Raw genomic sequence first — 42,060 nt, forward strand, 5'->3', positions numbered from 1 at the left:
CTTTGAGAAATTCTGCAGCAATCAGCAGGCCAGATTCCTCACAGAGCACTCATTCTGACCTAAAGCGATAACCAGTGGTCTCGTCGTCGATTGTGGCTCGAATTCCTTTTCCAGTCAAACTCTCGAAATCAGAGGGATCTGGGAGGTCAGTCACATTGCCCTCGTCGGCACGGGTGAGGACCGCCTCGGCAATCGGATGTTCGCTTCGCTGTTCCACTCCTGCGCCGTATCGGAGGACATCTGACTCGCTATGATCTCCGAACGGAATGACGTCGGTGACGGCGAGCTCGCCTTTCGTGAGCGTCCCGGTCTTGTCCATCGCGATGGCGTCGACCTCGCCCATCGCTTCAAGGTGGTTTCCGCCCTTGATTAGGACGCCGTTCTTCGCGGCGCTCGTGATGCCCGACACCACCGAGACGGGCGTCGAGATGACGAACGCGCAGGGACAGGCGATCACCAACAGTGTGAGGCCGCGAATGAACCACGTCTGCCACGGCCACCCGAACGCAAGCGGCGGTACAGCAGCAGTGAGAATTGCCAAGACGACCACCGCTGGCGTGTAGTAGCCCGAAAACCGGTCGACGAACTTCTCTTTTTCTGTTTTCTTTTCTTGAGCGCCCTGCACCATCTCGATGATCTTTGAGAGCGTCGAGTCCCCGGCTGTCGACGTAACCTCCACTTCGAGGTAGCCCTCCTCGTTGATCGAGCCGGCGTACACCTCGTCGCCCTCGGTCTTGTCGACGGGAACACTCTCGCCAGTGATCGGTGACTGGTCGACCGCGCTCTCTCCCTCAATGACCGAGCCGTCGAGCGGAATCTTCTCGCCGGGACGGACAACAACGGTCTCACCCATCTCCACGTCTTCAGCTGGCACGGTCACCTCATCGCCATCCCGGCGGACCGTGGCCTCATCCGGTGAAAGCTCCATCAACTCGCGCAGCGAGTTGCGTGCTCTGTCCATCGCATAGTCTTCAAGCAGTTCTGCGATGCTGAACAATACAGCCAGCGTCGCGGCTTCAACGAAGTAGCCGATCCCGGTCGCCGCGAGGATCGCCGTCCCCATCAGGAGGTCGATGTCGAGGCTCCGATTGCGCACGGAGTAGTACCCGCCGCGAACGACAGGATACCCGCTAACGGCGATCGCGACGAGAAACAGTCCATCCGCGACTGTGAGCGAATGGCCGAGAAGAGTCCCAACCTCAGGATTCTGTCCGGCGAGAACGAACTCGAAAAGGAGCCCGAGCACGACGAAACCGGCCCCGATCCACGTCTTGATGGCACGCGAACTCGTCCAGATCTCCGACGGAGGTGCAATTTCCATGCCATCAGCGGATTCTTCGTCAGAACCGTCTTCGCCGCCAATGACTTCATAGCCCGCACCCTCGATGGCCGCAACCACGTCGGCCTCGGCGGCACGGTTAGGATCATAGGCCACCGTGGCTGTGCCCGTCGTGGGTTGCAGGGTGGTGTCAGTGACCCCATCAACGCGCTGGAGGCTCTTGTCTACTTTCTGCGCACAGGAGGGGCAGTCCATCTCCGGGACGGTAAGCCGGACGGACAACTCTCGCGCCTGCTCACTATCGTTTTCCCGCTCCGCTGCGTCTACATTTTCAGGCATTACTGCGAGATAGGACAGCCAACTTGATAAGCGTTAGTTGGAATGTTCCAATACGGAGCCGGATCAGAGCGACGTTGACAACTCCTCGGGTAGCTGCTCGTGAGTGACGTACTGCTTCGCCAAGTGTTCCTCCGCCCGCCGGAGTCGGTAGGTGAGCGTCGACCGTGGTACATCAAGATGCCCAGCCAATTCGGCCACGTCGACCTCCCGTGGTGACTCGTAGTAGCCGTGTTCGACGGCGGCCTGGAGAGCTGCTTCCTGCTCTGACGACAACTCGGCTGCACTGTCGTCTCCGTTGCTCGTCGGTGTCGAGGTAGCTGCCGTTCGGAGCATCTCCATTCGGGCGCAGTCGCCGACAGCAGTCTCAAGCTCGTCGAAGAACGCACTCACGTCGCCCTCACCGGAGTGAATGATGCGCCACGTATAGTGGCGACTCTCGTGGCGCGTGTCGAACAGCAGGCCATCGCCGAGATGATCGCGTGCGATGTGGGGGATGGATGCACAGAGAGAAGTGCGCACCCAGTACGAATAGAGGACGAGCGTGTCGTCGGTATGGTCGAGAACCTGTGTACTCTGGGTAGCGTCGCAGTCCTCGGTAGCAAGACAGTCCGCGTAGTAGTCGCCATTGAGGAAGGCGTCTTCGATGTCAGCGAGAGCGTCTGGCGTTCCCGTAGCGTGATCGACACGCCAGAGACGGTCTTCGGTGGCGTGCAGTGAGAGTGAACGAATCGAAGCATCCGGATGGTCAGCGAGAGTATCTGCTACTCTGTTGCATCCTGCCTCGTATTCAACGGCGAAGACGAGTTCGCGCATATGTTGCTATAGCTGCCACAGAGCCATAACACATGGCTTCGGACTGTCCAGGTTCGGTTATCGGAGTTAGATCACGTCGTCTGGGTCGTGAGTATCTTGCATCCGCTGTGCTTCGGCGGCGTACCGTTCTTGGAGGTCGGAATTGTCGACGGAACCGAGGTTGCCCGAGTCAGCGTCGACGGCCGCTGTCGTGTCGCGTGTGTCAGTAAAGGAAGTCAACGCCCGCTCTTTCCGATAATACTGCTCACCATCAGTGGTCGCGTAGGTGAGAATGATCAAATTCTGCTCATCGTCAGAGTAGGTACGTTCAACTAACCATACACGCGCGTCGTCATCCAGTTGATCCGGCATATCCGTCTACTCGTCGCTCCTAGTGCTCTGTCAGTCATCAAGTGATGGGTATAGCCGTTTCAATTTGATGCGAGCATCGTCAGTCGTAAATCGCCAGTCGATATCTGTGTCACCGCTGTTTCGTTCCTTCTTCCATGCGGCGACCTCCTGACGGAGTGTCGCCCCGTCCGGGATGCGGCGGTCAAGACACTGCTGTTGAATCGTATTGAACTCGATCTCCGCCATGTTGAGCCAGCTACCGTGGACTGGCGTGAAATGAAATTCAAGCTTATCGAGTATCCGGCGTGCTTCAGCCGGTTCGAAAGACTCGTAGAAAGCGGCTGGATTGTGCGTATTGAGATTGTCCAGCACCACCCGGATGCAATCCGCATCCGGGTAGTGCTGATCAACGAGATGCTGAATGAAATGCACCCAGTCTTCGGTGGTGCGCCGGTCTTTGACAGTCACCGCTCGCCAGCCGGCGAGCGGTTCCGAGGCCAGAAACAGGTTCTTGGTGCCGTTGCGCTCGTAGTGATAATCTTCGCGGGCAACCGCGCCCGGCTCGGGCGGGCGCGGTTGCTTGACTTGCTTCATCAGTTGAGTCGGATGCTCGTCGAAGCACACGACGGGCCGTTTAGGATCATATGGTTCGCGGTAGAGCGAAAGGACATCCTCCATGTGGTAGATGAATTCGGTATCCTGCTCTGGCGGAATCACCCATTGCTTGGATCGGTGAGGCTGCAACTCGTTTTTTTGAGGACTTCGTGAACGGTCTGGTGAGAGACCGATTCGTGGCCGATCTCGTCGAGAGTAACGAGTTCGTCGGCGAGAAGACGCAGGGTCCAGCGAGCGCGCCCTTCGGGCGGCTCGCTGTTGGCGAGAGCGATGAGATGAGCTTCGTCCTCGCCGTCAAGTTTGCGTTCGTATTCACGGTCGGGGTCACGGCGTTGAATCGCCGTGATCCCATCTTCGGTGAATCGTTCGCGCATACGCTTGACTGTGGAAACGCCACAGTCAAGCGCCTCGCTGATGTCTTTATCAGTCCAGCCTTCGTCCACCTTTAGCAATATTCGTGCTCTGGTGACTTTTTGAATTCTGTGTATGCCACTTGAAACCAAGCTCTCAAGCTCGTCTCGTTGATTTTCAGTTAGGTCAACCGTGTACTTTTTGCGCGACATGGGTATGACTGCACGAAAGAACTCCAACAAGATAAAACCAGTCAAATTACGAATTACAGAGCACTAGGGATTAAATGGTTGAGAAATCACGTAGAGGGGACTTCGTATAACTCGAAACCCATCTCGACAGTGTAAATTCCAGTAGATACTCTAAACGAAAAATGGATGGCCGACTTCTGGTACTGAGTCAAGCAGATAGTGTCAGTTTCATTGGTGGCATTTCATAGAACGCCGTCGGCGGTGGCGCAGAATGGTTCTCATAGCGTGATGGTTGGACTGGCGATGTCGTTGTCTCGTTCGTGATTCGTGAGTGCAACTGCGAGCCGAAGACACAGCGCCAAGAAGACGTGAGATTCGACTCTGACTCGGCCTCGGACCCGTGGGGTCCCGAGGCCGAGATCCTTACAGACGCCAATCGCTGTCTCGATCCGTGACCGTTTCCGGTAGGCCTCATCTAACCGCTCTTCTGTAACTGCAATCGTGTCCTCAACACGATATTCGATATCGAGCGGATCAGTAGCGTTGCGTTGGTTATACGGGACAACCGGCACGACCCCCTGCTCCAGCAGGCGGTCGTGCCAGTCAAGCATATCGAATTCCGCATCACCCAGCATCCAGATCGGCTTCTTGACGGCGAGCGCGTCACTGGTGACGCGCATCGCCGTCTCCTGATCGGCCTTCTTTGCGGGTGTGAACGTGGCTGCAACCGGAATATTGTCAGCAGCGGTCACCAGACAGCAGCCGTATCCGTAGTAGAAATCGTCTTCAGCGTGATCGTAGTTCCACTCAGCATCCTCATCCTGCTGATCGGCAGGGATGTCGGTACCATCGATCCGATAGAGCTTGCCGAGCGGTACCTGCTCGGCAAGCTCGTGAACCAACGTGATGAACACGTCCTCGGCAACGAGAGCGAAGTCAGTGATGAACCGCTCAAGCGTCCGCCGTCCCGGCGGACGCGTGAATCCACATTGTCGCCAAACGTCCTCATTATGGAGTTCTCGGGCCATTGGACGCGGCCCGTAGATATCGTGGTAGAAGCAGTGTAGAAGACCCTTCAGGAGCTCCGGTGGCTGGTGAATCCGTGTTCGCCCCCTTGGATCGGGGGCGAACACGGGATAGTCAACGAGAAACGAGAACTCAAGATGCTTGAAAAGCGCTGTTGTCTCAGTCTCCAGTGCTTTGAAGACCTGTTCGACCGTCGCGTTATCCGGTAGGATGGACTTGATCGTAGACACATCAAATCTATCCTACCGCATTCCATGTGAGGACTTCTGCGCCACCGCCAGAACGCCGTCTCATATCCTTCATGACGGGATACCTTCGATGTTGCATCGATAGTTATTTTCAATTCGTCACCCGGTTTTACCGACGGAACAATTGCCCCATAGTGATAGTGTAGCTCATCATCAAGTCCTTCCGTCAACTTGCCGTTGAAAACTGGGTTGCCGTTCCGGGTGAGACGAGCGGATAGTGACATTAATGGTACCATATAGCGGTTGTAGGGGGTCCGTGCGGACACGGCCAGATACGTCTGGTTGCGAGAGCCGCCGACCTGTGCCGCGTTCAACGCCGTCACGACAAAGACTGCATCACCGCTTGTCGCTGTACCGAGGACGGTTCCCGGAAGTGAATCGACTTTCGGGAGTTGGAGAGGGAGGATTCCCCTCATATTCATCGGTTCGACAGCGCCTTTCGTCCCTTCTTTTGCTTGCGGGATATCGCGGTATGTGGTCTCGTCCAGTTTCGTCTGACTGAACGTGAACGAGAATTCGAAGCGCGCAGAACTATTATCTGCGAATGCTTTCATTCGCCGTATCGCGGGGCCAGCGGATTCTATTCCGGCGAACTTGATACTCACCCTATATGTTCCTTCACCGGGTAGCTCGACATTATCTCCGAAATGGAATCCCATTGGTTGAGTAATCATCGGCCATGGAGAGAAATATTCAATCGTTTCGTTGCCGTCTCGAATTTTGATCTGTGGAATCAGGTACGGAATCACAACACCGGTTTCTGTCTCCCAAATGATCGGCATGAGATGGATAGAATCATCGGACTTGACAGTGACTTTCTTTCGCTGACCTGCACTGTATATCCAGAGCCGTTGGGGCCGGGAATACGTGAGTGCACATGTATATCCACCCTGCTGGGAAATTCCAGCGGTTTTCACTCCGTCGATATGACTCGGATAATAGACGGCTTTCGGGCGGTTCTCTGGTAAGGGAGGCGGTCGCTGCTCTCCCAAGTCTCCAAGAGCACTGGTACAGCCAGCGAGGCTCGCCGTCCCGGCTCCGGTCGCAAGGGTCAGGAACTCACGCCGACGCATGGTTACTCCTTCTCTCTTTTGCAGTTTTGTTTCCTGCTCGTTCAATCGTTTTGACGAGATCTTGATTCATAGGACGTGCGAGCGTCAACCCTGCGAAATGAGTATGTGTGAATCGTGAATCGAGCAGCTGACGTGCTCGGTCGGGGGTCGTCGCTTGTGTTTGAGTGCCTGTCATCGTGGATTGGGAGAGGGAAGCGCTCGCAGTCCGCGCGGCGGCAGGAGGTAGTTGCCGCGGCGCGTCACGCTCATGTACTGGAGGATGCCGTTGTTGTTCTTCCGGCCGAGCGCGGATTCCTCGGCAAGATCGGTCCCGGTCATCGACTCGCGGGTCTCGGCGAAGTCCGCTATCTCCTGCTGGAGCGAGAGGAAATGCAGCGTTGCCTCGTCACCGTCGGTCGAATCGAAGTCCCGCCGGAGGATGATCGGCCGGTCGTTTTCGCGTGCACGGGCGGCTTTCTGCGAGTGACCGACCGCCCCCGACTCGCGGGCGGCTTGGTTGGCGGGCGGGCAGTCGTCCATCTTGCTCGATTGTCCTAGATTGTCGCCGTCGCCCTCGACGATTCCCGATTCGGCGTGGGCGGGACAGAACATCTTGCCGACCCGCTGGTAGCGACTGTCCTGTTCGTACCACTGGTCGAGGTGGAGTTTAATCGTCGAGGTTTGTTGGGTCGTCCCGCCCGCGAACGGTCCCGATTGAATCGTTACGTCGTCCTCGGTCGCCTGATTCTTATCGAAACCGGATTTGAAACCCATGTACATCGGGGCGTCGTCCGGGACTGGCTCCGAGTCGGGGATTCCTTGCACGTCCTGATTGTCCGCAGGCAGGCCATCGCCGACGAAGCCCGTTCGCCGGTCGATACGCTCGAAGATTCCACCAAGCGACGTCTCGACATCGATCCCAGTGAGGGTCTCTTTATTGCCTAGTAGTGCTTCTTCGGCGGCTAAGACGACCTGTCCGTAGTCGCTAGCAAGATGGACGACCGCGTCCGGACGGTCGAGGTCCGGGTCCTCAAACGGCGTGAGTGCTTTCGGCTGCTGGAGGCCGACCGATTGCGGGAGGGAGCTATCGAAGCGCTCGAAATACGCTGGCGAGTAGCTCACCGTGAATAGCAGACCGTCATGGGAGTGAGGATAGGCTTCTTCGAGCGTTCGTAGGGCCTCTTCCATCTGCTGTCGGTGGTTTCGCGTCGGCGTACCCTCGTTCCCGTAGCGGAGATACAACAACACGCGATGACGTGGACCGAGGTGATTGTCGTTGTCGCCAAGTGCAAGGAACTCGTTCCATGCATATTGGCGCGTCGGCAGTGTCGAGAGATCATCGGGTCCCTGTGAGAGATCAGGAGCATTCTCGCGGGCGAGACAGGCCGATAGCGCTGCCGGGCCACCGATTGCAACGGCGGCTTTCACGAACGCGCGCCGGGAAAGACCACGCTCGGTGCTATCTGGCATATCCAGCTCTACATGCTGTAGCGGAAAGCCGATTCGGGTGCATGCCTCGAAAGCCCTTCTCTACCTAATGTCAAGCAGGCAGATTCCTCAACCATAATTAGTGGCGAAATCATATCAACGGCTAAATTTCGCAGGGGGTTGTGAATGACGAATCGACCTAGCCGACCTTTGGCCACAGGACCTCTCTCAGACTTCGTGTTCGGAGTAAGTTTACCTCATTCTCGGTCAATCTGTCAAAAAGAACCCCACACTCCACGTGAAATTCGCCACACCAAATTCATTATTTCGATCAATGTAAAGTGATAGCTTATATTGTTCGCCATTAGATCGCATTTGTGGACGACCGATTAGACGCATTTCGGCGGGCGACGTGGGCGAACCTGCTTGGTAACACGCTCAAGATCGTCGTTGAAGGAAGCGTCGGTCTCGCCTTCGGCAGCGCAGCACTCATTTCGAACGCTGGGCATTCGGTGGCCGACCTCGCCGCTAGCGTTGTCGTTCATGTCTGGGGACCGACCGCGTTCGAGCCACCGGACAGTACCCACCAGCATGGTCACCAGCGGTTCGAGCCGCTGACTGCACTGTTTGCCGGCGGCGTGCTCATTCCCCTTGGGGGAGTACTCCTCTACGACAGCGTTCAGAAGTATTTGTCTGGGGACGAACTCGCCTTCAGTATCTATCTTCTCGGAGCGCTCGTTTTCTCAATGGTGGATATGTATCTCACGTATCGATACACCGAACACATCAACCAAACGGTCGATTCGTCGAGTCTGCACTCGCTCGCACGGGATTGTCTGAACGATTTCTATACGATCATCGCTGCTCTCGTCGGTGTGGTCGGCGTCTGGGCGGGCTATCCGATCTTCGACCCGCTCGCCGGAGCACTCATCAGCCTCGTCGTGATGGAAGAGGGAGTTGAATTGGCACGCACAAACATCCGATATCTGCTCGATAGCGCGCCGCCTGAAGACGTACAAGCGGCGATCCGCACGACTATCGTCGAACATCCAAACGTTCGGAACGTCCACGACTTCACCACCTACTACTCGGGGACCGATGTCGAAGTCGAATTTCATGCGGAAATCGATGCTGATCAATCCCTCGAAGACGCTCACACGCTCGAAACCGACCTGATTCGGACGGTACAGTCCCAGCACGACGTTAGCGATGTTCATGTTCATCTCGATCCCACTAGTCGAACGTCCGCTCCGGGGAAGCAGAACGGTCGCGAGGAGAGTAACGGGATGGAGAACGCGAGTTAGAACAGGCCGAGAATGAATCCGCTTCCCATCACAACGAGGACCGCTGCGGTGAACGTCGGCAGATAGTCGGCGTACTCTTCGAGGCGGTCCTCGTAACGTTCGTAGCCCGCCACGAGCAGGAGCGTCACGCCAACGAGGGAGACGATCACGGCGACCGAGTAGAGAAGCATCAGTTCGAGACAGTAAGCGGACCCTGTACAGATCGCGATGATATCGAACTCCTCGTTGTGAGCAAACCCGAGCGCGAATGCGAGTACGGCCATCCCGTACAGTCCTCGATCCGTATCCTCTTCGGAAGAGTCGTGTGAGTGTGAATGGTCGGAGCCACCCACGAATGGAATAGCCTGCCGGAGTCGAGCAAACATACCAGTGCTTTCGCTGTTGGTATGTGCATGATTGTGGCCGTGAGAATGGCCGTGGTCGTGGTCGTGAGCGTCCTCGTCGTGGTCGTTGCCGTGTTCCTCAGAAGAGTGGTCGTGACCGTTGAAATACTGCCAGATTCCGAGTGCGATCAACAGCCCACCTGCCACGTAGTTCATCCATCCGATCTGCGTCAGATCGAAATACGAGAGCGCGAAGAAGTACACGAGCACCATCGCAATACTGCTGATGAGGTGACCAATCCCGAGGATGAGGCTCGATGCGGCACCGTAGAACCACTTGTTCGGTTTGTCGAGCGCGTAACTCGCGGCGATTGCCCACCCGTGGCCTGGTGCCAGCCCATGAACGAGACCGAGAGCGCTTGCGCCAAGTGCGAGTCCTACTACCCCGTTTGCCATACGAACACTACTGAAACATCGACTGATAGGGGTTGTTATGGTCGATTCGGTGGATGCGTAATAATGAGGTTCATGGTTGGCACGGTCCAACCTACTTTCGATGCGAACGAGTCTCAACGTTCCACAGGAGGGTTCTTGATGAGTTCGACGAAACGTGGAAGAACGAAGGGCTGGAATCGCGCTCTCGCGCCGTGCGCGAGGCGATCCAAGAGTACATCGAGCGCCACACGAGTCTTGAAGGAATAGAGGGGCCTGCTGTCGCTGCACTCGCCTTCGATTACGAACACACGCTCGTCATCGGCGAGCTACACACAGTCCAACACGAGTTCGAGTCGATCATCCGGACAACTCACCATATGCACCACGGCGAATGGTGTCTGGAAACGATCTTCTGCCAGGGGTCAGCGATGCGGATTCGGGAACTCGTCTATCAACTCCGCGATTTCGACGCCGTTGGGCGGGTCAACGTGATGTTCCTTCAACCGGAACACGTCCCGATGGCGACCTCGGCATAGCGCAATAACAATCGGCCTAGCCGCTCTCAGACGAACACGTGGGGGCAATCGTTGATTCTCGTTATTAATTTGTCTCCGACTGGATGCTAGCGATTCTTATTTTACCCACCTATATTGGCAGTGACATTAATAGTTCTCTGGGGCAAAGGGTGGTATAATGAGTGACTCCCGACAGAGCGGTCCCGATGGTGGTCATGATCACGACCACGATCGTACGGGGGAATTGGATCACGTTCAGGGGGACACGACGTATGCCGAGAGCTGGCGATGGGTACGGCTGGCACGGATACAGTCTTAGAGACGGCGGACATCGCACTGATGGCCGACGACCTCTCGAAACTCCCTCTATCTTTCCCCTCTTTCGAGGAAGGTCAACGGCATCATTCGACAGTATATCGGGGGGGGGGGGGGGGGAGCCTCGCCGCAAAAGCCGTGCTCGCTATCGGTGTCCCATTCGGATTCGTCTCGGTCGTGCTCGCCGTGCTCGCCGGCAATGTCGGGGTCACCCTCCTCGTTGCCGGGAATGCGATGCGTCTCTCAAGGGTTACCCCGGATCGGGAGAACGGCGACGTGTGAACCGAGATGGCTTCACAGTCGTATTTCTGCCCGAGTGGTCCGCTGTTGCACTCGAATTTCCGAACATGGCATCGTCGCTTCTCAGTGTTGTCGGCATTACGCTCGTTCCATTGATAGCGGTGGTCGTTGGAGGAGTGATCGCAACCTTCCGACGCGTCGGCGGTATCGCAGTCATACTCGCAGGCGGGTTCGGGTTTCTCCTCGGCTGGCCGAGTCTTGCAATCGTCGTCGGTTTCAGTCGAATCGACGTGACACGCTTTGCGATCGCGCAGTGGTCACGCTCGAAGGAGTGGGTAGACAAGGTGATGCTTGCAATCGTATCCAACGGCGTATTGGCACTCAGCGTCGTTGTTGCTGAGATCGTTTGGAGGGTGACCGATCGTGCGTTCGTGAGCACCTGACTCATTCTTGTCCTTCCGGTCTGGTGTCTCGAACATATGCAGATGACACTCACGCTCGATTCTGAGAGGCGATCATCATCACACTATATATGAAAACCTATCGACGTTGATTTCAGGGTCTTCCGCGCACGCGAAGCCTATCTGCTTGAATTCAGATGTTATTGAGTTGTGCGAAATTCACCATACTTCATTCCAAGTAAGAAAGCTACAATAGAGAAGACGACCATCGATGGGAGAACCATCATAAACACAGTCGATGGAGCCATCACAGTCGTAAGCGCTACTGAGGCGATGACGACGATCAAAACAAGCGGACCTACTGAACGCTCGAAACCCCATACCATACCTAATGTCGTCGCTGTGCCGACAAAAGCGTTTAGCATCTGGATCCAAGTAAACGGATTGCTTACACGTAATTTACATCGGGGAATTCGGTGGATTAAAATTCGCAGGTGGCCGCTCATGACGAATTCAACTAGCCGACTTCTGATTACTATGGCAAGTTCTGAAGTACTGATCGGCATGCTTCTAGGTCTGTTCTATTTCGGCTAGGTGGTTGCTGTCTGATAGGGTGGTAAAGGTGGCAGTATCTAGAAGGGATCGGCGAGGTCGAAGCCGCCGGACTCTACTCGGTCTCTTGTATCCCATGCTTTGCCTTGACCCGGCTAGGGTAGCAGATTTTTCCATCGAGTCAGTGCCAAAAGAACTGATAAGAAATGTAGAAGGAATTCGGGACACTGTTTCAGTCGATCTTTAACACATAAAAGAGATATGCGCTGGCTCTCAGTTTTTGCCATGGAGTACGGCTTGGTCGCCGGCTGGCTCGTGGCTTCTCTGGCTCTCGGGCTGGCTGGTCTGCCACTCGCCGCCAGACTCTTCCAGCAATTTCCCGACCATGGGACAGCCTTCGCACTTCCACTGTCGCTTGCTGTCGTCGGACTCGTAGCCTACTGGACCGCCTATATTTCCCTCACCCTTGGCCTCGTGATCGGGCTGCTAGTTCTCGTTAGTCTGTCGGCATTTTCGATTCGTGGTCTCAACCGAACCGAGTTCGATGTTCACCGAATGATCAATCCGGCAATTGTGTTCGTGCTCGCTTTTTCATTCCTGGTCACCGTCCGCGCAGTTGACCCAGGGGTGCATCCAAGCGGAGGTGAGAAATTCCTCGATTTCGGCCTGCTCAAATCGCTCCTCCGCACGTCGCGCCTTCCACCTGAGGACTTCTGGTTCGCGAGTGAACCAGTTCGGTATTATTACGGCGGCCATCTCGTCGTAGCCCTCTTAGCGAAACTCACATTCACTGAGGCACGCTATGCGTACAACCTCGCGCTTGCAGGCTTCTTCGGAATGCTCGTCACCGCAGCCTACGGTCTCGCAGGCGCGATTGCAGCCGAGCGCAACCGTTCGGCACGAACAGCGGGCGTAATTGCGGCCTTTTTCGTAGGATTTGCGAGTAACCTCGAAACGCCTGCACGGGCGTTGCTGTGGGCGCTTCCCGACAGGGCAACCCAGAGCGTTGCGGACTGGTTCGGCGTCGAAATCAAGGGTCTTGCTGTTTCGCCCGCAGCCTTCAACTACTGGGATGCGAGCCGTGTTATTCCCGGTACAGTGAATGAATTTCCACTCTTTGCATGGCTCAACGGCGACCTCCACGCTCACATGATGAGTACACCATTTTTGCTCCTCGTGGTGGCACTCTGTTTCGCGTACTATCGGACACCAGCTGACGCGCTGCGGCGGCGTCGTGCACTCATCTTTGGAGCGATGCCACTGGTAACGGGGATACTCGTAGTTATCAACACATGGAGCTTTCCGACCGCTATCGGCGTTGGCTGGCTCACGCTCACGTTTGCTAATGAGAATCCTGCGACGCTGTTCCCGCGGCCGATTGCAACCCAATTTCCGTCGGACGGACAATTAAGTATCCGACAAGAGGTGATGCAGACGGCAAGTGCGTTCGCGGTTGCGGTAGTCGTCCTCGTTATGGGGATGTCCTGGTCATTGCCGTTCTGGTTCGGTGCGGCCAGCGGACGGGCTATTGGGTTCCTCCCTGATCGAAGCGCACTGGGTCCGCTGGTGCTCGTCTACGGTGGATTCTTGCTTGTATTCGTTCCGTATCTTCTCAATTATGCACGCTCGCTCGGTACTCAGATACGGGAAGCTATCCTCGCAGCGATGGTCGGACTGGTCGCGGTGGCATGGCTGTTTGATGCCGCTGCGCTCGCGGTGTTCGGCCCTCTGTTGCTCGTCGGCTGGCTGGTGCTCGCAGTACGACGTAATTTGGAGCACCCGTCGGATTCTGTGGAGTCGATTGTCGTTCGTGGACGACAGTTCACTAAGTCGGACAGTGGAGGTGCTGAAACTGGTGTCTCTCCCTCGGTTCCCGCAGTCGGCTTCGAGACTCTCTTGTTGGTCGCCGGCGTGGGTCTCATTTTGCTGGTTGAGTTCGTCTACGTTAGGAACAACGCCGCCCCAGGCCGGTTTAATACAGTGTTCAAAACCTACGCACAGGTTTGGATACTCTTTGGAACCGCGGCGGGCGTAATTGGTGCGTGGGTAGTTGATGCCCATCGACAGTGGTGGTCGTCGTCTGACACTCTGGCGCGGCACTGGCGCATAGCGGGCTACGGCCTGCTCACACTGGTCGTGATTTCGACCGCAATGTATGGTGCGCTTGCACTCACTGACCATTTCACAAACGAGGGCGGCGTGAAACAAGTGGACAATCCGACGCTCGATGCACTCGAATTCGTTTCCACGATGCATCCCACTGAGGCCGAAGCGATTCGGTGGCTCGACAATCGCACAGGCCAGCCCAACATGGTCTCGGTACCGGGATGTGGATGCAATGAAAACGAGGAGCTGTGGCCCTACCACTGGGTGAACGCGCCATCCAGCCTCACCGGAATACCGACGGTCGCTGGCTGGGACCACGCGGGCGATTACCACAGCCGCGAGGCATACTTCGAACGTGTCGAGGATATCGAAACCATCTACGGGGGAACGCCCGAACAGCGAGCGCGACTCCTGAAAAAATATAACGTTCGGTATATCTACGTCGGTCCGAGCGAGCGCACGGCCTACGACGTGGCCGAATTCGGCAAATTACGCGGTGTTAACGTCGCTGTCCGTTTGGAAATAGTGACGATTTACCGTGTAAACCGAAACCAACTGCCGGCTTGAGAACGCGAAATGCCAGCGGCTAGGGCTGTCGTTACTATCGCAGGTCTCAGCGAGGCACGCTCCTCCGATTCCGGCGTATACGTTCGACAACTGACGAATATGGTAATTATTGCCATCGCCTACGGATGGCTTTGATAACCCGCCCGCAACCGAAGTGAGTACCAGCGAATGACCAACGAAACCTTCAGCATATAGTGCTCTGTAGGATCACTAGACGGAGCTTGATTTCGGCGTTTCCACTGGATCAGCCGGCGGTTAGAAACCGGCCTACCTCAGTTAATTTTACAGATATCTAACTGTTCGACGAAAGTTGTAGATGGCACACTTCAGGGTCATCTCCCGAAACTCCAGAGGCCAGCTCCGCGCGCGCACGGCGGAACCGAGCGTGCGCTTGATGGCTGAAAAGGCTGTTTCGACATCCAGCGGTGATTGTAGCTGTCCGAGTCCATGCGAGCGTTGTGAGCGTGATTGAGCGAGTTGTGCAGCCGATGCTTGATGAGCGGATGAACTCCACGAGAACGGAGTTCCTCGCGCGCCTGGGCCAGCCGTGAGGACCGATGAGCCATGCCGCCGGTCCCGGTACCGCTTGCACGCGGCGTCTCGGGTCGAAATGACACACTCGACGCCCGACGAACTTTAACGGACTGCCATCGAGAAACACACCAGCATAGATATGACACCGACAGACACCACCGTTCCGACCGAACCGTCCCGCAGACGATTCCTCTGTGCGACCGCCGCAACCGGCACGCTCGTCGGCGTCGGCGGTCTTGCGGGCGCACAGTCACGGCCGGAAACCATCCGCCTCGGCGGCGACATCGGCGGCTGGCGGGGTCGCGCCCCTGACGCAATCGCCAGAAAGACGAATCCCACTCTCGAACTCAAAACTGAAACGACCTATCGCATCACATGGGAGAACGTCGATGGGCAACCGCACAATGTCGCGCTGCTCGATAACGAAGGGAACACATTACAAAGAACTGATATAATCTCTGAAAAAGGGGCGACACAGACCTTCGAGTTCACCGCGCGCGAGGAGATGGCCGAGTATCTCTGCGAGGTCCACCCGACCTCGATGCGCGGATCGGTCAATTTCGGCAGCGACACGGCAACCACGACGGCAGCCGAGGGAGGAGAGGATGACTCGGAGCGATTTATCCCGGAGGGCGCATCGGTACGCATCGAGACGCTCGTTGACGGCGGTCCCACAGCGCCGCTTGACTTCGCGGTGCCGCCGGGCGGCAGTCGAAAGTTCGTCGTCGATAGGTTCGGACAGGTGTACGTCTACGAATCGGGTAGCTTGAACGAGGAGCCATTCATCGACGTGAGCGATCAGCTGATCGAGATCACCGGTGAGATGGGGCTGCTAGGGATGGCGTTCCACCCAAACTACCAGCAAAATCGGAAATTCTACCTGCGATACAGCGCGCCGCCACGCGAGGAGACACCCGATAATTTCGACCATACTGAAGTACTTTCGGAGTTTACGGCCAGCGAGAACGGCTCCATCAGCAATCCAGATTCTGAACGAACGATTCTCGAGATCCCGTGGCCGGAGAACACCCACAATGCCGGCTCGGTCATGTTCGGTCCCGATGGGTACCTTTACGTGGGGACGGGCGACGGTGGTGGCGCACACGACACCGGCCTTGGCCATGTATCTGACTGGTACGAGCGTTTCGAGGGTGGCAACGGGCAGGACGTCACCGAGAACCTGCTGGGGTCGATTCTCCGAATCGATGTCAACAGCCGGAAGGACGACAAGCCCTACGCGATTCCGGACGACAACCCGCTCGTCGGACGGGAGGGACTTGGTGAGCAGTTCGCGTGGGGCTTTCGCAACCCCTGGCGGATAGGGTTCAGCAATGGTTCCCTGTTCGTCGCCGATGTTGGGCAGAACGGCTACGAAGAGGTGAGTATTGTCGAGAAAGGCGGTAACTACGGCTGGAATATCCGTGAGGGTACCCACTGTTTCAAACCTGGACCAGAGGGAAGCAGAAATCCGCCCGAGAAGTGTCCGACCAAGACACCGCCGGATGTGCGAGGTGGCGAACCCCTCATTGATCCCATCATTGAGTACCCACACAGTTATGAGGGCAGAGGCGTCGGATCGGCGGTTATCGGCGGATACATCTACGAGAACAGCGCAATTCCCCAAATCAACGGCATGTACGTTTTTGGAGATTATCGTAAGACTTCGGAAACCGAAACGCCGACAGGGTCGTTGTTCGCTGCCACACCCGACAACGAGGGCCAGTGGTCGCTTGAGGAACTCACAATCGAAAACACCGACAACGGGCTGCTCGGCGCGTACGTTCTCGCACTCGGCCAAGACAACGACGGCGAACTGTATGTGCTCACCACGGAGAACCCGGGTGGGGATGCAACCGGCGCGGTCCACCGCATTCGCCCGCGGGAAAATACCCAACGGACAACTCGCCAGAACGCGACCGCCAGCACCACGAACGCCACGGCAACGAATACCGCCGCCACGCCGGCCGCAAACACCACCGCCATGACTACCGGCAACGCAACTGTAGACGCAACACCAACTGCGAACGCTACTACCGGAACGACACAGTCCGGAACAAGAGGCACTGCTGGAACGGTCACACGAATGGCGTCCACAACCGACTCCGCGAACGGAACAGCGGGCACAGATGGCGTTTCCGCCGGTGCGAGCGCCGGGTCCGGACCCGGATTCGGTGTGGTCGCTGCGCTGGGTGGACTGACGATCGGTGCTGCTCGACTGCTGATCGGGCGCGACGACTGAAGGATGCGCTACATACATATCTGTTGCCAGCTAGTTCAATTATCATATATTATTGTAGAATATTGAGATAAGGATATAGGTTTCAAGTTTAGCCATGTGTAAGAAACTCATCTAGCTGATCTCAGTTAGAATGGGCCCCAATTTTGCAGTATGTGCGTCACGCTTTCGAAGATCGCTTAGAGACTCACGCGCACCGCTCAGAGTGAGGAGGGGGGGGGGGACTATTGATTATTTATTAGATATATAATATAAGAAATAAAACACTAGGCATGGCGAGAGCGAATCGGGAAGCACATACTGGATGACAGTAAATCACGGACATCCACTAATGACTTCAGAACATGTCGGTAGCGGCACCGTGGCCAACTATCTGGTTACTTTCTCAGTCGCAATCGGACTTGCCGCTGGCGGTTTTCTTGCCTCAAACCTCTTGTCGCTTCCTCTTTTGGCACTGTTCTCATTCTTCGATGTCACCTTACAGAGTACTATCGGATACGCCACCTCAACGCTTCTCCAAGGTATTGCGTTTATCACAGTCGTTGTCATGTATATGCGCTATGCCAACCATCCAAACCTGCTCAATATTCGACGGCCCTTTGTGTCGAATCTCAACCGGGTCTTGCGGGACCTCGGGTGGGTTATCGGCGGCTCTATCCTCCTCCTTGTTGGATCACAAGCAGTAGGGATCGCTCTCCAGCAGTTTGGCCTCGCGCCTGGAACCAATCGAATCGTGAGTGCTATTAGACAGGATCCGACGCTGGCGTTGTATCTCATCGTGCTCTCGTTCGTTGCGACCGGGCCGGGTGAGGAGACACTGTTTCGCGGCGGCGTGCAAGGTATCCTCCGGGGTACGTTCTCGCCAGTCGCGGCTGTGGTTCTGTCGAGCATGCTGTTTGGTCTCGCTCATGTCACGGCCGTTGTCACTGGAGGCGGTGCGAGCGGTGTTCCGGGATACGTGATTTCAGCATTCGTCCTCGGTCTCGTCCTTGGAAGTCTCTACGAATACACTGACAACCTTCTCATCCCAGTGCTGGTCCATGGTGCATACAATGCAGTCCTCTTTGCTCAGCTCGCGATTGGGCTAGTGTAATTCCATTCGGTACTCGAGTTCAAGAACAGCGTCAACGATCTCGGAGCCACTTGCTCCATGATTGGTGCATTCGTTAGCAATTTTTTAGGTCTCTCGCCTGGTTTCAGCCGAGACGAACACGCCAGATTTCTGTGGAGTCATTATACTTCCTCAAACGGCTCTACACTGAGTGCACAACTAAGGGTGTCACTTCGTAATTGCTTGCAAAACCATCGGTTTCACGCCGCAACTCTCCACATTTCGATCTTGTTCTACTTCTCTCTGCGGCTTCAGAATTGAAGTGTATAGAGACAATTACTGCAACCTACCAAATATATTATATTATGACAACCGGTTCCCCCCCCGTCCTTATGCTTGTTGTGCCCAGAAAAATCCGTATGGGGTTCGACAACCGGAACATTCGAGTACTGTTTATGCTTATCATCAGCACACTCGTGAGCTTGGTAGTAGTCCTATTGTATGCGGCAACAGAGTTTGAGTAAAATGGGGACGAAAGATTGGTGGCTCGTACTCTTGGTATCGATTGCTATATTTGCTCTGCTAGTCGTATTATTGGTAGAATACTGTTAGCCGCATTTACTATGACGATTCTCACACTGTGGGGAAAGGGTTGGACTCGGTGCCTATTGGGGAACAGATGGCTCACGCGCGTGGAATAAGTAACGACGACCTCTCGCCAAAGACGGTCATGCTCGGCGTTGAGATCGGCGAGACGCCACTCGGATTTCCGCTCCCTCGTGTTAGGGCAGCCGACGGTGTCGTTCAAACGACAGTCGGTAGTCGGAACATTGTCGTTTTCACCACCCGTCGACGGGATTCACGGCTTCGTGAATCCGGAACATTTGTTCGAAGTGACTGAAGCAGGAGTCATCGCGGATAGGAACAACACGGAACCATCGAACGGCTATGCGGCGGACGGTCGGCGTCTTGGATGTCTTCCTACGCACCGTCTATTCGCGCGTGGAAGGATGATTTATCGGACCGGACGCCTTCTATTGGCCAGTGCGACTGAAGGCAGAAAGATTGATGCGTCTACCATTATTTACGCTGCCCGACGCACTCATCAGTTTATCAGGGACCGCCGTCCGCGCTGCAGTAGCACTCACCGCGACAGTACGTCATTTCCTGCTTGCCGACGGTGAACCCAAGCGATGCGAGTGACGCAAGCGTCGTATCAGTCATACCCGAGCGCGGGCGTACTGACCCTGCCGTCGCACCATAGGGTTTTGCACCGACTTCGAGTCGCGTCGTAATCTTTCGTTCATCGGCGTCGATGACTGCCACTTCGTTGCGGGTCTGCACTGGAACGTAGAGTTTCGTCCGCTCCGGGTTCCACGTGCTGACATAGGCGTTTCCACCGAGGGCGATCCGCTTTACGACTGACTGGGTGTCAAGATCGATGACCGTCACGTCCTGTGAGTTCGGCGTGAAGACGAACAGTGTGCGGTCGTCCGGGCCGATCTCGCTCGTCAACGGCATCGCGCCGAGACCGTCGGCGGCAGTCAGTCGCGCGAGTTCCTCCGGAGCGGTGGGGTCGCTCACGTCCCAAATGCTTTCGGTGCCATTGGTGCCCTCGCTGTGTTCGACGGCGAGGTACTGTCCGTCCCACGAAGCAGTCCCCATCCAGGGCCGTGCGGCCTCAACGCCGTCGACGACCGGCTCGACAGCCACTTGCGTGGCGACCTCGAACGCCTTAACATCGAGTACGGTGAGCGTATCACCGTAGAGATCGGGAACGAATGCATACGTGCCCTCGGGATGGAAAGTGACGTCACACGGACCGGGACCGTTCCTGCGGCCATCATACCCTTCGGTGCGATCGATGGTGGCGGTCACCTCGCCGAATGTCTTGGAGCGCCGGGCGGCATCGATGCGGTACTGGGTGTGTGCCGGTTCGCGTGCGCTGACGACGAGACTGCTCCCGTTGGGAGTCAGCGCGAGCCAGTTCGCCCCCGAGCCCGTCTCGACGCTTATGGCCGATTCGAGTGATCCGGCCGTGAGCGCCCGTACACCGTTCGAGACGTTCAGCCAGAGGTGGTCATCGGGAACGTCGGTGAGCCGGGGTGCGTACTGATTTGCAGGGAACGAGGCTGTTGTGCCGATGTGCGTCGTCGTCACCACTTCGTCGGCCACAGCGTCGATGACGCTTAGGGTTCGGTCGCCGGTGTTGAACACGTACACCGTTGGCTCGTCAGCCTCACTCCCCACCCCCGAGTCACCCAGACAACCGGCTGTCGCAGCTGTTATCCCGGCAGCTGTTGAGCCTCGAAGCATTTGTCGGCGCGAGACGCCAGTTTCGTATGGATCCTGTCGCTGGGGACCAACCGGATTCGAGGTTGGATCACCGGACGATGTCATCAAATACCACATGAGTTGCCGAGACAAGTCTCTGCTGGTATGTATGCGCGTGATGGACTGCCGAAGATCACGCACGACTACAGTGAAATTTCCGCTTCGTGGGGTAGACTACTGGCTCACCGATGATCACGACTCCTACAACGACATTTTGCCGGATCGGGTGAAGTGCCTCGTCCACACGCTCAGGACACGCGCTCGTCGCCGCGAGCGCGTGTCCGAGCTTCACGAAGCGAGTGAGTTGGGGAAGCTACGGGAGTATCTCGAAGACGAGTACGAAACCGCGTACGAGAAACTAGGTGGCAACACTCAGAGAAAACTATCCAGCGTTCTGGGACAACGAGGCGGAAGAGTTCACCGGGCCGGTGAGTATGAACGCGATAGAGGGCGGCAACTGGTGGTTGAAATACGAGCTTGGCGTTCCGTACGCGCGGTGCCGTGGGGCGCGCGTACATCGTTGTTGGCGCTACAGGATTCGATATTGACGTTTGCGAACGGCGAGCCGGCGGAGAGATTTGCTCACCGCCGCGACTCGTTCAGCTTCGATCAGATGTTGGGAGAGTCTTCACTACAGACGCTACCGCCGCGAGAGAACGAGCAAGTGGCTCAGGCGGCGGCGTAGAAATCGGAACGCAGAAGCAACAGGTAGTGCCAGCACTTCACCCGCGTACTCTTCACCACCTCGGGGTTAGGTAGGATAAGTATAAGACCGCCAATACTCAAAGGCGCTCTGTCGCAGTTGTACCCTGTCCGGATGACGGAATGTGGTCCCTGCGTGATCAAGTAGGTCCGAGATTCATGCTTATCTTGCTGACCCGACAGTCCCGGTGAAAGAAGAGTATACTACCGAGTACTGCAGGCGTGAGATTTACGACCTATCGAAACAACGGGGTAATTGTGACTTCCCAGCAAGACCGGCTGACAACGCGACGACGGTATTTGTGTGGTCTTTCTGCGGCACTTACCGCCGGTCTCGCCGGCTGCTCGGGTGTGTCCGGCGGTCAAGAGACAAACGCAAACACGACCACTAGTTCGCCGACGGAAACGCCAACGAACGCAACGAACGAGAATCAATCAGCTACTGCGAGTCCGTACACCCAGGTCTATCAGAAGACAATTGGTTCGGTCGTTCTCATCCGCGTGACCGGCCAGTCTGGTCAGGGTGGACAGGGGTCGGGATTCGTCTTTCGGGGGAATCATGTCGTCACGAATGCACACGTCGTCAGCAACGCATCGAGCGTCCAAGTCAGGTTTTCAGAGGGCGAGTGGCGCTCGGCATCGGTTGTCGGTACCGACCCTTCAAGCGACCTCGCGGTCATTGAGGTACAAAACCCGCCGAAGTATGTGCGACCACTCCCACTGGTCAGGAACGAGCCCGCCATTGGAACCGAAGTAGTCGCCATCGGCAGCCCCTTCGGATTCGAGGGGTCGGTCACGTCGGGTCTCGTCAGTGGCATCAATCGCTCGATTCCTGCACCGAATGGCTACACAATTCCTGACGCCATCCAGACCGACGCGCCGGTCAATCCGGGCAATTCGGGTGGCCCGCTCGTGAACTTGAATGGGCAAGTCGTCGGGGTCATTAGCTCCGGCGGCGGCGAAAATCTCGCGTTTGCTATCTCAGCGGCGCTCGTCTCGCGGGTGGTCCCGTCACTTATCGAAAACGGCGAGTACGAACACGCCTACATGGGCGTCGGGTTACGGACGGTCACGCTCGAAATCGCCGAGCAAACGAGTCTTGACCGTCCCCGTGGTGTGCTCGTCGGTAATGTGCGTTCGAATACGCCGGCTGCTGGCACCCTTGAACAGGGCGATGTCATCATTGGCATCGACGGCACTCGAATCGACACTCGCCAACAGCTCTCTTCGTACCTCGCACTTCAGGCCTCACCGGGAGACACGGTCGAGGTCACTGTTCTCAGAAATGGTGAACGCAGAACGGTCTCACTTACTCTCGGATCACGTCCCGAGCGGCCGGGAACGCGCAGCCGGACTACGACTCCACGGTGACCAATACCGAGGCGGATCCCCGCGCACCTCGCACCCCGCATGCTCGTCGTCTTCCAGGAGCCTGCGGTGTTCTGCGAGTCCTTGCCTGCGGAGCGTCGATAGCGAGCAGGCAACGTTCGAGCGCGCACTCTAATACTCCTGGGAAACCCCGGCTCTCCGGTCCGTCGAACAGTGTCCGATACGTCCTGAGTCTTGTGGATACCGGATATCAAATACACAGACCACTACGTCTTCGAAGCCTGGTTCGATATCGAGGATTGTCGTTGTAGTGCAAGCAGGAGAAGTATGACATGATGACTTTTCCGATTTCTGCCTACGGTACTTATCAGTGTTAAATTCTATTTTCTATTCGATGGGGGGTGACAAGAGAATTGCGACAAAGCAGGAGGTAGTGGTGTTGCAATTGAAAAGATGGCACATAACTGTGGAATTTTTGTATTCAATCATATTATCTCTATTTAACCAAGCAAACGTAAGAGCTCCCATCTCATTCGGATACGCTAATCGAAACGACTACACAGACCCAGTTCAAATGCTCGCCATGGTGCCATTGACGCTTTTCGGTCCAATCGATACCTACCTCGGTCCAGTAATCGAATACGTCATTTTCATTCTTGTATTGATAAATCTGGCAACACGCCATGTTGCACATAAATCTCATGTACGACAGGCTGAACAGGGCGGTGCCGAAGCAATCAGCCGCCATCCTGCTCATACTGCTTCAACTCTGCTTTTGATTCTCAGTTCATACTATTTTTTAACGCTTGAGGTGCATGCTGGAGCAGTATTATCAGTACTTGTAGTGGGGATGTTTATTTCTGATTTCTTTGGTATTGAGGCACGACAAATTGAAGCTCGTCGTGATATGAAGCTTGAACGGCCAAAAGCAGCAATCGCCGCCTCGATACTCGTATTCCTGTATTCCTTCTATCAGAGCCTCTTTTTCCTACTTGCACCAATTTGGAATGTGATTATTTAGCGCCACAACTCGCTGCTTCAGCAGGATGTTCTCGAACTTTCTCTCGAGCAGGGAAGTATGGAATCGATAGATGTATTGATTGAAAATGAATTGAGCAATCGCTTGATAACATTAGAATTCGTCGGCAGCGATACTGCGGCCAACTGTCTACCCACTCTCTCAGTCGTAGTCGGGCCATTTGTCAGTGGTTTTCTAGCCGCAGACCTCCCTCATTTCCTCTTTCGCTCTTGTGAAGGACATTGTTGGTGGGATAGCTATGGCTGAGAAAGCGTAGCGGGCAAGGGTGACGCGGGAGTGGTCAGCGTAACTTTTGGACATCTGGGAGAAACGTGTCGATCCAATCAACCGCGAAGCTCAGCCGGTGGCTCAAGCGGAGAAACGTCTCTGTGAGGAACTGTCGGAAATGGTCTTTATCCTCGTAGATCTCTGGTGAGATCTCTCGTTTGAGACTCTTCCACAGCGGTTCGATCGCGTTCAACGTCGGCGAATGCGGTGGGATGAAGACGAACTCGATGCCGAGTTCGTCGGCCCGTTGTTGGGTGAGCTTCGCGTGATGGGAACCGTAGTTGTCCGCTACGAACAAAATCCGGTCGGGCGGATTCTGCTCGCGGATCGTCTCCAAGGCTCACAGACGGTCTCTTTGATTATCCGTTCACCGAACGAGATCGTACTCTTCCCAGTCAGCGCATAGAAGCCGAACGAGCGCCACGGAGCCGTTACCAGCGGTTTCTCGATCGTCACCGTTTGGTCGTACGACCACATCCGCTGAGAGTTGTCAAACGGTTGTGGCCACGATTCATCGAAAGAACCCCAGCACGATGGGATCATCCTCCTGTTCCTCGGTATCTTTCTCGCCGAGCGCCTTGGCGAGGCGCTCGGCGAGGATCTCCTCTGCGTTGTCGGGGCTGCGCGGATCCATCGGACGTGGTTTGGCGTAGTGCATCCCGCTCGCGCGCAACTTCCGGCTGAGGTGAGCTGGATCGTACGTGACGCCGTATCGTTCTTCGATGAGTGCGTGGATCGCTCGCGGCGTCCAGGGCTGACCTTCTTTGAGGATGCCGCAGAGTTCGTCGAACTGTTCGGGAGAGGGCTTCGGCGGCCGACCGCCGAAGCTCGGTCGAAGACCTTCGACACCAGCTTCGTTCCACGCGTGTGCCCATCGATGCGTCGTGGATCGAGAGATCCCGACGCGATCGCCGGCTTCCTCGCGCGTGTCGCCTGCGTAGAGGTTCTTCACGTAGCAGGGTCGCCGGACGAGACGAGTCTCGTCCGCCTTTTGGGCATCTGCAATCGCTTGATCAAGCTCACCTCCCGAGAGGTGCTTCACTAACAGACCGTGGCGATTGGTCTTCATCGGTACAGAGAGACGTTCTAAGTGTTCAACTCTTTCGCAGACCACTCTTGGGACGCGAAACCCCTGGGGAGAGTCCACTGACTGTCCATTGCGTTTCTCCGTGAATCAGTGTGCTTACGAGGTGTTTGAGCGAATCAGCATTACGGCTGTCGGAGAATGCTGGTTCAAACGCCGCGAAGGCTTGATCGAACCACGGCGGAAAACGAGTAACGCCGAGCACAGGATGAAAACATTAGGACTGCACCGTGAATCGCTGTCTGATGTCATTACCTACTGCTCGCTGACCAGTCAGTGAGTGTAGGAAAGAGTTGCCAGGTCGAGGAGCGTGGGGAAGAGTTGCCAAGCCGAGAAATTGGGAGAGGTATGGTCCTTTCGATTCCTTTATCCCGCCCAGCTAAAAACTATCGAACGGATGTCTACTTGGTTGAAACGGCAGCGGTGGCTTCTCCCGATTTTCCTGCTAGCGTTCCTCGTCCAGTCTGACGCCCTGCAGCACTGGTTCGTCGCAAGCGACACGCTCCCGCTCATCGAGACCAGCCGGGTATCGAACCTGAACGAGTTCATCGGAATATTCACACAGCCGCTGATGAGTGGTTCTGATTTCGTCAACACGGCGCTTTTCTACCGGCCGGTCGCCACCCTCTCGTACGCGGTCGATTACGCGCTGTGGGGACTGAATCCGTTCGGCTATCACCTCACCAATGTGGTGCTGCATGCCATTACGGTCGTACTCGTTGCCGTTGCGATCACCAGCCTCACGGACCGCCCCGCAGTCGGGCGTCTAACGGCCGTCCTCTTCGCTCTCCATCCCGTTACGGTCGAAGTCGTTCCAGTCACCGCGCGGCGACAGGACATCCTTTGGACGATGTTTGCGCTCGGAACGGTGATACTCTTCGTCCAGTGGTATCGCGGCTTTGACCGCTGGGCGGATCGGAGCGGAAACCCATACCGCTTGCTCGGTGGAGCGCTCATCGCGTACGCGCTCGCGCTCGGTTCGAAGGAGACGGCGGTTGTTGTGATAGGGCTGGTCGCTGCATGGGTACTCCTCCAGAACGGTATCGACCGGCCACGTCGGACCCTTCGCACGCTCATCGCCACGGTCGGCCCGTTCGTCGTGGTCACGTTGCTGTATCTCGTGCTCCGCACCATCGCGTTGAACGGACTCGGAGGGTACAGTGTGAAGACTGATGGTATCTCGTTGCTTGATATTGCAAAAGTTCCCGTGTTCGCCGTCAAGTACGTCCTCTGGCTCACGTACCCCTTGCGCTTCGTCGAAAAAGCGACCAGAACGGTTTCGGGTGGGCTACCGCTGGTCATTCTGACTCCGTTCGTGCTACTGGTCGGTGGGGTCGCCGTGATGCGACTCGGCAAGCGCGGGTATTTCCGGCGGAAGCGGTTTCAGCGGCTGCGAATGGTCTCGCCGATTATGACCACTGTCGGGTTTGCGGCGATTCCACTCGTGCTGGTGCGAACGCCGCTCGGGCTGCCGTCTCTCCCGAGCATCCCGGAAATACTCAGCAGTTACGTGCTTGGTATGTTGTTCGTCGGTGCGTGTGTCGGCGCCATCAGTACGACGGTTTTCATGAGGGGTTCGCCGTTCGAGGAGGCGATACGCCGGCAGTTGCTGTTTTTCGGGTGCTGGGCCGTCTTGCCGCTCGTCGTGCTAACTGGGAGCGGGTTCGTCATGAGCCAGCCATGGGACTTCGGGTTCGGGATACGGAACGGATATTTCGCCGTCATTCCCACGATGGCGATCCTCTCGCTGGTATTACTGCCGACGTTGCAAAAAATACGACAACGGATTGCAACCGGAGTATCGGATGGTGACCGATTCGAGTGGCGTACCGTCATCAACACCGACGTGGCACGCACGGTCGGGATAGCCCTCTTGGTGATTCCACTGATTACTGCCTCACCTCTCCTGTATTCGAATTCCGGCTGGCAGGCGGTGGGTGAACTCAACGAGCACTCCCTTCAAGGGCTGAATGACGCCCTCGAAGACACACCGAACGAAACACCGATCTATATCGCGGATTTCCCGAGCGAGTTTGACGAGCAGCAGCGTCCCTACCCCCATGCACACTCGGTGACGCCGCTGCGACCGTACTCACTCGAAGCGTGGCTCGAACTCCATGGACGGTCCGCGAACACCCAAATCAGATTCGTTCGGAAACGAACCGTCACAGCAGTGCCGGACGACATCTCGTTTCGGACCGAAAACCGAAACCGATGGACAGCCGTGTGGACAACAATGAACGGTACCCGCACCGCCGACGGTCCGAACGAAACGTGAATCGTCACACTCGAACGATACGATGAGGGGATTGGCGTCGTTCATTCGGTAGATTGACGGTCGCGGATGGCCGGGACAACGTATGCGTACGCTTCGGGCGTCCTCGGCGCTCGCGTTCTTTCTCGGTGTTCTCGCCCATATCGAGTCGCTTGGATTCTGGTTCACGTCGTACGATTCGATTGCGCTCATCGAGACGAGTCGCATCGGTTCGTTTGGCGACCTCTGGTCCATTCTGACGAAGCCACTAATGTACGGGACGACGTACGTCGAAGCCGGCAAATTCTACCGGCCGTTTGTAAATATCACATACGCAGCCGAATACTGGATATGGGGACTGAATCCGTTCGGCTACCATCTCACCAATCTCCTGTTGCACGGTCTCGCTGCCGCGCTCGTCGTCGCCACTATCTACTCGCTCACCGAGTCCGCCTCCATTGGCGGACTCACCGGAGTCCTCTTTGCCATCCACCCGCTGTCGGTCGATACCGTTCCGGCGATTTCCAGACGGCAGGACATCCTCGTGGCGGTGTTCGGTCTGCTCATGCTCTGGCTGTTCGTCGAGTGGTTCCGTCGGGAGGACGCGCGACTGCGAGCGGGTGCGGTCGTGGCGTACGCGCTCGCGTTACTCTCGAAGGAGACCGCAATCGTGCTCGGACCGCTCGCGTTCCTCTGGCTGGTACTTCAACAACCCTCGCTTCGTCGTCTGCGGACGTACCGCCGTGGAATCACTGCCGTCCTCCCGCTCGCGGCCGTCGCGGTGGCGTACCTCGTGGTCCGCACTGTGGTGCTCGGCGGCATCGGCGGCTACACTCACGAACCCCCGCTGTCGCAAGTGCTTCGCTTTCCGTTCCAGTACGTCCTCGCACTCATCTACCAAGCGCACGTCTTCGCGGTTCTCCGCGACGTTTCGCTGTTCCTCCTCACTGTCGTCACTGTCGGCGTGTCGATACTGTACCTGCTGTTGTTCCGCCACGACCGTTCGGTGCACGACATTGGTCCCGTTTCCTTCCTGTTCGTCGCCATCGCCGTCGGTGGCTTCGGTGCACTCACGGCCATACTCGTGGTTCCGGGAGCCATTATGTCACTTAACCTACCAAACGTCCGTTCGGTCAGCTGGTACGTGGTCGGTGTCGTCTTCGCCGTCGCTGCCACAAGTGCCGTGGCCGCGGCCCTATCGTCGAAAGAAGCGGTTGATGCCGGCAGTCGTCGTCTGAGCGCCTTTTTCGTCGCGTGGCTGGCGATTCCACTGCCGTTGTTTTTCGTCGCGCGGCAGTTCGCCTTCCGGAGCGCGTATTTCTTCGTCGTTCCGTTTCTCGCACTACTTGCAACGTATCTCACGGCGGGTCTCTCGCGTTTCGATAGTCGGCGGGAGACGGGTCTGCCGCGAAGAAGTACCGATGCGGTGCTCGTGTTTGCCGTGGTCGTGTTGTTGGTTCCCTCTATAGCAGCATCGCCGCTGTTGTACACCGACTCGGGATGGGGCGAGAGTGGTGATATTACGAGACAGGCACTCACGCAGGTCAACCGCTCCGTGAGCGAGGCGGATGCGAACACGCGCGTGGTCGTCGTCGGCGTGCCGACCAAGATTCAACACAACCCGAAACGGCTCGGTCAGGCACGGAAAGTCACGATGCTTCAACCCCACTCGCTCCGCTCGTGGCTGGAGTTACAGGGCCACGAAAATCCGGTCGCAGTGGGGGAATTGCATCCCTTCGTTACTGCTCCGCAGAGCGTTTCGGTAACCACCGACCACGGGAACGGACGACTGGTCGTCCGCCTTCACTATGATTGATTGGTCAAAGATTAACTCCATCGGGCCAACACGGCAAATGATCCGGCGCTTGAATGGGTTTGTCGACGAAATGGTATCAGAGTCGAGATTGTGGAGCCCGATGAGTTGGGGTGATACCACGCCCGGTTCCGGCTGATTAAGCGACTAAAAAATCAACATATTACATGAAGGTCTTGAGTGAGAGTGAACAAACAGAACTCAGTACCTCGCAAAGCTGGTTAGTTGGAACATCTATTTGCTGATAGTGTGGTCATGAAACAGCGACAAACGACGAAATCCACGAAGATCAGTTGTTCAACTTCTTTGTAACACTCTTGATGTGGGGATTGATTTCAAGGATGTTGGCTTACTCTCAGCCAGTATCGAAGTTATAGGAGAATCTCATCATGGAGAGACATCTCGGCCAACGTACAGCCGCTTAACCACCGTCGACGATGAGGATATTGGTCTCCAGTACCTTGTTTTCGGCACTGCGGCCGAGATACTCGGCGGATTGAAGCGACCACGGCAACATGGACCTTCATAGGTGGGCGTTCGACCTCTTCACCACGATGCTCGACTACAAAGCCGAAGCCGAAGGCATCGAGGTCACGCAGAGGTCAGAACGGGACATTTTGAAGTCCCGTTCAGTCTGTGGCCGCGCTAACGACAGCCAGCGCGTCGAGAGGGGTTGTACGTTTCTGAGGAGTGCGATCTGGTCGCCAATGCCGACACGAACGGCACGGAGAACATCCGACAAAAGGTACTCCCAAAGAACCATAATATCTCAACTACGGTCGGGAAACCCCGTCGTTTACGACAGGAAGGATGTCATCTGTCTCACTTCAGTGGTACGCACAACGATATGAAAACCCATATGGACATCTTGCGACTGCACAGTATTAATGAATCGACGTATGGAACAACTCACTGAGCGCTTTCCCCTCGCTCGCGTCGAGTCGTGGTATCACATCCCTCTTCTGATGGGATTGATCGGATTTATGTTTTGGATTCGCGTGCGCAACTGGCGAAACTTCCTCATTGGCGGACAGGTATATTTCAGCGGCAATGACGCGTGGTATCACCTCCGGCAGGTACGCTACACTGTACGCCACTGGCCACAAACAATGCCGTTTGATCCGTGGACGAGCTTTCCGACCGGGACGAGCGTCGGTCAGTTCGGCACCCTGTACGACCAACTCGTCGCCACCGCCGCGCTCGTCGCCGGTCTCGGGACCCCCACAGACCAGACGACGGCACTCACCCTGCTGTTCGCGCCGGCCGTACTGGGAACGCTCGTCGCCATCCCCACCTACTTCCTCGGCAAGCGCTTCGGCGGCCGCTTCGGGGGTGTCGTTGGCGTCGCCATCCTCGCGCTCTCGCCGAGTACGTTCTTGAGTCGTTCGGTCGCGGGCTTTTCCGACCACCACACCGCCGAGGTGCTCTTCCAGGTGCTCGCGGTCGCGGCCATCGTCGTCGCGCTCGCGGTCGCCGAACGCGAAAAGCCGGTCTACGAGCAGTTCGTCGAGCGCGATTTCGACAACTTGCGCCGCCCGGTCGGTTGGGGGGTTCTCGCGGGTCTCGCCATCGTGCTCTACGTCTGGGTCTGGCCGCCCGGTCTCATGCTCGTCGGGATTTTCGGCGTGTTCTTGCTCGTCACCCTCCCTGTCGAACACCTCCGCGGGGAGAGTCCCGAACACGTCGCCATCGTGAGCGCGGTCGCGCTCGCGGTCGCCGGTCTCGGCTTTCTCGTCTCGTTCGATACGTTCGAAGTGAGCGTGACGAACTTCTCACTCCTGCATCCGGCGATGGCCTTCGCCGGCGCGCTCGGCTGCGTGTTCATGGCGTGGCTCGCCCGGCAACTCGAAGCGCGCGACCTCCCGGCGCTCGCCTATCCGGGCGCGATCTTCGGTCTCTTCGTGCTCGGCGCGCTCGTGATGGCACTCGCCCTGCCCGACCTCTTTTCCTTTTTCGTCGGCCAGTTGGAGCGCGTCGTCGGGTTCGGATCGAGCGCGACCTCGTTGACTGTGGGCGAGGCGATTCCACCGCGGAATCCGGGGCAGTTCCTCTTCGGTGCCTACGGGTTGGCGCTGGTGACGGCTCTCGCCGGCGCGGCGCTGATGCTCGTCCGTCTCGCACTCGGGCGGAGCGAGGAGCGCGCTGGCGCGCTGTTCGTCCTCGTCTGGACCGCGTTCATGCTCGCCGCGACACTCACCCAGTCGCGGTTCAACTACTATCTCGTCGTTCCCGTCGCCGTGCTGAACGCCTTCTTCGTCGGACAGGTACTGCGATACGTCGGTTCGACCGACGCGCGCTCCAGCCTCCGCAATCTCCAGGCGTATCAGGTGCTCACGGTGTTGGCAGTTGTGTTCCTCATCACTGCGCCGCTGGCCGCCGGCGGGGGCGCGAGTGCGACCGCGGCCGGCAATTACGCCGACCAGAGTTCCAGCCCTGGTTCGACCGTCGTCGGCTGGGACGGCAGTCTCGACTGGATGGCGAACAACACGCCCGCCGAAGGAACCTATGGTGGTCACGACAACGAGATGGAGTACTACGGCGAGTACGAGCGCTCCGACGACTTCGACTATCCCGACGGGGCCTACGGCGTGCTCTCGTGGTGGGACTACGGCCACTGGATAACGGTGCTCGGCGAGCGCATCCCGACCGCGAACCCCTTCCAGCAGAACGCCGGGGAGGCGGCGAACTTCTTGCTCGCGCCGAACGCCTCGCGCGCGAACGAGATCGCACGCACCACGGACGGCGAGGGCGTGCGCTACGTGATGATCGACTGGAAGATGGCCGACCCGGCGGGCGGGGCGCTCTTCAGCGCACCCTTCACGTGGTACAACGACGGCCCGCTGTCGATCTACGAGGACGTGACGCCGATCGCCACCCAGTCGGGTGGCCAACAGCCCACGACCTCGTTTCTGGCCTACGAGCAGCGCCACTACGAGACCATGCGCACGCGGCTGTACACCTATCACGGGAGCGCTGTCGAACCGGGACCCGTGGTGGTCGATTACGAGAGTCCACAACCGCTCGCGGACGGGACTCTCCAGAGCGCGTTCGCCCCGTCGGGCAACGAGAGCGCGGTCAAGCGCTTCGACAACATGTCCGCCGCCCGCCAGTTCGTCGAGCAGGACGGGACGGCCCAACTCGGCGGCGTCGGCAGCTACCCCCAAGAACGGGTGCCAGCACTTGAACACTATCGGCTGGTCCGTGCCAGTGAAGAGAACGCCATCGGCGGGGCGAGCGGTCCGGGACCGCTCTATCGGAGCGCGCTCCAACGTCTCCAAGCCACCGGACTGAACGCGACCGAACTGTTCGGAACGCCGACCAACTGGGTCAAGACGTTCGAGCGCGTCGATGGGGCGACCGTCGAGGGACAGGGACCGCCGAACTCAACCGTGGAAGCCACCGTCGAGATGCGGATGCTGACCACGAACGACACGACATTCAATTACACCCAGCAGGCCACGACGAACGCACAGGGCGAGTTCACGATGACGCTGCCGTACTCGACGACAGGCTACGACAACTGGGGCACCGAGCGGGGTGCGACGAACGTCTCGGTGCGGGCGACCGGCCCGTACACCTTCCGAACGCCGGTAACGGGTATGGACGAGAACGCCAGCCAATGGTCGGCGACCACCGATGTTTCGGAGGGAGCGGTCATCGGCCGGACCAATCAGAGCGTCACGGTTGACCTCCAGCGGGAGTCAGATTTACCGAGCGCTAACGCGACGAACGTGCGAGACTGAATACAGGCGAGTGATTATTTGACACGAGGAGAAGTTGAAATCAATCTCGTGAACCAACCTCAGCCGAAGAAACGTCTCGGTGAGAAACTCTCGGAAGTGATCTTCGTCCTCGTAGATCTTTGGTGAGATCTCTCGTTTGAGGCTCTTCCAGAGCGGTTCGATTGCGTTCAACGTCGGCGAATCCAGCGAGATGAAGACGAACTCGATGCCGAGTTCGTCGGCCCGTTCCTGGGTGAGCTTCGCGTGATGGGAACCGTAGTTGTCCGCTACGAACAAAATCCGGTCGGGCGGATTCTGCTCGCGGATCTTCTCCAAGGCTTCACAGACGGTCTCTTTGATGATTCGTTCACCGAACGAAATCGTACTCTTTCCGGTCAATGCATAGAAGCCGAACGAGCGCCACGGAGCCGTCACCAGCGGTTTCTCGATCGTCACCGTTCGGTCATACGACCACATCCGCTGAGAGTTGTCAAACGGTTGTGGCCACGATTCATCGAAAGAACCCTAATATGACGGGATCACCCTCCTCCTCATCGGTATCCTTCTCGCCGAGCACCTTGGCGAGGCGCTCGGCGAGGATCTCATCTGCGTTGTCGGGGGCTGCGAGGATCCATTGGACGTGGTTTGGGGTAGTGCATCCCGCTCGCGCGTAACTTCCGGCTCAAATGAGCTGGATCGTAGGAGACGCCATAGCGTTCTTCGATGAGTGTGTGGATCGCTCGTGGGGTCCAGGGTTGCCCTTCTTTGAGGTACTCACACAACTCGGCGAACTGCTCGTTCGAGAATTTCGGGGGCCGGCCGCCCCCGAAACTCGGTTGGAGTCCATCGATACCGGCGTCGTTCTAGGCGTGTGCCTAGCGGCTGCTGTTGGCCTGTGAGACGCCAACGCGTCTGGCGGCTTCTTCCAGTACATCGCCCGCATAGAGATTTTTCACGAAACAGAGGGGGCGGACGAGGCTCGGCTCGTCCGCCTTCTGGGCCTCGTTGATCACTGCATCAAGTTCGGCTTCAGAGAGGTGTTCAATCACGTCGAATCGGCGGCGTCCATTCATGAAGCCAGTAGGCGCTGTAAGTATCCATACTTTGCGCAGACCACTCGCCTCAGCGTGGTCTTCGAGAGCCGTCGATGGAAAAAGCGTAGTGAGCTGCTGTTCAATTCGACCCGAGGAGGGTTCTGGAGTCACACCAAACTCCTCCTCACTCCGTTCAGGAACCGACTTCGATTCCAGCCGTAGTCATGCTGTTTGTCTCTTAGTCCTACTTCCGCGGTTTAATCGGAACGAGTAGCACGATGTTCTTGGAAGGCGGTGCAGTCTATCGATTTTCATTGACGAGTTGGGAGAAATATCACTGGTTAGATATACTTTATCATGAAGCCAGCGTGGGAACCTACTACTGCTGAAACGGTACAGACGCTGCGGAGAGACCTCCTCCGTAACACGCGAAAACGACTCTCTGCTAAATCGTGGAAGTAGGACTAATCTAGAACGCATGGGTGACGAAGATAACGTTAACAATGATGGCAATAGCATGGGGGAGGTATGGGTGTAACTAAGCAGAGACCGCCGATATATCTATTATTAACCATTTCCGATATCGGTTCTGCTGGAGTAGTACTGTTATTACTTACCACTAAAATAGGACCGTTTCCGACGAGTGGTCCTACAGCTGTGCAGGCCGGTGTTTTCGTTTTCATTGTGGCTACAATTTTGACAGTTTTCTGGGGACATTCCGCTTCTTCTTCTGAACTTATCGTCAGTGTTTTCTACTCATATTTCGTCTTCTCTGTACTTACCGGACTAGTGTTTTTATCATTTTATACATATTGACATAATTGCGAACTCAGTACTCAACTATAGGGATCAGCGTAGCGTGTCATAGAACTCTTCACACGCCTTAGCAACAGTCCGAAAACTGTTGTTTGAGAAGCAGCCAGTATTGTCGCTATTCAAAGCTAGCGGTAGCAGGCCTCTCAACCGGCTCCTGAAAACCATGCCAACCGTTCTATGACACCCTGATCAGCGGTCTAGTTCATATCTTCGCAGCGCGTAGAGACGAGTGTGGCCGGATGGGGAAAGAAACTGACTGGCGTCGACGAGGAGCAGTTGCGTCAGCAACTGCGCACGAAAACTGATCTGAAGGCAATCAGGCGCTGACCGCTGCGGTGCTCTACGCTGACGGCTCTTCTCCATATGAGATTGAGCGTCTTCTTGGATTCCCCGCCTAGACTGTCTACGACTGGCTCGACACCGTCGCCGAGTGCGAGGGTGTCGCGCTCGGCAACCGCCCTCGTGTCGGCATCACTTTCGTCTCACCGACGATCAGTGGGACGAGCTGACAGCGACACGAGGGCGGTTGCCGTCGGAAGCAGGTATCGACGCATCAGCCTGGAGACTGCCACTCGTCCGCGACTACATCGTCGAGATCTTCGACGTTGAGTACTCTTCAGCGCACATGTATCGTGTAATGAAAAAGACCGGGCTGTCAGTTTAGACAGCCCGGCCGGTCCACTACGTGGCCGACGCTGAAAGCGGATGGCTCCACAATCGTTGCCATCGATCGGCACTCCGAGGCGGTGGCAACCGAGCAAAAGCCCGACTGGTTCCCGGTGAACTCACGCCCGAGACCGGGAGTCTTGGGCGTTCGTGACAAGACGAACATGCTGAGAGCAGTCACTGACGATGGCGAGCGCTTCATCGCTCTCACGCTGAACCAGTTCAATGCCGAGGTTGCAAAACACTTCCTGGAGCGGTCCAGCACGAGTTCGGCAAGAGGCTCACGATTGTCTTGGACAACGCGAGCTACTTCATCGCGAAGACACTGAAGAAGCAGGCCGCCGCAGACGGCCTGCTTCCGAAGTTCCTGCCGTCACATTCCCCGGAATTGAACCCACTCGAAAGTTGCTGGCGTCAGTTCAGAGATGGTCGAGCCAACCGGTTGTTTCTGACGCTCGATGACGTCAAAGAATACCTCTCGACAGCTCTGCCAGAACTCAACTCACCGCAAATCTATGAGTATCTCTGCTAACCCCTATACTAAAAATGCGGTATGGTGTCGGGATAGGGATTCTGGATCAGGTGGAGCAAGTGTATTTCGCCATCACCCGGGTATCTCTGGTTATCGGTGTTGCAGTCGGCGGCGCTCACGGTGCCGTCCCGTTGACCGCAGCGGTGCGGGTTCGCTCGGAACAGTAGTATTTGCTTCGCCGGAGGCGGGCGAACTGCCGGCGACGAGGTACAGGTCGAACTCGCCGTTGGTCTGGATGCGACTCACCCCGGGTTGGTTGTCGAGTGCACTGATGTTTTCGCGGCTGTAGCGCAAGCTGCGGTACACCTCTACCTCGCGCTCGCGGGCGGCCTCAGTCACCGCCAGATACCGGTCGTTCGACGTCCGGCCCGCGAGCGCGCTCAAGTTCTCGCCTGGAATCCCACGACCTCCCTGCGCGATAGGCGTCCCCTCCACGCCGAAGATGCCGTGTTTGTACCGCCACGGTCCGTCGCGTAGTCCATATACCGGGACCTCGCTCTCGCCGTGCTCGAAGGCGAACGCATAGCCCGACATCTGGGTCTCGGTTACTTGGTCGTTCGGGAGGAAGACGTACGGCGAGGGGAAGACGACCACGACCGAGAGCGCGAGCATCACGACGATGACGACCGAGAGCAGCGCCCGGACGCCGCCGACCGGAACGATCTCCGAGAGGCCCGAGACGTAGCGATAGAGCGCAATCGAGCCGAGAATCGTCGAAAACAGCATGATGAGACCGGCGTTGCGGAAGAACAGTTCGGAGACGCTGCCGATGTAGAAGACTAGCGAGTACGGAATCAGTACTACTAATCCGACGGTGAAGTACTTGACCAGCGCCCGCGTGTCCGGGGCGTCGCGCAGTCGGCCGAAGATGCTCGTGAGCATCAACAATCCGGCGAGGGCCGCGATCACGAGGCTCACGCCGAACAGTTTGAGGAACAGTTCGACGATGGAGCCGCCGACGGCCGCAAGCGACGCGCCCTGACTGGCCGTCGAGGTCCCGAGGCTCGCTCCCCCAGTGAGAAAACTCAACAGTTCGCGGACCACGGCACTGACCGAATTCTCGTAGCGGCCCCGGCCGACCGACCAGAGCATGAACGAGCCGATGAGGAATACGGTCGGCCCGTACATCGTCTGGTGGTCGGCGATGGCGCTGTCGGGCCACACCGACCGATAGAGAAACTGTACGCCCGACAGCGAGATGAACAGGATGATGAGGTTTGCGGCCTGCTGTGGGTGAAAGAGCACGAGAGCACCGAGCGAGAGCGCAAACACTGCACCCATCGCCGAAATCGGCAGGCGCGACTCGAAGACGTCCGACGAATTCGTCACGTAGTTGATGAGCAGATAGACGATGACCGGCGTGATGAGGATGGAATCGGAGATCGGGTGTGGCGTCATATAATTTACCCCGAGGTGGTTTATTGGCAATAGGAGGAGACCGAGAAGTCCACCCAGAAGCATTGCACCTCGGTGGGAGGTCATCGAGCGGACACACAGCGGGATGAAGACGAGATAGGCGATCACGTAGGCGAACACGATGAGCAATAGCGCGCGCGGAATCGTCGTGCCGGCGACCCCGCGAACGAACAGCGCCGAGGTGTGAACGCCGGGATAGAACAGGCCGAACGCGCTCAACGACCCATCGAGGAGGTCCCGGGTCCAGCCAAGGTGTGTTAGCCCGTCGCCAGAGCCATAGTAGAAGTAACTCCGCAACAGCGGCAGCCCCGCGACCGCAGCTATCGCGCCGCCGCCGAGCGTCAATCCGGCGAGGCTGACGTAGCCCTCCGGCGCATACAACGTGACGAAGACCGCAATCAACAGCGCAGCCGCGATGCCGAGCCAGAACCCGAGCGGGGTCGCAGTATAGATATCTATCTCGTAGCTGGCAGCGGGTTCCCCGTAGGCGAACAACACGCCGCCGGCGAGGGCGAGATAGCCGACGACGAGCGCGAGTTTCTGTGCGCGGTTGTTCGGTGTGGTCGTCGTGAGCAGACTCATCGTGTCAATTTATGACGCCCCGTGGCGTCTTCCAATGTATTCCCATTCTCGGAGTGCCGTCTTAAACGCATACCGCTCTCGATTGCACCTGTGCTGTCGGGTAAAGATTTCGTCGGTCATCCATCGACGGTCACACATGAACCGTCGACTTCTCGGTTCACATCGACTGTACGTACCGGCAAGGAAAATATGATGAGGAGGGGGTGGCGCGTCACGGCTACGCCGCCGACGTGCCGTCATCGACACACCACGTCAGGTTCGGAAATATTACAGCTGTCACTTCGGGGCACTGTTAACTTAGACCGGCAGCTTCGGCCGGCGGTTGGTTGTCAAGAGCTTGGTGACTCCGGAGGTGATTGTAGTAATAGGCGTAGGCAGTCAGCCAGCGCTCGGCGCTTGGCTGACTGCCGTTCCAAGTTTCGTGAAACCGTCCGATCCGCATCGTGAACGTCTGAAACAGCTTCTCGACGATATTGCGGTCAGAATAGTCAAGGTGACCGCCTAGATCGGTCTTTGCGAGGGCGGTGAGATAGCCCATCCCGTCGACGAGAAACTCCGCGTCGGAGACGCGGTGTTTCTCTTTCAGTTCGCGGAGAAACGACGTTGCTGGGTCGGTTCCACGATGTTCAGAAAGTCGTGCGTGGAGCACGACTTTCGAATCGATATCGATCGCCGCATATAGCCACATTTCGCGTTCTTCGGCCAGCTGAACTTGTTTTTCGTCAACCGCAACACGATCAGGTTCGGCGGTGAACGTTTGCTCGTGAGACTCGGCGAACGACTGGCACCAGTTGCGGATAGCGGGGCGGCTGCGATCGACGCCGAACCAGCCGAGCATGTCGCGAATTTCGGCGAGTGAGGCGGCTGAGGCATGCAACGCGCACGCCAGCCGGATTAGGCCGGCTGGCGTGCGCTCCCCATCCAAAAACGATACACTGTTGGCGTCCTCATCTGCCAACTGGAGTTCCTCTATCATGGGCCTATCATGTACAGAGGAACTCCACCTACTTCAGCCGACTAAGTTAACAGTGCCTACATGACTGATTTATCTAGTCGAGATCAGATGGATCGAACCGTGTCGCACGCACCCATCCTTTGACGAGTTCGTTCACGTTGTAGAAGATGATACCGATGGTGAGCAGCGTCGTAATGAGAGAGATAATAAACCCCAACGGCCCGCCGATTGTCACTCCGAGCAGTCCTCCAGTGATTCCGACGACGGTGAGTTCGATCCACGTCACGAGCACCCGCGAAAGCAGCCTCGGTTCGGCTTGCCCGTCGAGTACCGGATTGGCAGTTGAGCCGTCGTGTCGAGTACCGTTACCGTTGTCGATCGATCGTTCATCACGACCCATTAGTACGACTCACCGGTCTCGATTGGGCCACTGAACACCGAATAGAGCACGCCGAAGTAGCCGAATATCAGCGGTAACAGGAGCGCAGCGCCGATCGACATGACGTTAAGCGGAAGCAGCGAGACGATGGCCGCCTCAACGGTGAGACCGCTCACCCTGTCGATGACGGGATACATCAGTCCGGCAACGATCCCCACAAGCGCGAAGACGAGTCCTGCCGCCGTCGCGAACGCGAGGTAGTGGCAGTCGCGGGCGGTTGCCGCCGCGTAGCCGCCGGCGAGGACGAGCGTCGCCACCACCAGTCCGGTGACGAGCGGCGAGAGCAGCCCCGACCGCAGCACAGGCGTTGTCGCGTAGAGATAGCCAAGCGCAATCACGACGAGGACGAGATACGCAGCGAGAGCGCGGTAGCCGTCCGTTCGAAGCTCCTCGCGCAGGTCACCGCGCGTTTTCAGCCGCAGGAAGGCAACGCCATCGACGACAGTGAGTGCGGCGAGGGCAAGCCCGACGACGATTCCCGGAGGCGTGACGAGCGTCGTCGCGCCGAGCAGCCAGTTCGCCGTGAACAGACCGAGCAAAAACGGCGTCGTGAGGCTCCCGACGACGAACGCCCGTCCCCACCACACCTTCCACGTCGCGTCCTCACGTTGTTCGTACATCTCGGGAGCGAGCCCACGCAGCCCGAGCGCCGCGAGGATGGCGAACATCAGCAGGTAGTGCCGGCTGAACAGGTTCGCATAGACCGACGGGAACGCCGCAAACATCGCGCCACCGAAGACCACCAGCCAGACCTCGTTGCCGTCCCAGAACGGTCCGATAGCGCTCAACAGCTGTTCTTTTTCGTCCACATCGTCGCGGGTCGCAAACAGGATGCCGACACCGAAATCGAACCCGTCGAGAAAGAGAAACATCCCGAAGATGAAAAAGACGAGACCGAACCACAGCTCCGCGAGCGGCAGCCCGAACAGCGGTTCGCTCGCAAGCGACGCAGGCTCAGTCATCGACGCTCACCGCCGTGCTCGGGGAAGGCTGATCGACCGCATCGAGCTCGTCCCATGCTGGCGGACCAGCTCTAACGAGATGGACGACGACGTAGGTGTACAGCACCAACAGCAGAACATACCCGGTGGCGAAGCCGACCAGCGTGAACGTCGCCTCGGTACCCGTCAGACCCGGCGAGACGCTCTCGCTGGTCTTCATCACCCCTTGGATGACCCACGGCTGGCGACCAACCTCGGTGACGATCCAGCCAACCTCGACCGCGAGGAAGCCGAGCAGCGACGAGGCCATCAGCGCCTTGTGAAGCAGGTCGTCTTCGAGGAGTTCGCCGCGCCACCAGCGGTACGCGCCCCAGAACGCTAGTAGGATGAACCAGAAGCCGAGCGCGACCATGATGCGGAACGCCCAGAAGACGATTGCAACAGGCGGCGCTTGCGTCGAGAACGATTCCAGCCCGCGTATCGTCGCCTGTGCGTCCCCGCCGCTGGCGAGCCACGATGTCATGCCGGGGATACCGATACCGACCAGCTCCTTTGTCCGAGGATCAAGCAACTGATCAAAATCCGTCGGAACGGCAACGATGTACTCGGGGACGTACGATTCGGTCTCCCAGACCGCCTCCATCGCGGCGAATTTCTGAGGTTGGGTCTCGGCGACGTGGCGGCCGTAGGCATCGCCCTGAATCGCCTGCAGCGGGGCTGTGACGAGCAACACGACGAGCGCGATCTTGAGCGTCTTCTCCCAGAACTCGGGGTGTTGAATGCGATTGCCCCACACGTGATGGCGGAAGACGTAGTAGGCTGCGACACCCGCCATAAACAGCGCGACGGACTCGACGGCGGCGTTTTGCATGTGGACGAACATCCACGGGAAGCGCGGGTTGAGGTAGGCTGCAATTGGATCAGTGAGATGCACGACACGCTGACCGTTCTCCATGACCATCTCGAACCCGCGCGGCGTCTGCATCCACGAGTTGGCGATCAGAATCCACGTCGCCGACAGCCATGTGCCGAGACCGACCGCAACGCTCGACAGGAAGTAGACCCAGTCCGAGACACGCTCGCGGCCGAAGACGAACACGCCGAGGAAGGTGGCTTCGAGCATGAACGCCATCATGCCTTCGAGTGCGAGCGGGCCGCCGAACAGTTCGCCGGCGACCGTCGAGAAGGCCGCAAAGTTGGTGCCGAACTCGAATTCGAGGACGAGTCCCGTGACCGTGCCGACGGCGAAGCTCACGGCGAAGATCTTCGTCCAGAACCGCCGGAGCTGCTCGTAGATGGCTTCGCCCGAGCGCACCTCCTTCCACGTGAAGTAGACGAGAAACGGCGCAAGCCCCATGCTCATCACGGGGAAGATGATGTGGACGATGGTGGTGAGCGCGAACTGCAACCGGCTGGCGATGACTGGGTCAACCATCGAGGTTCACCTGCCGTGGTAGATGATCAGTACCAGTGGTTCCCAGAGGCAAACCACCTAGCCTCTGCTTACTGAGAGACCATATTCTTCGGAAGTCAGTCCCCGAGTTCTCCTGAGTTCCATAGTTAGTCCAGAGATTTCTCATGGGTGGCAATTAGCACTGATATAGGGTCAACTATCGGTGAATTCCCACTCAGTGGGAAACAGCGCAATACCTGTGTCGGATCCCCCCCCCCTCTATCTCTGGAGTCAAGATTTTTCTCGTTGCGGTAGCACGATTCGTCTCTTACGAAGAAACTAAGTATCCCCAATCAACTCAATTGTCGAATCGGACGGCCTATTCCCTCCACGAATCATGATCCGACGATGGGGCTGTTGCGTTTCGACTATTTAAAACCGGCGTGAGCCGGTAGTGACGACCTGATGTCTGTGGTTTCCAAGTCAGCAGG

Annotated in this window: 29 protein-coding genes and 9 pseudogenes; 16 read left to right on the forward strand and 22 right to left on the reverse strand. The window is 57.4% G+C overall.

The features are described 5' to 3' along the window. Window positions 1-76: 76 nt before the first annotated feature. From ACQUQO_RS14710 to ACQUQO_RS14745, 8 genes and pseudogenes are all read right to left on the reverse strand, one after another. Window positions 77-1,618, reverse strand: a pseudogene (locus ACQUQO_RS14710) (heavy metal translocating P-type ATPase); the annotation flags it as partial. A 63-nt stretch (window positions 1,619-1,681) separates the two neighbouring features. After that, the gene (locus tag ACQUQO_RS14715; protein ID WP_435078902.1) at window positions 1,682-2,431 is read right to left on the reverse strand and encodes a helix-turn-helix domain-containing protein; all 750 of its coding nucleotides are present in this window, start codon (window positions 2,429-2,431) and stop codon (window positions 1,682-1,684) included. A 66-nt stretch (window positions 2,432-2,497) separates the two neighbouring features. Next, on the reverse strand, window positions 2,498-2,782 hold the full coding sequence (locus tag ACQUQO_RS14720) for a hypothetical protein (protein WP_435078904.1): 285 nt from the start codon (window positions 2,780-2,782) through the stop codon (window positions 2,498-2,500). Between the two features lie 30 nt (window positions 2,783-2,812). Beyond that, entirely contained in the window at window positions 2,813-3,607 is a 795-nt protein-coding gene (locus tag ACQUQO_RS14725) for an IS630 family transposase (RefSeq protein ID WP_435078947.1), read from the reverse strand. Then, window positions 3,577-3,939, reverse strand: a pseudogene (locus ACQUQO_RS14730) (helix-turn-helix domain-containing protein); the annotation flags it as partial. The gene ACQUQO_RS14725 and the pseudogene ACQUQO_RS14730, both read right to left, overlap by 31 nt. A 257-nt stretch (window positions 3,940-4,196) precedes the next feature. Further along, entirely contained in the window at window positions 4,197-5,174 is a 978-nt protein-coding gene (locus ACQUQO_RS14735; RefSeq protein ID WP_435078906.1) for a transposase, read from the reverse strand. Between the two features lie 56 nt (window positions 5,175-5,230). Continuing rightward, window positions 5,231-6,265 (reverse strand): annotated as a pseudogene (locus ACQUQO_RS14740) (iron transporter); the annotation flags it as partial. A gap of 171 nt (window positions 6,266-6,436) precedes the next feature. Next, on the reverse strand, window positions 6,437-7,714 hold the full coding sequence (locus ACQUQO_RS14745) for a DUF7405 family protein (RefSeq protein ID WP_435078907.1): 1,278 nt from the start codon (window positions 7,712-7,714) through the stop codon (window positions 6,437-6,439). Between the two features lie 335 nt (window positions 7,715-8,049). Between ACQUQO_RS14745 and ACQUQO_RS14750 the strand changes: the two genes are divergently transcribed. After that, complete coding sequence (locus ACQUQO_RS14750; protein ID WP_435078909.1) at window positions 8,050-8,976, forward strand: cation diffusion facilitator family transporter; 927 nt, start codon at window positions 8,050-8,052, stop codon at window positions 8,974-8,976. Here ACQUQO_RS14750 and ACQUQO_RS14755 read toward each other — a convergent pair. Then, window positions 8,973-9,755: a hypothetical protein gene (locus ACQUQO_RS14755; RefSeq protein ID WP_435078911.1), complete on the reverse strand. Its 783-nt coding sequence runs from the start codon at window positions 9,753-9,755 to the stop codon at window positions 8,973-8,975. The genes ACQUQO_RS14750 and ACQUQO_RS14755 overlap by 4 nt on opposite strands. Before the next feature lie 100 nt (window positions 9,756-9,855). Between ACQUQO_RS14755 and ACQUQO_RS14760 the strand changes: the two are divergent. The 3 genes and pseudogenes from ACQUQO_RS14760 (at window position 9,856) to ACQUQO_RS14770 (ending at window position 11,247) form a co-directional block, all read left to right on the forward strand. Next, window positions 9,856-10,270, forward strand: a pseudogene (locus ACQUQO_RS14760) (CopG family ribbon-helix-helix protein). A 267-nt stretch (window positions 10,271-10,537) separates the two neighbouring features. Further along, on the forward strand, window positions 10,538-10,846 hold the full coding sequence (locus ACQUQO_RS14765) for a hypothetical protein (RefSeq protein WP_435078913.1): 309 nt from the start codon (window positions 10,538-10,540) through the stop codon (window positions 10,844-10,846). Beyond that, entirely contained in the window at window positions 10,843-11,247 is a 405-nt protein-coding gene (locus tag ACQUQO_RS14770) for a hypothetical protein (RefSeq protein WP_435078914.1), read from the forward strand. The genes ACQUQO_RS14765 and ACQUQO_RS14770 overlap by 4 nt, the downstream gene beginning before the upstream one ends. Window positions 11,248-11,405: 158 nt before the next feature. On the opposite strand, the gene ACQUQO_RS14775 is transcribed toward ACQUQO_RS14770, so the two are convergent. After that, window positions 11,406-11,591 carry a DUF7333 family protein gene (locus tag ACQUQO_RS14775; RefSeq protein WP_435078916.1) on the reverse strand — a complete coding sequence of 62 codons (186 nt, stop codon included), beginning with the start codon at window positions 11,589-11,591 and terminating at the stop codon, window positions 11,406-11,408. Window positions 11,592-12,042: 451 nt separating this feature from the next. Here ACQUQO_RS14775 and ACQUQO_RS14780 point away from each other — a divergent pair, with 451 nt between their 5' ends. Next, a complete protein-coding gene (locus tag ACQUQO_RS14780) occupies window positions 12,043-14,430 on the forward strand; it encodes a DUF2298 domain-containing protein (RefSeq protein ID WP_435078918.1) in 2,388 nt (795 codons plus the stop codon). A 282-nt stretch (window positions 14,431-14,712) separates the two neighbouring features. Here the strand turns inward: ACQUQO_RS14780 and ACQUQO_RS14785 are convergent. Further along, window positions 14,713-14,963: pseudogene (locus ACQUQO_RS14785) on the reverse strand (transposase); the annotation flags it as partial. Window positions 14,964-15,103: 140 nt separating this feature from the next. Between ACQUQO_RS14785 and ACQUQO_RS14790 the strand changes: the two are divergent. Beyond that, window positions 15,104-17,203: a PQQ-dependent sugar dehydrogenase gene (locus ACQUQO_RS14790; RefSeq protein ID WP_435078920.1), complete on the forward strand. Its 2,100-nt coding sequence runs from the start codon at window positions 15,104-15,106 to the stop codon at window positions 17,201-17,203. Between the two features lie 328 nt (window positions 17,204-17,531). After that, window positions 17,532-18,293, forward strand: a complete 762-nt coding sequence (locus tag ACQUQO_RS14795) for a CPBP family intramembrane glutamic endopeptidase (RefSeq protein ID WP_435078922.1) — start codon at window positions 17,532-17,534, stop codon at window positions 18,291-18,293. 1,071 nt (window positions 18,294-19,364) lie between these two features. Here ACQUQO_RS14795 and ACQUQO_RS14800 read toward each other — a convergent pair. Then, window positions 19,365-20,501, reverse strand: coding sequence for a hypothetical protein (locus ACQUQO_RS14800; protein WP_435078924.1), 1,137 nt, complete (start codon window positions 20,499-20,501; stop codon window positions 19,365-19,367). Window positions 20,502-21,545: 1,044 nt separating this feature from the next. On the opposite strand from ACQUQO_RS14800, the gene ACQUQO_RS14805 reads away from it, so the two are divergent. Then, window positions 21,546-22,658, forward strand: coding sequence for a S1C family serine protease (locus ACQUQO_RS14805; RefSeq protein WP_435078926.1), 1,113 nt, complete (start codon window positions 21,546-21,548; stop codon window positions 22,656-22,658). Window positions 22,659-23,199: 541 nt separating this feature from the next. After that, on the forward strand, window positions 23,200-23,637 hold the full coding sequence (locus ACQUQO_RS14810; RefSeq protein ID WP_435078949.1) for a DUF7313 family protein: 438 nt from the start codon (window positions 23,200-23,202) through the stop codon (window positions 23,635-23,637). 298 nt (window positions 23,638-23,935) lie between these two features. Here the strand turns inward: ACQUQO_RS14810 and ACQUQO_RS14815 are convergent, their stop codons facing one another. Beyond that, complete coding sequence (locus ACQUQO_RS14815; RefSeq protein WP_435078928.1) at window positions 23,936-24,259, reverse strand: transposase; 324 nt, start codon at window positions 24,257-24,259, stop codon at window positions 23,936-23,938. 174 nt (window positions 24,260-24,433) lie between these two features. Further along, window positions 24,434-24,991 (reverse strand): IS630 family transposase, encoded by a 558-nt coding sequence (locus ACQUQO_RS14820; protein ID WP_435078930.1) that lies wholly within the window; start codon window positions 24,989-24,991, stop codon window positions 24,434-24,436. A gap of 412 nt (window positions 24,992-25,403) precedes the next feature. On the opposite strand from ACQUQO_RS14820, the gene ACQUQO_RS14825 reads away from it, so the two are divergent. From ACQUQO_RS14825 to ACQUQO_RS14840, 4 genes and pseudogenes are all read left to right on the forward strand, one after another. Further along, the gene (locus ACQUQO_RS14825; protein WP_435078931.1) at window positions 25,404-27,284 is read left to right on the forward strand and encodes a phospholipid carrier-dependent glycosyltransferase; all 1,881 of its coding nucleotides are present in this window, start codon (window positions 25,404-25,406) and stop codon (window positions 27,282-27,284) included. An 82-nt stretch (window positions 27,285-27,366) separates the two neighbouring features. Further along, a complete protein-coding gene (locus ACQUQO_RS14830; RefSeq protein WP_435078933.1) occupies window positions 27,367-29,076 on the forward strand; it encodes a glycosyltransferase family 39 protein in 1,710 nt (569 codons plus the stop codon). Window positions 29,077-29,576: 500 nt separating this feature from the next. Further along, window positions 29,577-29,827: pseudogene (locus tag ACQUQO_RS14835) on the forward strand (zinc ribbon domain-containing protein); the annotation flags it as partial. A 145-nt stretch (window positions 29,828-29,972) separates the two neighbouring features. Continuing rightward, entirely contained in the window at window positions 29,973-32,816 is a 2,844-nt protein-coding gene (locus ACQUQO_RS14840; protein WP_435078935.1) for an oligosaccharyl transferase, archaeosortase A system-associated, read from the forward strand. Here the strand turns inward: ACQUQO_RS14840 and ACQUQO_RS14845 are convergent. The 3 genes and pseudogenes from ACQUQO_RS14845 to ACQUQO_RS14855 form a co-directional block, all read right to left on the reverse strand. Continuing rightward, window positions 32,781-33,305: pseudogene (locus ACQUQO_RS14845) on the reverse strand (transposase); the annotation flags it as partial. The gene ACQUQO_RS14840 and the pseudogene ACQUQO_RS14845 sit on opposite strands and share 36 nt — an antisense overlap. Window positions 33,306-33,397: 92 nt before the next feature. Further along, on the reverse strand, window positions 33,398-33,646 hold the full coding sequence (locus tag ACQUQO_RS14850; RefSeq protein WP_435078951.1) for a helix-turn-helix domain-containing protein: 249 nt from the start codon (window positions 33,644-33,646) through the stop codon (window positions 33,398-33,400). A gap of 24 nt (window positions 33,647-33,670) precedes the next feature. Continuing rightward, window positions 33,671-33,868, reverse strand: a complete 198-nt coding sequence (locus ACQUQO_RS14855; protein ID WP_435078952.1) for a hypothetical protein — start codon at window positions 33,866-33,868, stop codon at window positions 33,671-33,673. Between the two features lie 1,207 nt (window positions 33,869-35,075). Here ACQUQO_RS14855 and ACQUQO_RS14860 point away from each other — a divergent pair. Then, the gene (locus tag ACQUQO_RS14860) at window positions 35,076-35,309 is read left to right on the forward strand and encodes a winged helix-turn-helix domain-containing protein (protein WP_435078937.1); all 234 of its coding nucleotides are present in this window, start codon (window positions 35,076-35,078) and stop codon (window positions 35,307-35,309) included. A 276-nt stretch (window positions 35,310-35,585) separates the two neighbouring features. Continuing rightward, window positions 35,586-35,843 (forward strand): annotated as a pseudogene (locus tag ACQUQO_RS14865) (transposase); the annotation flags it as partial. A 90-nt stretch (window positions 35,844-35,933) separates the two neighbouring features. Here the strand turns inward: ACQUQO_RS14865 and ACQUQO_RS14870 are convergent. Beyond that, on the reverse strand, window positions 35,934-37,841 hold the full coding sequence (locus ACQUQO_RS14870) for a hypothetical protein (protein ID WP_435078938.1): 1,908 nt from the start codon (window positions 37,839-37,841) through the stop codon (window positions 35,934-35,936). Window positions 37,842-37,981: 140 nt separating this feature from the next. Between ACQUQO_RS14870 and ACQUQO_RS14875 the strand changes: the two are divergent. Continuing rightward, window positions 37,982-38,127: pseudogene (locus ACQUQO_RS14875) on the forward strand (ISH3 family transposase); the annotation flags it as partial. A gap of 6 nt (window positions 38,128-38,133) precedes the next feature. Here the strand turns inward: ACQUQO_RS14875 and ACQUQO_RS14880 are convergent. From ACQUQO_RS14880 to ACQUQO_RS14895, 4 genes are all read right to left on the reverse strand, one after another. Then, the gene (locus ACQUQO_RS14880) at window positions 38,134-38,817 is read right to left on the reverse strand and encodes an IS6 family transposase (RefSeq protein WP_435078940.1); all 684 of its coding nucleotides are present in this window, start codon (window positions 38,815-38,817) and stop codon (window positions 38,134-38,136) included. A gap of 73 nt (window positions 38,818-38,890) precedes the next feature. Next, window positions 38,891-39,196, reverse strand: coding sequence for a hypothetical protein (locus ACQUQO_RS14885; RefSeq protein WP_435078941.1), 306 nt, complete (start codon window positions 39,194-39,196; stop codon window positions 38,891-38,893). Next, complete coding sequence (gene cydB / locus ACQUQO_RS14890; protein ID WP_435078943.1) at window positions 39,196-40,197, reverse strand: cytochrome d ubiquinol oxidase subunit II; 1,002 nt, start codon at window positions 40,195-40,197, stop codon at window positions 39,196-39,198. Before cydB ends, ACQUQO_RS14885 begins: the two co-directional genes overlap by 1 nt. Next, entirely contained in the window at window positions 40,190-41,611 is a 1,422-nt protein-coding gene (locus ACQUQO_RS14895) for a cytochrome ubiquinol oxidase subunit I (protein WP_435078945.1), read from the reverse strand. Before ACQUQO_RS14895 ends, cydB begins: the two co-directional genes overlap by 8 nt. Window positions 41,612-42,060: the final 449 nt, after the last annotated feature.

The sequence above is a fragment of the Halococcus sp. AFM35 genome, assembly GCF_051195015.1.
Classification (GTDB): Archaea; Halobacteriota; Halobacteria; order Halobacteriales; family Halococcaceae; genus Halococcus.

Bases quoted from the DNA above. Each gene is read 5' to 3' on its own strand.
- ACQUQO_RS14715 (WP_435078902.1), bottom strand. From the start codon at position 2,431: ATGCGCGAACTCGTCTTCGCCGTTGAATACGAGGCAGGATGCAACAGA.
- ACQUQO_RS14720 (WP_435078904.1), bottom strand. From the start codon at position 2,782: ATGCCGGATCAACTGGATGACGACGCGCGTGTATGGTTAGTTGAACGT.
- ACQUQO_RS14745 (WP_435078907.1), bottom strand. From the start codon at position 7,714: ATGCCAGATAGCACCGAGCGTGGTCTTTCCCGGCGCGCGTTCGTGAAA.
- ACQUQO_RS14755 (WP_435078911.1), bottom strand. From the start codon at position 9,755: ATGGCAAACGGGGTAGTAGGACTCGCACTTGGCGCAAGCGCTCTCGGT.
- ACQUQO_RS14765 (WP_435078913.1), top strand. From the start codon at position 10,538: ATGGGTACGGCTGGCACGGATACAGTCTTAGAGACGGCGGACATCGCA.
- ACQUQO_RS14775 (WP_435078916.1), bottom strand. From the start codon at position 11,591: ATGGTATGGGGTTTCGAGCGTTCAGTAGGTCCGCTTGTTTTGATCGTC.
- ACQUQO_RS14780 (WP_435078918.1), top strand. From the start codon at position 12,043: ATGGAGTACGGCTTGGTCGCCGGCTGGCTCGTGGCTTCTCTGGCTCTC.
- ACQUQO_RS14790 (WP_435078920.1), top strand. From the start codon at position 15,104: ATGACACCGACAGACACCACCGTTCCGACCGAACCGTCCCGCAGACGA.
- ACQUQO_RS14795 (WP_435078922.1), top strand. From the start codon at position 17,532: ATGACTTCAGAACATGTCGGTAGCGGCACCGTGGCCAACTATCTGGTT.
- ACQUQO_RS14810 (WP_435078949.1), top strand. From the start codon at position 23,200: ATGGTGCCATTGACGCTTTTCGGTCCAATCGATACCTACCTCGGTCCA.
- ACQUQO_RS14820 (WP_435078930.1), bottom strand. From the start codon at position 24,991: ATGAAGACCAATCGCCACGGTCTGTTAGTGAAGCACCTCTCGGGAGGT.
- ACQUQO_RS14825 (WP_435078931.1), top strand. From the start codon at position 25,404: ATGTCTACTTGGTTGAAACGGCAGCGGTGGCTTCTCCCGATTTTCCTG.
- ACQUQO_RS14830 (WP_435078933.1), top strand. From the start codon at position 27,367: ATGCGTACGCTTCGGGCGTCCTCGGCGCTCGCGTTCTTTCTCGGTGTT.
- ACQUQO_RS14840 (WP_435078935.1), top strand. From the start codon at position 29,973: ATGGAACAACTCACTGAGCGCTTTCCCCTCGCTCGCGTCGAGTCGTGG.
- ACQUQO_RS14855 (WP_435078952.1), bottom strand. From the start codon at position 33,868: ATGAATGGACGCCGCCGATTCGACGTGATTGAACACCTCTCTGAAGCC.
- ACQUQO_RS14870 (WP_435078938.1), bottom strand. From the start codon at position 37,841: ATGAGTCTGCTCACGACGACCACACCGAACAACCGCGCACAGAAACTC.
- ACQUQO_RS14880 (WP_435078940.1), bottom strand. From the start codon at position 38,817: ATGATAGAGGAACTCCAGTTGGCAGATGAGGACGCCAACAGTGTATCG.
- ACQUQO_RS14885 (WP_435078941.1), bottom strand. From the start codon at position 39,196: ATGGGTCGTGATGAACGATCGATCGACAACGGTAACGGTACTCGACAC.
- cydB (WP_435078943.1), bottom strand. From the start codon at position 40,197: ATGACTGAGCCTGCGTCGCTTGCGAGCGAACCGCTGTTCGGGCTGCCG.
- ACQUQO_RS14895 (WP_435078945.1), bottom strand. From the start codon at position 41,611: ATGGTTGACCCAGTCATCGCCAGCCGGTTGCAGTTCGCGCTCACCACC.